Source organism: Fructilactobacillus ixorae (assembly GCF_024029915.1).
GTDB lineage: Bacteria > Bacillota > Bacilli > Lactobacillales > Lactobacillaceae > Fructilactobacillus > Fructilactobacillus ixorae.
Genome location: NZ_CP097478.1, coordinates 1325084 through 1374918, shown reverse-complemented (window position 1 = coordinate 1374918; position 49835 = coordinate 1325084). Strand labels below are relative to the sequence as shown.

Below are 49835 nucleotides of genomic sequence, written 5' to 3'. Positions count from 1 at the left end.
GTAATGCGAACCTCCTCTGATAAAAACATAGCCGTATTCTAGCACGCTGTTTCATAGTTTTCCACAGGGTTATTAAACCTGTGTATAAATGTTTCACAGCTAGTTTATAACTTTTCCACAGGTATGTTGATAACTTGGTGGATAACTAAAATATGCTGAAAAATCACAGCTAGCTGTTAATAACTTTTCGCCGTTACAACAATGTTTTAAGCCTTTATTTTAATTTATCAACAGCTTGTGGATAAAATTTTAAACAGGTGGTTTATTTGTGGATTTATTTCGGAAAAGCTTGTGGATCTTCTTTGAGGTTATCCACAGCAATTCACAGGGGGAACGTATGAAACTTTTTTAAAAATCCACAGAACGTTAGGTGCGGTTACAAAAATTGCTATTTGCGCGTCACGGGTTTTGTGTTATCATTGGAAAGAAGTACGATTAGTATTACTTAAAATGCGAATGTTAATTAAACAGTAAGGAGGGTTCGTAATGAAAAGAACTTACCAACCTAAGAAACGTCACCGTAACCGGGTTCATGGTTTCCGGGCACGTATGAATACTAAAAACGGCCGTAAAGTTTTAGCACGTCGCCGTCAAAAAGGTAGAAAAGTATTATCTGCATAGACCACTGACCAGTCGGTGGCCTTTTTTATTATGTAAAATATGATTATTGGAGACGAATGCACGGATGAGAAAATCATATCGAGTAAAAAAGGAAGCCGAGTTTCAACAAGTTTTTGATGCGCACCGGTCGGTTGCTAACCGCCAGTTTGTCATTTATCAATTAGAGAAACCGGGACAGCCCCATTTTCGGGTTGGCATCTCAGTTGGGAAAAAGATCGGCAACGCCGTTCATCGCAACTGGGTTAAGCGCCGGGTTCGCCAAACGCTCACGGAGTTAAAGCCCCAGTTGCGTTCGGACGTTGATTTTCTGGTGATTGCCCGCCCACGGGCGGATGGTTTATCGATGGCGGAGGTCAAAGCAAGTTTGACTCACGTTTTGAAGTTAGCGAAACTATTGAATCCGGATGATTGTGAGGAAGAAAAGTGAAAAAGTGGAAAAAAATTGCCACTACCCTGCTAGTGGCGAGCTTAGGATTAATGTTGACGGCTTGTAGCAATGCACCCGTAAACAGTCATAGTACGGGGATTTGGGATGGCTTGATTGTTTATAATTTCTCCAGAGCGATTATTTGGTTATCCAAAGCCTTTAATAATAACTACGGAATCGGGATTATTCTGTTTACCATTGTGATCCGGATTTTAATCCTGCCCCTCATGGTCTATCAAACCAAAAACATGAAGGAAATGAACGAGTTGCAACCCCAACTCAAGGCTTTGCAAAAGAAGTATTCCTCTCGTGATACTGAAACCATGATGAAGTTGCAGGCAGCGCAAAAGGAGCTCTATAAGGAAAACGGGGTTCATCCCTTTGCCAGCATGCTTCCGTTAATTGTGCAGTTGCCAATTATCTTTGCTCTCTACCAAGCCATTTGGCGGACACCAGCATTGAAAACGGGCCACTTCCTCTGGCTCCAACTAGGGAGTCGGGATCCGTACTTTATTTTGCCGATTCTAGCAGCGGTCTTCACCTTCCTGAGTTCGTGGTTAGCGATGAAGTCGCAACCAGAGACAAACGGAACCACGATGATCATGACGGTGGTAATGCCACTCGTAATTTTCTTTACCGCCTTGAACGTGCCATCGGCCTTGTCACTGTACTGGGTGGTTACGAACGCCTTTCAAGTGGTGCAAGCCTTGATTTTGCAAAATCCCTGGAAGTTGCAACGAGAACGCACTGAAAAGCAACGGGCACAGCGGCAACACGACCGGGAAATTCAAAAAGCCATGAAACGCGCCAAAAAGAGTCATCGGAAACGATAAACCAAGTAAAAAGGGAACGAAGCCGCGGCTTCGTTCCCTTTTTTTAGCTAAAATAGTTAGTTGTGTAAAATTTGGTCGATTAAATTGCCGAAAGTGATTACTCCGCGTGGGAGTTTGTGCTATGCTAGCAGGGGTCAATTATTAACTAGGAGATAACGAACATGCCAAAATACGAAGGCACAACTCTAGAAGCAGCCATTAACGCCGGTTTAATGGCATTAAACCTTACTAAAAACGAAGCAAATATCGAAATTTTACAACAACCAACGGCGGGCTTTTTCGGCTTGTTTAAACAACCAGCACGCGTCTTAGTTACGCCCCGCCCCGTAAACCAAGCAGCGAAGTCCCAACCCGCCAAGCGGGATACCGATCCCACGAAGCAACCCGCTCACCAACCAAGTCCAGACCGGTTTGAGCGCAACTTCGCCGTTGTTAAGGAACTGGGTCAGTACTTGCAAAACGTTCTACATGAAATGGACATTAACGCCACCTTAGAGGTTGAAATGCCCAACAGTAAACACGTTTACATTAACTGCGAAACCGAGAAAGAGGGGCTGTTAATTGGAAAGCACGGGCGTACCATTAACGCGCTCCAGCAACTTTGTGAATTTTATTTAACGAACCACGGGGTTAACTACGTCGAGGTTAGTTTGGATACGGCTAACTACCGGGAACGCCGGGAACAGATTTTAACGGACCTAGCTCGCAAAACGGCTCGTAACGTGCAATCGACGGGGCAACCAGTCCATTTAGACGCCATGCCAGCGTTTGAACGCAAACAAATTCACATGGCGTTAGAGGATTTTGATGGGTTAATTACGTATTCGGTCGGGAATGAACCGAATCGGGAAGTCGTGATTGCCCCTAAGTAGCTTTAAATTGACAATGGGCGCCCGCCCGCTATAATTAAATTAATGAAAGCTAGTCGATAAAGTAGTGAAAGTATTTTATCCTAATTCGCTGTGCGGTTGGGGTGGGTACTTTTTTTGTGTCTGAATGAACTGGTAAAGCAAGGGGGAGAAGCCTCCAGAAAGGAGAACCACGATGCCATTAATGACAACTGATTATGATACGATTGCTGCGATTTCAACGCCCCCTGGGGTTGGGGGAATTGCGATTGTCCGGTTAAGCGGTAGCGAGGCGCTGGCGATTGCCCAGCAAATTTACCGGGGCAAAGACCTCAGTCGGGTCGCCACGGATACGATTAACTATGGCCATATCGTGGACCCGCAGGCCAAACAACGCGAGATTGACGAAGTGATGGTGTCTGTAATGCGGGCCCCCAAAACCTACACCTGTGAGGACGTCGTGGAGATTAACTGTCACGGGGGGTTGCAAGTGACGAACCAGATTTTACAACTCGTGCTGCGTAACGGCGCCCGCCTGGCGGAACCCGGTGAATTTACCAAACGCGCCTTTTTAAACGGTCGGATTGATTTGTCGCAATCAGAAGCGGTGATGGATCTGATTGAAGCCAAGACGGATGCGGCTCGCAAGGCCGCGTTAAACCAGCTGGATGGTAATTTGTCGGCCGTGATTAAAAAGTTGCGTCAGGCCATCGTCGACATCTTAGCAAACGTTGAGGTTAACATTGATTATCCTGAATACGATGGGGCAGAAGAGGTTACCAGTCAGTTAATGTTAGAGCGCTCTGAAGCAATTAAAGCAAAAATTCAGTCGTTGTTAGCCACTGCTGAGCAGGGTAAGGTGCTTCGCGATGGATTAAATACGGCGATTGTTGGGCGGCCGAACGTGGGGAAATCGAGTTTGTTAAACCGGTTACTGCACGAGGAAAAAGCGATTGTAACCGACGTTCCCGGTACGACTCGTGATGTCCTAGATGAATATGTGAACGTAGCTGGGGTCCCACTCCATTTAATTGATACCGCCGGCATTCATGAAACCACTGATCAGGTGGAAAAAATTGGGGTGGAACGCTCCCGGGCCGCGATTGAACAAGCCGATTTGGTCTTAGTGGTCTTAAATGCGAGTGAACCGTTGACGGCTGCCGACCAGGAATTATTGGATGCGACGGCGCACACAAAGCGGATTATCCTGTTGAACAAAACGGATCTGCCCGCCCGCATCACCCCTGCCGACCTTCCGGATGATGAGCAAACGGCGGTGATTAAAACCTCTACGGTGACGGAAGATGGGACAAAACCACTCGAAACCATCATTGCGAAGCTGTTCTTTATCGACGGTATTAGCCGGCAACAAACGGATGTCATGGTTACAAATGCGCGCCACATCAGTTTGTTGCAACAAGCACTAGACGCGTTAACCACCGTAATTAGCGGTCTCACCGCTGGCTTGCCGGTTGACATTGCCCAGATTGACTTACAACGGGCGTGGGAACTTCTCGGAGAAATTACCGGGGATAACTATGACGAAGAATTAATGGATCAGCTCTTTGAACAATTTTGTATTGGAAAATAACGCTGTTTCACATGAAACAAACGTTGATAGGAGGAAAAACTCATGACACAAAAACCTGTGATCCAAGCAACCGACGTGCAGCAACGTTACGAAGCAGGTTCCTATGACGTAGTAGTAGTGGGAGCTGGTCATGCGGGGTGTGAAGCAGCCCTGGCAGCTGCTCGGATGGGCCAAACCACGCTGTTACTAACGATTAGTCTCGAGATGGTAGCCTTTATGCCATGTAACCCCTCAGTGGGAGGTCCGGCCAAGGGGACGGTTGTCCGGGAAATCGATGCCCTCGGGGGAGAAATGGGCAAAAACATTGATAAAACCTACATTCAGATGCGGTTGTTAAACACCCGGAAGGGACCTGCCGTGCAAGCCTTGCGCGCACAGGCCGATAAACATGCGTACCACGAAGCCATGAAACAAACCATTGAAAACGAACCCAACTTGACGTTACGCCAGGCCGTCGTTGATGATTTGTTAGTAGACGACGGGACGGTCACGGGTGTAGTAACTAATACGGGAGCGATTTATCGAGCGGGCGCCGTGGTCTTAGCGACGGGGACCTCAGCACGAGGTCAGATCTATATCGGAGAACTGCGGTATTCGTCTGGTCCAAATAACACGCTTCCATCAATTAAACTCTCCGAAAACTTGGAACGTAAGGGCTTTCACTTTGAACGCTTTAAAACCGGTACCCCTCCGCGGGTCAATGGAAATACGATTGACTACTCGGAACTGGAAGAACAACCTGGCGATGAACAACCACATCACTTTAGCTTTCTAACGTCCAATCAGGACTACCTGCCCCGGAGTGAACAGGTTTCTTGTTGGCTAACCTACACGAATCCAACGACCCATCAGTTGGTGCGGGATAATCTCGACCGGGCCCCTATGTTTAACGGGGTTATTGATTCCGTTGGGCCCCGGTACTGTCCGTCAATCGAAGATAAAGTGGTTCGGTTTGCGGATAAGGACCGCCACCAGGTCTTTTTGGAACCAGAAGGGCGGCGGACCGCTGAATGGTACGTCGACGGCATGTCGACCTCCATTCCAGAGGAAGTGCAACAGGAGATGTTGCATACCATCAAGGGCTTAGAACAGGCCCAGATGATGCGCCCGGGGTATGCGATTGAGTACGATGTGATTCCGCCCCAACAGATGAAACCGAGCATGGAAAGTAAGCAAATTAACGGACTGTTTACGGCGGGGCAAACGAACGGAACCTCCGGCTACGAAGAAGCAGCTGCTCAAGGGTTGATGGCCGGAATTAACGCCGCGCGGAAGTTACAGGGACGGGACCCGGTAGTTTTACAACGCTCAGATGCTTACATCGGCGTGATGCTGGATGATTTGGTAACGAAGGGCACTAACGAACCGTATCGGCTCCTGACCAGTCGGGCAGAGTACCGGCTCTTGTTACGAAATGACAACGCGGATCTCCGCCTGACGCCCCTCGGTCATGAGTTAGGGTTGATTGACGACCAACGGTACGAAGCCTTTGTAGCAAAACGGACGGCAATTGATGCTGAAATTAAGCGCTTAGACCAGTTACGCATTAAACCAAGTGCCGCGGTCAATGAGTTTGTGACCGCCCACGGGGATAAGCCACTCCAAGACGGAATTGGAGCAGCGCAGTTCCTTCGGCGCCCGTACGTTGATTACCACAAGCTGCTTGAATTTATCCCGGCCGCACCCACGGAACTAACCCCCGAAGTGATTGAACAGGTCTCCATTCGAATTAAGTACGCCGGTTACATTAAAAAAGAAGAAGACCGGGTTGCAAAGTTAAAACGGATGGAAGCCAAAAAGATTCCGGCTAACATTGACTACGATGCCATCGATGGGATTGCCACTGAGGGTAAGCAAAAGCTGAAGGAGATTCAACCAACCACGATTGCCCAAGCAGCACGGATTAGTGGGGTTAATCCTTCGGACATTGCCATTCTAGGGGTCTACATTCAACAGGGGCGGATTGCAAAAACCCAATAAGCCCCAAAAACCAATAACCATTAGTCTCAGCGGGTGCTGGGGCTTTTTTGTTATGATAGAAACGAATAAGCGCAATGTTCGAAAGGGAGTGCAACATGAAGTTTTATACCAATGACCACGTGGAGTTAGTTTATGATGACCAGGGCGAACCAAGTGACCCCCCGGTGGTAATCCTATCGGGGATTGGGGCCTATAAGGAATACTGGGAAGCCACGATTACGACCTTAGTGGCACACCACTATCGGGTCATCAACGTTGACGCCCGCAACCAGGGCCAGTCGGAACACACAAGCAAGGGCTTACGGATTAGTCGGCACGCTGCTGATCTGTTCGAATTAATTGCACAATTACAGTTAACCCGCCCCGTTTTAATGGGGAACTCGATGGGGGCGTCCACCATGCTAGCGTACCTATCGTTATACGGGGCGCAAAACGTTCGAGCGGTCGTTGATGTGGATCAAAGTCCCAAAATGATTAATGATGCCAACTGGCAGTGGGGGTTTAAGGATCTGACCTGGGAGGACTTTCACGAAGTCTTAAAGCGACCGCTTGGTAAGGCGACCTATACGAATTTTGATGAAACTTTGTTTACTAAGTTACAAAGGTTAAAAAAGCAGGATCCTTATGATGCGGAGTTGAACTATCCCCTGTTAATTGATCACGCAACTCAGGATTGGCGTGACATTATCACGCACCTTGAGTGCCCGCTGCTCATTGTCAGTGGTCAAAAATCCCCGTTTTTTGCGCCCGAAATGGGAGCAGTGGTGGCCGAAATGTCAAAGCACGTGACCGCCGTCGTGATTAGTCAGGCCGGTCATCTGGTAATGGCGGAACAACCCCGGCGCTTTAACGCGGAGTTGGTGAAATTCTTAACAAGTTTACCCGCGGAATTCAGTTTGGAAAATCGCTCACAAAGTGGGTATAATAGCAATTGAATTGTTACTAAATATTGAATGAGAATGGAGGACTTCCATGGCAGAAGATGTATTTCAAATACACAAAGCACATACTGGAGTCTTAGGTATCGAAGGGGAATTCCCCGTCGATAATAAAGAAGAGCTAGCGCTCGCCTATACACCAGGGGTAGCGCAGGTGTCCAAAGCCATTGAAAAGGACCCAAACCTCAAGGATGTTTACACCATGAGTGGGAAGTTGGTTGCCGTGGTCACCGATGGTTCTGCGGTCCTCGGACTGGGAAACATCGGGGGTGGGGCTGGGTTGCCCGTAGTAGAAGGGAAATCCTTGTTGTATAAAGATTTAGCGAATGTGAATGCCCTGCCACTCGCAGTTGAGCAGGATAGTGCGGATCAAATTGCGGCCCATCTAAAGGCAATTTCGCAATCATTTGCGGGGATTCACCTTGAAGACATTGCTGCTCCGAAGTGTTTTGAACTGGAAGAACGGTTAAGTCAGGAACTAGACATTCCGGTCTACCATGATGATCAAGAAGGAACTGCCATCGTGATCCTGGCAGGCTTAATTAACGCCGCTAAGGTCGTTAAAAAGTCCCTGACGGACCTGAAGGTGGTGGTTAATGGAGCCGGAGCCTCTGGAATTGCCACGGCAAAGTTACTAAAGGCCGTTGGAATCAAGCACATCACCCTCGTGGACGTTGATGGCGTAGTGCACCCAGACAGTTCCAACTACAATGCTTACCAAACCGGCTTAGCCCAAGAATTAAGCGGGACGGCTGGAGCAACGCTCGATGACGTGATTGATGGTCAAGATGTCTTTATTGGACTGTCCGTGGCGGACGTTTTGAGTGCCGACCAAGTACGGCGTATGGCGCAGGATCCGATTATCTTTGCGCTCGCTAATCCAGTACCAGAAATTGATCCAGACGTTGCTAAACAAGCTGGAGCTGCCGTAGTAGCGACTGGTTCTAGCAAATACCCGAACCAGGTTAATAACATTTTGGTTTTCCCAGGCTTATTCAAGGGCTTGCTCGCCAGTGGGGTAAAACAGGTGACATTTAGCATCGAAGAGGTAGTTGCGCGGGCCATTGCCGGCATGATTGAAACGCCAACCGCGGATGAAATTGTGCCAGGAGTGTTTGAGGCAGGGGTTGTTAAAACCGTTTCAAGTGCCATCGAAAATTTAAAGCAGTAGGGGTCAACCATGGAGACAGACATCAGGGAGATTAACTTACGGCAACCGGCAGAATTTGAGCAGTGGCGGCAGTTCTTGGCGGGACTGGGGATTGCGAACTTTACGGCGAACGAAGTGGATCCCGTGGATGAGACAATCGGGATCTTCGTTGCAGACCAGTTGGTGGCCACGGGATCGGCCTCGGAAAACGTGCTGAAGTACATTGGGGTCAGCCACACGGCGGACGGCAACGGAGCTTATTTCAACCAGATCGTGTCAACGTTACTGACAAACCTGGGGCAACGAGGTATTTTTCACGTATTCGTGTTTACCAAGCCCCAGTATGCAGCTAGCTTTCAGCACGTTGGCTTTCAAGAAATCGTGCACAGTGATTATGCGGCTTTTCTTGAAACCGGACCGACGTCGATTCACGATTACTTAGCGGCGATTCCAAAGGTTGCCGGACCGAGTTCAGCCATTGTGATGAATGCCAACCCATTTACCCGTGGACACCGGTACCTGGTGGAGGAAGCCGCTAAGCAGAGTCAACACGTCTATGTCTTTGTCGTTAGTACGGACAAATCGCTCTTTAATACCCAGGAACGGTTTGAAATGGTGCAAGCGGGGACAGCTGACTTTCCGAATGTTGACGTGGTTGCCGGTGGCGATTACCTAGTTAGTTATGCGACCTTTCCGGCCTACTTTTTAAAGACCGATAAGAATCGAGTTCGCTACCAGACGACCATCGATGCGTTGATTTTTAAAGAACGGATTGCACCAGCGTTAACGATTAAGACGCGTTATCTGGGAACGGAACCCCAATCAGAAACAACGAACGTTTATAATGAGGTGTTAGAAAAGGTCCTCCCCCAAACGGTGCAGGTGAAAATTATTCCCCGCAAGCAAACGAATGGGAAGGTAATTTCTGCGCGGGACGTGCGGCTGGCAATTAAGGATGATCGGTTAGCTGATTTATCCGCCTTAGTTCCAGAAACCACCGCCACGTTCATTACGAATCACAAAGCAACATTACAAGAGCGGATTAGGAAAGGAATGAAGATTGATGGAAATTAAACAAACAGCCATGGATGGCACGTTGGAATCATCTGATATTCAAATTACCGTTAGTAAGGGAACAAACGGGGTGCAAATTGATTTGACCTCAGACGTTCAAGAACGGTTTGGAGCAGAAATCAAACAAACCATTGCAGCCGTAGTGGCGGACTTTGGCTTACAAAACGTAAACGTTAAAGCAGTTGACCAGGGGGCCCTGGACTGCGTGATTAAAGCGCGGACGATTACCGCCTTACAACGGGCCCTCGGAACAAACGCCGAACCAGCATGGGAGGTACTCTAATGACATTTAAACCAGATCGCTTACGCCGAACGATGATGTTTGTGCCCGGGAACAACGCGGGAATGTTGAAGGATGCCGGAATTTACGGTGCCGATTCAATCATGTTTGACTTGGAAGATTCAGTGTCCTTAGCTGAAAAGGATTCAGCGCGGATTCTGGTCTATGAAGCCTTACAAACCGTTGATTACGGTGATACTGAATTAGTAGTGCGGATCAACGGCCTAGACACGGAGTTCTACCAGGCTGATATTAAGGCCATGGTCAAAGCCGGGATTGACGTAATTCGGATTCCCAAGGTTGAAAATGCTGGCATGGTGGAAGCTACCGAAAAACTGGTTGCGGATGCAGAAGCCCAATTCGGGATTCCCGTAGGCACTACCCATGTAATGGCGGCAATTGAAAGTGCGGAAGGGGTCTTAAACGTAAGTCAAATTGCGAAGGCCTCAGACCGGATGATTGGGGTGGCACTATCGGCTGAAGATTACACGACGGACATGCAAACCCACCGGTACCCAGGTGGAAAAGAACTTGAGTTTGCTCGGAACATGATTATTAACGCAGCGCGGGCTGCCCACATTGCGGCCTTCGATACGGTTTACACGAACGTCGATAACGTCGATGGCTTGATTGAAGAAACCGAATTCATTCACCAACTGGGTTACGACGGTAAGTCTGTCATTAACCCACGGCAAATTCCGGTGATTAACAAGGTCTTTGAACCAAGTGAAACCGAAGTGAAGAACGCCCAAAACGTGATTGCGGCCATTGAACGGGCTCACCAAGCTGGTTCCGGGGTAATCGCAATGAACGGTCAAATGGTTGACCGTCCGGTGGTATTACGTGCTGAACGGGTGATGAAATTAGCGAAGGCTTCTGGAATCGTCGACAAGGAGGGTCACTACATTGGAAAATAAATTAGGGCGTGAATTACCTAGTACTTTATTAGAAAAATTAAACTTTAAACCATTTACCACGACTGAAATCGGACATCCCGAAGTGCAACGAACGGCACCTAAGGTTCGGTTATCAACGGGAGACGATAAGGTTACCAACGATTTAAAGCAAATCGTGCGCGATAACGTTCAAGATGGCATGACGATTTCCTTTCACCACCACTTCCGAAATGGGGACTTTGTCTTCAACACGGTAATGAAGGAAATCATGGCCCAGGGGATCAAAGACCTCACGTTAGCACCATCTTCGTTAACCGGAGCCATGAATGACGTGGCCATCGAAGCCATTCAAAATGGGACGGTCACTAACATTACAACTTCCGGAATGCGGGGCACGCTGGGGGACCAAGTTTCCCACGGTTTATTACCAAATCCCGTAATTTTTCGGTCGCACGGTGGTCGGGCCCGGGCCATTGAAAATGGTGACATTAAGATTGACGTAGCCTTTTTAGGTGTTCCAAACGCCGACCGGTGTGGAAATGCGAACGGAATGTACGGCGACGAAGCCTTTGGTTCCCTCGGGTATGCCCTGATGGATGCTAACTATGCGAATAAGGTAGTCTTGTTAACGGATAACCTTGTGAACTACCCGAACACGCCGGCCTCAATTAAACAAACGCAGGTTGATTACGTGGTTGAAGTAGACCAAGTGGGAGACCCGGACAAAATTGGTTCCGGAGCAACCCGGTTCACGAAGGATCCGAAGAACTTGAAGATCGCGAACTTAGTTAGTGATGTAATCACAAACTCATCGTACTTTAAAGACGGCTTCTCCTTCCAAACTGGTTCTGGAGGTGCTGCCCTCGCGGTAACGCGGTACCTGCGGACGGCAATGGTGAACCAGAACATTCACGCTTCCTTTGGATTAGGGGGAATTACCAAGCCCATGGTGGACCTATTAGAAGAAGGGTTAATCGATAAGTTGATGGATGTGCAAGACTTTGATAAGACGGCCGCCCAATCCATGAAGGACAACTTGAACCAACAAGAAATTGACGCTTCGTGGTACGCTGACCCTGACAACAAGGGGGCCATGGTTGATCAACTAGACGTTTCCATCTTGAGTGCGTTAGAAATTGATACGGACTTTAACGTTAACGTCTTGACCGGTTCCGATGGCGTGATCCGGGGTGCCGTTGGTGGCCACCAAGATGCGGCCACTGCGAAGTTAACGATTATCTGTGCTCCGCTAGTTCGGGGTCGGATTCCTTCGGTAGTGAAGAGCGTGGGCACGGCCGTTACGCCCGGCAGTTCCATTGATGTGTTAGTAACGGAACGCGGGATTGCTGTGAACCCGAACCGACCAGAGTTACAGGCGGAACTAGAACAGGTGCCGGGCTTGAACCTCTACCCCATTGATGAATTAGCTGACATGGCCCAAAAGATTGTGGGTCAAGAAGCTGACCTCGAATTCACTGACCGCACGGTTGGGTTAGTTGAATACCGGGATGGTTCAATTATTGATGCCATTAAAGAAGTAAAAGACTAATTAGTCCAAAAAAGCGGGAGCCTGTCAAGCAGCCCCGCTTTTTTTGCTGGTAAGGGGAAACCCTAGTGAAGGAGAACCTATGAAAGATCTGTTTGCAACGGGCACGCCCCAAACAATTGCAGCGGTCTTGCAAAGTAAAGACCACAGAGCGCGGCAGCAACAACAGTTGGTGACCAAGTTTCCAACCGGAACGGTGGTGGCGCTAAAGCTCAACGTGCCCGGTCCGATCAAAACTAATGCAGCGTTACAGCGGTTGTTTACAGTGGGGCAGCGCCTGTTAGAACGTCAGTTTCAAGGTATCGCCCGCCTGCAAGCGCCCGTGGTTACTACCGGTCTTGCTGGTACAGAAGCCTTTTATGTTTTTGCCATCGATGGCTGGGAGGCCAAGCGCCGGGCGGTTGCCTTTGAAAATCAGCCGCCCCTCGGGAGATTGTTTGATGCGGATGTCCTCACGCAGGCCCAGGTGCATTACGCGCGGCAGGAGTTAGGCGAGCAAGCGCGCCGGTGCTTTCTCTGTGACCGGCCTGCCAAAGAATGTGGTCGCAATCGCACCCATTCTGTCACTGAGCTTCAGGCTTACTTTAACTGGGTTTATGCGGAGGTTTTTGGAGATGACTGAGCCAATACTTGCCGAGACCATTGCGAAGCAGAATGCGGAATCCATTAGTCAAACCGCAGTGGCGTCCCTCTTAGACGAGGTCGTGACCCATCCCAAGCCGGGGTTGGTGGATCCCGTTGATAATCGGGGACATGAGGACATGGACGTCTATTTGTTTATCGATAGTGCCGTAAGCCTGCAACCTTACCTAGCGCAGTGCTTTCAAACCGGCTTAACCTTTACCGGGGCCTCGTTACCAGCGTTAATGGCAAGCCTGCGCCCCCTCGGTATGGCGGCCGAACGGCGGATGTTTACCGTGACTAACAACGTAAATACTCACAAGGGCGCCATCTTTGGGCTGGGAATCATGGTGGCAGCCTGTGGGCAGGCCCAGGCAAAATCAGTAGGAACGGGAGTTCAGTTAGCAGAAATTATTACTACCGTTCGGGGAATGACCGCTGGATTAGTGCAAACTGATTTTGCCAATTTACAGCACAAACAGCCCCTAACGGCTGGCGAACGACAGTACCTGCAGTACGGTACGACCGGAATTCGTGGTGAGGCCGAAGCTGGGTTTCCGACGGTCTTTCAGCACGGGCTGCCTGCTTTCTTAACTAGTTCAGGCAGCCGTCAAGAACGGATTTTAACGGCCCTGCTTGCGATTGTCGCGAATAGTCGGGATAGTAATCTGATTAAACGGGCCGGCACCCCCGCCATTGTTAGCAAGGTTCAGACCCAGGCCCAGGAAATGTTACACGTGAAACACACCACCGGTCGGTTAGATTGGAACGCTTTACAACAAATGACCGAGCAGTTTGCCGCACAGCGACTGAGTCTGGGGGGCTCTGCTGATTTATTAATCCTGACCATCTTGATGGCCCGGTTAATGCAACGCTTTTAGGTTGATGGTTGCCAGGGTCCAACGGAAATGGCCCCAAGGATCAGCTAAGTGCGTTAAAATTAACGTACTTCTTGATCCGGTAAGATGAAAGTGTGAGATTAATGGAAAAGTTTATTGAACGCGCAGCCCACTTTGTGCCGGCCGATACGGCAACGATTAACCGCAAACAAGTCGATCTTCCCTACGCAGCGGGAGCCCGGCACCAGTTAGACGTTTACTGGCCGGATACGGGTTCTGCTCCGTTTCCAGTTATTATTGACATTCACGGCGGGGGCCTCTACTTTGGTGCCAAAAGTTCCCAGAAGTTAGCGGGGGCACTAGCTCTGCGCCAGCGGGGATATGCAATCGTGAGTCCAAACTACTCGCTAAGTTACATGGCCCCCTTTCCCCAGCCCGTGTATGAGTTGAAAGCCGTCGTCCGGTGGGTTAAAGCGCACGCTCCAGAATATCAGTTTGATCCGCACAACGTGTTTCTTATGGGGGAGTCGTCCGGAGCACAGCTGGCCATGTTAGTGGCAGCGTCCAGTGGTTCCGGGCACTTACAGAGTAACTTTGGCAACGATTTTGGGGTTAGCGACCGGGTAACCGGAGTGATTGCTTCCTACGGACCATATGATTTAGCTGCCATGAAAGCCCAGTTTGCCATTTTAAAGCAGGAACCGAAGTTTGCGGAAATTGGCGAAGCGGATTCCTTTGAGGGCGCTATGCTCGGGTGGCACCGGCCGGTTGATGTCCCGGAATTGAATGCGCAGGCCAATCCGGCTACGTATTTGAATCAGCAGATGGTCCCGGTATTAATGTACGCTGGGACGGGTGACCGCGTGGTTCCCTACATTCAAACCATTAACCTTGGTGCTCAGCTCGCAACGGTAATTGGCAGTGATCAGGTGGAAGTGCACGTTGTGCCAGAGGTGCCTCACGGTCCCGCGGGCTTTTTGAACGCTGAGGTTACCCAGCAAAAGGAGAACTTTTTAAACCGAAATCGCCGTTAAAATGATAAAATAGGAACAGCGTGATCAAACTGAAGGAGTAGAGACATGAAAACTTTTAAAGGAATTTTAAGCTGGGTGATCCCAATTGTATTGGGATTAGCCATTGCGCTGGTGATTAAGCAAACCTTTTTCACGGTGGCAAAGGTGAGTGGACCTTCAATGGATCCTAACCTGCATGACCGGCAGACGATTATGGTGTGGCGGCAAGCCAAGCCGAAACCGGGGAGCGTGATTGTGTTTAATGCGACGGGCGTGGATCCGAACGCTGCTTCGAATGACGGCGCAGTAAAGCGGGTGTTGGGGACGGCCGGAACCGACTACGTGAAGCGGGTCATTGCGGTGCCAGGCGATACGGTGGCATTTAAGAATAACCAACTATACGTAAATGACCAAGTCGTTAAGCAACCCTACATCAGTAAGGACGCGCAAACGGAGGGAACCGAATATTCCCAGCAAAAGGGGAATTGGGACCTCCACTCCCTCTCAACGCAGGCGCCCAACTGGTTGAAGGATCGTGGCGTAGTGAAGGTCCCCAAGGATAAATACTTTGTCCTAGGGGATAACCGGAAGGTCTCAAACGATAGTCGTTACTGGGGCTTTGTCCCGAAGGATAAGATTATCGGAGTGGTACAAACCTTACCATTTGGCAGCAACGCCACTGCCCGCAATAACATTAATCATCAGGCAAAATAACGCTGAAAACCAGCTCACTTTGGTGGGCTGGTTTTTATTTTAATGGGAATGGTTATAATTATTCTGATTTAGTGATTAGCAAGCGTGCTATAATCTGGGGTGAGGAGGACGAACTACCAATGAAAAAGCAAAAATTAATTGCAACTGTTATGCTGGCTACGACGATTGGATCACTTGGATTTATTCCCACTGTTGCTAATCCGATGATTTCGCAAGCGGCCACGAACGTGAGCCAGGGTAAAATTATTGTTCATTATGTAGATCAAACTGGAAAGTCGATTCGTCCAGCTACCACGGCGACGGGGGCAACTGGAACGAGGTATGTTGCTGACGTCCCCGCAATTAGTGGCTACAGCTATTTTCGAATTGAAAACGGGCAAAATGATAACAATGGGCCCGAGATGGTGTTTGGCGGTGACGACGGGGTTACAGATGTTTCCGAAATGACGATTGTGTATACTGCGACTGGTAATTCCAGTAAACAAACCCCAGCGCCTGGAAAGGCTACGGGTGAGAACGGGCGATCACAAACTAGTTCTCAGCACGAGAATGAGCAAGCCGTCCAAGGAACGCAACCGCATGCTAACAATTCAGCAACTAGCGAAAAGAAGCAGCGTGCGTCAACCAAACAGGGAGCTAACCAACAGCAAGCGCCAAGTAACAACCAGCAACAAACTGATCAACAAACGAAGGCAACTAAAAAGAAAAAGGCTACCAAGCAGCAGCCGGCGAAGCAGGCTTCCAAACGGAACCAGCATGGGATTTTTCTCTGGGGCGTTGCTGGTTTAATTGGCTTAGCAATAGTCGGGGGCGTAGCTTGGAAATGGTTACGTAAACCCCGGCAGACGAAGCATTAGTTAAAGATTACCAGCAGGAATCAGGTTGGATGGAAAAGCTAGCCTGACTGAATTGAGCAAGGGCGGTCCTTGAGAAGTGCGGGCCGTCCTTTTTTAGCCAGCACCGCGAAGCAGCACCGGTGCACTTCGGGTCGATTGATTTTGATTGCCTTTGCGCTGAGAAATCCGTACAATGGCTACAAACGAAAGGAAGCGATTCTCCATGGATTTTGCAAAGCCGCTCTCAGTGGATCAAATTAAAGCCATGCAGGCTCATTATGAAGCCTGGCCAGCCCACCAAATTGTGACAAATGCCGTAAATAGTAACGGGATTAACCAAACCGCCAAGAATGATCAGGTAGTGCAAAAATTAACGAATGTTTTCTCTGATGAGGTTAAAACGGGGAAGGTTGCGAACCAGAAGCAGAGTGGTCGGTGTTGGTTATTTTCGATTCTCAATACGCTCCGGCATCGGATGGCCGCTCAATATCACGTGCCAGATTTAGAGTTATCACAAAGTTATCTTTTTTTCTGGGATAAAATTGAACGGGCCAACATGTTCTATGCGCACATGATTGCCCTCGCCGATCGCCCCCTGTCAGATCGAGAAGTTGCTTTTTATTTGAGTCGCCCCGGCGATGATGGGGGTCAGTGGGCGATGGCCGCGGCGTTAATTGCTAAATATGGAGTGGTTCCACGTGAAACATTTCCAGAGAACGCCGTGACAACGAAGACTAGTGAATTGGCCGGCCTCTTAAATCGCAAATTGCGCAAGGATGGATTAACGTTACGGAACTTAGTTCGCCAGGGGGCGGATGATGCGACGATTGAAGCGACCAAACAGGAGTGTTTAACGGCGGTTTACCAAATTACGGCCAGTGCCATCGGAGTGCCTCCAGCGCACTTTGATTTTGAGTATCGTGACGATCAGCATCAGTATCATTGTGACGAAAACTTAACGCCACGCACGTTTTACCAAAAGTACATTGGCGTGGATCTCCATGACTATGTGGTGCTGAGTAATGCGCCGGATAAGGACTACTACCAACGGTACTCCTTACCGAGCCAGGATAATGTCATTGCGGGGGTGCCCATCGAATTTCTCAACCTCCCGATGCAGGCGCTCAAACAAGCTGCCATTGCGCAACTGCAGGATCAGGAAACGGTCTGGTTTGGCAATGATGTTTTAAAGCAAGTGGACCGCCAAGCGGGGCTCATGGATAGTGAACTATACTGCCAAGATGAACTATTCGGGGTTGATACAACGCTATCAAAGGCCGATCGCCTACGGACCCACGAAGCAGAAGTGACGCACGCCATGACCTTGACGGGAGTTGATTTGCGGGCCGGCGTGCCCCAAAAGTGGAAAGTGGAGAATAGTTGGGGTGCAAAGGTCGGGCAAGCGGGCTATTTCATCATGGCTGATAACTGGATGGACGACTACGTATACGAAGTGGTTGTTCACCGCCAGTACCTCACAGCAGACCAACAAGCCGCACTTCAAACCCCCGCGATCGTATTACCTCCATGGGACTCATTGCAATAAGGCACCCCGGGGAAAACCTAATTTAGACACAAAAAAAACTCAAGATTTTAATCTTGAGTTTTTTTGTTGCCGACAGGGGGCAGCTTAGAGGCGCTTGCCAAAGAAATCGTTTAGTTTTGCAACGGCCTTGTCAGTTGGTTCTGGTTGGTCGTAAAGGTCATAGTGACTAACGCCTGGTAAGACAACTAATTCCTTATCATTAGTAGCAGCTGCATCGTAGTATTGGTAACCGAATCGGTAGGAACCAAAGGCTCCCGGAACGCCCCCAACGATGATTTCAAGCGGTTGCGTAGCTAATTTATCAGCTAAGGTCAACGGATCGAAATTCAGCATCATGGGGATCATACTGTAAACGTACCGGTTAGGAGCGTATTCATCTTGACCACGAGGAGTTAGGTAGTAATCAACGGCCTGTTCGATATCAATGTCATCGATTCCAGCTTCCTTACGGGCTTCTTGACTAGCTGGTAAAGCAGGGATGTATTTAACTTCAGCTCCTTGAGCTTCGGCAGTCCGTTGCTTAGCCATGGCTTCCAAGTTTTCGATGAGCGTTTTGTCATTTTGACCAAACGTTTCTCGATAGATTGTACCAACGTTGGCAGGACAAACACCAGCAACGGCCTTGATCCGTTTATCGAACTTAGCGGCGTTCAGCGTAAAGCCACCACCACCACAGATTCCCATGGCCCCGATCCGGTCAGGATCAACGTAGGGAAGGGTATCCAAGTAATCAATGGCTGCGAGCACCCCAACGGTCCGAGCGTATGGAATTTCAGAGTTGTGGGGTTCACCCGCACTACGACCTTGGTAGGGAGAATCGTAGGCAAGCGCTAACCAACCTGCTTGGGCCAGTTTCGTTGCGTAAATTTTACCAGCAGTTTGGTTAAAATCACTGGTAGTGGGGTGGTTAACCACAATCGCTGGGTGTTTTTGACTTTCGTCAAAGTTTTCCGGGAAGAAGAGGCGACCCTGTAACTCTAAGTTACCTAAATCTCGGGTTTTAAAACTAACATCTTTAGTAGTAATCATAATTCTATCTCCTTTTCTGTTTATAAAGATATCATACACTGTTGTGTAATATCTTTGAAACCCCACTTAGGTGGATGTTGACGCTTAATACACGTTTAAATCAACATTGGGTTTTAATTCGCGATGACACCAGTGGTACTACAAAAAAGAGTCCCGACTCCAGCTTAAATCAGGTATGATAGAGGTAATTAGAGAAGGAGGAAACGCAGATGTCTTTAGTGTTAGAAATTATTGGCCTAATCTTATTAATTAATACGATTGCGGCCATCATTACCGTCTTTCGGCAACCCAGAAACATAGCTGCCACGTGGGCTTGGTTCTTAGTCCTCGTGTTTATCCCGGTGCTGGGGTTTTTCATTTACGCCTTTTTTGGCCGCCGGTTACCGAAAAATCGGATGTTATTGTTATCTGGGAGTACCAAAAAACAAGTTAGTAGCTTAATTAGCAAGCAAAAACGGCAATTAGGCAAGTATACCGCTGACCAAACCCCAAACTATCAAATTTTGAACCGGGCGCGGGGACAAATTGAAATGTTCATGAACACAGCCACCGCCCCGTTGTTAGGCAGCAATGAAGTCGATGTTTACACCAAGGGAACCGACTTTGTGCACCAACTGTTTACGGACTTTAAAAACGCCCATAGTTCGATTAACATTGAATTTTACACCTTTTATGCCGATAACATTGGGCACCAAACTTTGGATATCCTAACCGAAAAAGCAAAGCAGGGAGTGGATGTCCGGGTGATCTATGATGCTTGGGGTTCGATGGGGACCAATGAAAAGTTTTTCCGGCCGTTGATTGAAGCCGGGGGGCACGCTTATCCCTTCTTGCACAATCGCTTTAACCTGATTGATATGCGGGTGAACTTCCGCGACCACCACAAAATTGTAACCATTGATGGCGAGTATGGTTACATTGGTGGGATGAACATTGGTGATCAATACTTAGGCCAAAAAAAGAAATTTGGGAACTGGTATGACTGTATGATGCGGATTCATGGTCATGGCGTGCGGGGGCTCCAATCCCGCTTTATTCTGGATTGGAATGCGACTGATGAACAGGATAAGATTGATCCGAATGAGGCTCATGCCATCGCAAAGTATTATCCGGAGCTTAAGACGGATGGGACCGCTGTGATGCAAATTGTTGCTAGCGATCCGATTGCATCAATGGAACAGATTAAAATGGGATACATTAAGTTGATTGGGATGGCACAGCACTCCGTTAAAATCATGACGCCCTACCTCATTCCAGATGAATCCGTGTTAGATGCGTTAAAAATTGCGGTTAAGTCCGGAGTGGATATCACGATTATTACTCCTGACATGCCCGATCATCCGTTTGTGTACCGAGCCACGCAGTACTATACGGAACAACTTACGAAGTTAGGGATTAAGGTTTATGCTTACAACAATGGCTTCTTACATGCGAAGACAATGGTAATTGATGATGAATTAGTTTCGATTGGCTCAGCTAATTTGGACTACCGCAGTTTTGAACTAAACTTTGAATGTAACGCCTTTGTGTACGATAAGGACCTCGCGAACCGGATGGAAACCATCTATCAGGCTGCCATTTTAGAAAGCACGTTACAAACCAACCAAATTTTTGCCCAAGAATCCTGGTGGTTAAACTTCAAGCAACACTTTAGTCGGTTGTTATCACCGTTATTGTAATTTAGAAAGGAATGAGCGCGAATGACAGTTCCTAAGCACAATCAGCTTCGGGCCAAGTGGTTAGTTGGCCTTGCGGCGGGCTTAATCGTCCTCTGTCAGCGGCGCCGGTGCCAATAAGTAAAAACAGCTAGTCACTTCTAAGTGACTAGCTGTTTTAGTGTTCTTTAAACGGACACTGGTTTTCGTGATCATTAATCAAGCCCGCCGCTTGAAAGAGCGAGTAACAAACGACCGGTCCGGTAAACTGAAAGCCCCGGTGCTTGAGTTCGTGACTAACGTGGTCAGTCAGGGGAATGGTTTTTGGAACGGCACTAGGCGTTGGAACGTCATGAATAATGGGTTCGTGATGAACGAAATCCCAGAGAAAGTCGCTGAAAGTCGTTCCCGCATCCTCTAACTTCACAATTGCCTGGGCGTTCTTAATCACAGCGGTAAGCTTGCGCTGGTTTCTGATGATGGCAGCGTTTTGGCAGAGCTGTGGTAGCTCTGGCTCCATCGTTGCCACTTGGTGGTAATCAAAGTTTTGCAAAGCGTCCGCAAACGCCGTTCGTTTTTTGAGCACTGTAGCCCAACTAAGGCCAGCCTGCATGAGTTCCAAGGACAGTAACGCAAAGAGTTGTTGGGAATTGAATTCGGGTTGGCCCCACTCTTGATCGTGGTACGTAACGAGTTGTTGATTGGTTGATTGGGCCCAGTGACAACGGGGTGCATTGATTATCATAAAAAAGCTCCTTAGAAACCTGGTGTGTATGTCACAAAATGTGACACCAAAGATAGGCAGTTACCGGCAAAACGCCTATGTTTAAAGTTAAGCAAAATAAATGATGAACGCCTAAAGGAGGATCACCATGAAAACCATGATTAAATTTACGGATGTCCAAAAGTACTATGGCTCCTTTCATGCGTTGCATGACATTAACTTAGAAATCAAGGACGGGGAAACAGTTGTCCTGATCGGTCCGTCTGGATCTGGGAAATCTACCCTACTGCGGACGATTAATGGCTTAGAAACCGTTGAAGCCGGACAGTTACTGGTTGATGGTCAAGATGTGGCTAGCAGTAAGACGAACCTGAATAAGTTACGGACAAACGTGGGAATGGTGTTCCAACACTTCAACCTCTACAATAACAAAACAATTTTAGAAAACATCATGTTAGCCCCCAAAATTGTATTAAAACGAGGCGATCAAGAAAATCGGGCAGTAGCAGAACGACTACTGGAACGAGTGGGACTAGCAGACCAAATTAATAAGTATCCCTCCCAATTATCCGGAGGACAACAACAACGGATCGCGATTGCCCGGTCGTTGGCGATGAACCCACTGGCAATCCTGTTTGATGAACCAACGTCCGCGCTGGACCCCGAAATGGTGGGAAGCGTGCTAGACGTTATGAAAGAAATTGCGGCGAACCCCGCGTACACCACCCTAGTGGTGACCCACGAAATGGATTTTGCGAAGGCCGTGTCGGATCGCGTTATTTTCATGGCCGATGGACAAATTTTAGAGGATGCCCCCACCGACAAGTTCTTCGACCATCCAGAAACGGAACGAGCCCGGAAGTTCTTGTCGCAAGTGGAACATCACTAGGAAATGAGGTGCAGTGAATGAGTAAATTACACGAACGCCGAGTGGGGCTCATAGCGGCCATTGTCCTTGTGGTGATTTTAGTCGGAGCCATTATCCTGGGCTTAAATCACCAAAGGAGTCAGGCGCAAGAAACTGATAGCTTACAAACTGTGAAAACGACGCACGTAATGCGGTGGGGCGTAAAATCAGACACCCGCTTATTTGGATTGATTAGTCCAAAAACCGGGCAGAGTGAAGGGTTTGACGTGGATATTGCCCGCGCAATCACGGCACAAATTGCCAAGCAAACGGGGACCAAGATTAAACCGGAATTTACGCCGGTGACCACGTCCTCCAAGATTCAACTATTAAAGAATCATCAGGTGGACGCCGTAGCGGCTTCCATGACGATTACGCCGGAACGGGCGAAAGTCGTTGATTTCTCGACCCCCTACTTTCCCGCGGGGCAGTCGTTGCTAGTGAAACGGGACTCCCCGGTTAAAAACATTCGGGACTTAAATCGTCCCGATGCAACCATCATTGGAGTGATGGGAACCACGGCCTTAGAAACCACCAAGCAGTTTGCACCGCAAGCCAAGGTGATTGCGATGCCAGATAACTCCCAAGCCTTTAGTGCCCTGCAATCCGGTCAGGGTGATGCCATGACGACTGATAACGCCATCTTGTATGGGTTCTCTTCTCAGAGTCCCAATGTGCAGGTGGTCGGGGGCACCTTTACGAACCAACCATATGGATTGGCAGTTGATAAGGGCCAAACCCAGTTACAGCATGAAGTCGACCAAGCGTTGGGGACCATTCGCCAAAACGGAACATACGAACGCTTGATTAAAAAGTGGTTTGGTAACATTCCCGGCTTAGATTGGAGGGAACTACTGAAATGATAATTAAAATTTTGACTGATAACTGGCAACCGCTTTTAACCGGATTTGGCTACACGATTGGAGCTTCAATCCTCGGGTTAATTGGCTCGCTGGTCTTAGGCACGGTGTTTGCACTGATGGAAATGACGCCCCAACCGCTGATTCGTGGGATCGGAAAAGCTTTGGTGGAATTCTTTCGCAACATCCCCCTGCTCGTCATTACGTTGTTTTTCTACGTAGTGGTTTCGCATGTCCTTAAAATTAACGGATTTTGGGCGGGAACGCTTGCCCTGGCACTCTATACCTCGGCCTTTATTGCTGAATGTATTCGGGGTGGGGTAAACTCCGTGGATCCTGGTCAGATGGAAGGAGCCCGGGCGCTGGGCTTAAACTACACGCAAGCCATGATGCAGGTAGTGCTTCCGCAGGGATTCAAACTCGCCTTACCTTCCTTAGGGAACCAATTCATTAACTTGATTAAAAACTCCTCGATTCTTTCCTTTGTGGCTGGGTTAGATTTAATGTATCAAGCGAACGTCATTTCTGGAGCCAACCTGGATCCATTTAACACGTACATCGTGATTGGAATTTTTTACCTCCTTTTGACGGGACCGCTGTCCGTTGTGATGACAAAACTCGAAAATAAGTTAGGGGGGAGTAACTAATGATGTTAGCTGCTTTTAGTGCTACGAACCTCCACTACCTGTTGGGGGGACTAGGAATCACAATTGGGGTTTCCGTGATTTCGATCATCATCAGTTTTATTTTTGGAACCTTATTCGGAGTTGTTTTGTACGAAGAAGTACCGTACTTCTCGCGGACGTTACAGTTGATGGTTAACACGATTCGGAACCTACCGTTACTGTTGCTAATCTTTTTTACCTACTTTGCGTTGCCAAAACTGGGGTTAGAACTAAATGCCTTTGCGGCTACGGTCGTAGCCATGTCCGTCTTTGAATCCACGATGATTTCTCAAATCATTCGGGGGGGACTCCTGTCGGTGGGAAAAGGACAATCAGAAGGAGCGCTCTCCACGGGAATGACTAAGTGGGAAGCATTGTGGTACATCTTGCTACCCCAGGGATTGAAAAATTCGATTCCCCCGTTGATTTCGCAGTTTATCTCGTTGGTGAAGGATACGTCACTAGCCACGGCCATTGTGTTAACGGAAATGACGTTTCGAAGTCAGGTTATCTACGGACAAAATCCGAACTACATGATTCCGATGTTTGCATTGATTACGGCGCTGTACTTCATTGTGAACTACAGTCTGTCGTTACTATCTAAATGGTTTGAACGGCGCCTATCATTGTAAAAACTAGCTTTTAGTTAGAAAGGTTGTTATCATAATCATGATGATTAACAAGTTCAGCTTAACTTCGAAGTTGGAATCTGACTAAAACATTGAAAACCGGGCATCCTGCAAGGGGGTTCCGGTTTTGTTTTTAGATGGGAGGATGCAGTGGAACAATGGCAAGCCGACTGGGCGTACCAAAAATACTGGGTGATGGCTCGGTCACAACACTTGTACAATGCCTGGCGGCGGTTGGCGCGCAATAACCAGTGGAACGATGATAAAGCAGTGATTGCCCATGAGCTGTTATTGACCGCTGGGGAACTGACCCCGACCGACAAGACGCTTAGAAACACGTATCAGCACGTCTGGGGCTATTTCAAACGGGTGGCGACTTCAACTGAAAGGGCCGAGTTTCAAACGGCCCTGGCGAAATTAACGCCAGCTCATGATCACGTGGGTTCATTGTTACTGCGGCTCGCCCACCAGTACCAAGTCGAGTACTTGTTGCAGAGCCGCTTACTGCAAGAATGGGAGGATGACGACCATGCGCCTTTGGCATGAAGCTTTGATTCAGAAACTACCAAGACAACAGTTATTAGGACAACACCGCGAATGTGCCGCATTACGGGGCAACGGGTGGGGCCGCAAGCACGCAACCGTGAACTACGTGTTTACCCACTCCCCATACAAGTTGTTTCAGTTTCACGAACTAGTGATGGATGAAATGGAACGACGGGGCTATCACCCGGATTCCCGCTGGCGGCAGCCCGAATATCGGGGCAAAACCTGCTCACCCTATGCCAAGCTGGCGCCTTGTCTGCGGACGCACCCGATTTATCCCGAACACGATCAACGGTATTTACAGGCATGCCAGCAATTATTGGCCGAACGCACCAAAAAAGAGTGAACGATTAGTTCACTCTTTTAGTTTGGATTAATTTAGTTGAAGCCCAGTAAATACCCGGATGCTCCAGTTTGCGGGACTGGGCGTGGGGGTGTTTAATGGTGGAAAGATTTTGGATACGTTGGTGCGTTTTTAGTTCCATTGGCTGGGTTTGCTCTAGAACTTGGGTGGCCGCGGTTACGCTGGTTTGAAAGCGGGGGAACCGACTAATGTAGTTGCCAGCCCCGTTCACGACCACAATCAGTTCGTGACCAGCTTGATCTTTCATTAACGCGGCCACGCCCCCACCGTATTTGGGGGTTGAGCCGGTTTTGAAGTTCTTAAAGGTTAAGTTTAGGGGGTTGTGGAGGTAGGGTCGGGTTCCCTTCCGAAACCGGGAAAACTCAGTTGGTTTAGCCCGCGTTTCCCGTTCGGTCGGATGATAAACGAGTTCGTCGGCTTGAAAGTCTTGTGACATTGCCGGATCGAGCTTGAGATTTTGGTAGGTTACTTTAGCAATCTGGGCGACACTAGCTTGGTTTTCCGCCGTGAACTTCTGGTGGGGCACTTCGTAAGCTCCTGCGTTGCGATTGAGTTGGCCGGCGGCGTTATACCACTGGGAGTTGGTTAAGCGCAGTTCTTTGGCCCACTTCTGGAGGGCTTGTTGTTGGGTTAAGCGCGGGGGTTTGACAAAGTCTGCTAACGCAAAGGCAGCATCGTTGGCCGAAAACGTGTACATCGCATTAAACAGGGTCCGGACCGGAAGCCTTTGCCCCTCATGGACGTCTAAATGGGCATAGACGTTGGGATCCTTTTTGGACCAGTCCGACTTTTTGGTAATGGGGACCATGGTTGCCCAACTAATTTTTTTTGCCCGGATTGCTTTTAAGACCGCGTTGGCTGTCAAAAGCTTGCTTTCCGACGCGATGCCCACTTGGCGGTGAGCACGCTTCTCCCCTAGAATTTGACCGGTATGGGCATCAATCACAATTGCTTCTTTGGCGCTGGTTTTGAGCGGAATCGGATTTGCCGCCGTGATGGTGGGGGCGTTTTTAGTGACCGGCACGGTTTTGGGAGTGCGTTTGACCGCGGGTTCTCGGAGTTGGTAGGCTAACCCACCAGATCCGAGAGCCAGGATGATCCCGCCCCCGAGCAACCATTTCCAGCTTCGTTGCCACAGCGAGCGCCGGTTTCTGACTGTTTGTAAGTATTTTGGCATTAAGTACGGGTTCTTTCTATAAAAAAATTTCTTTAATTAACGACAATACCCCTATTATAGCAATCACAGGCGCATTTTTCGAGGGGATAAAAAAGTCCCGGACTGAGGACCGGGACTTTTTACTAAAATTTAATTTTTGAGGATTAGGAAGAAAATCAGAAAGACAATTGCGAGAGCGTACATCATCCAGCCAACTTCCTTGCCCCGCTTAGCAGCAATCATGGTGATTGGGTAGGCTATAAACCCGAAGGCAATCCCATCCGAGATACTGTAAGTGAGGGGCATCCCCACGGCAATCAAGAAGGCGGGGGCGGCTAGTTCAAACCGGTTCCAATTGACCTGGGCCAGTGATTTTGCCATGAGCACGCCGACGATGATGAGAGCCGGCGCAGTGATTTGACTGGTAATGACCGCGAGAAGCGGAGAAAAGAAGAGGGCAAAGATAAACATGATTCCAGTAACGATGGCGGTAAAGCCGGACCGGCCCCCCACGGCAATCCCCGCTGAGGATTCTACGTAGACACTCATGGGCGAGGTTCCGAGCAACGAACCAAACAACATGGTCGTGGAGTCCGCTGCTAGAGCACGTCCGACCCGTGGCATGCGGTTATCCCGCATGTAACCAGCTTGTTCAGCGAGTCCGATTAGGGTGCCGGCCGTATCAAAGAAGGTTACTAATAAGAAGGTCAATACGACCACGCAGAGTTTTGGCGTATTAATCTGATTTAAGTTGAACAGGCTTACTAAGAACGTGGACTTAATGCTGGGAACGGTGGCGACAAGGGCGTGCGGAAGCTTAATTAACCCCGTGGCCATTCCGATTACGGATGAAATCACCATGCCGACGAAGATGGCCCCGGGGACCCTTGCGCTCATGAGGAAGAGGGTAATGATTAGCCCGGCAATGGTTAGGAGCGTGAGGGGATTTGTCAGGGAGCCCAAACTAACCAGGGTGCTTTTGTTAGCCACCACCAGTCCCCCGTTATGAAACCCAATAAAAGCGATGAACAGGCCAATCCCCCCGCCAATAGCGGCCTTTAAATCGGTTGGAATTGCATCGATAATCTTTTCGCGGAGTTTCAGGGCCGTGAGGATGATGAAAAGGACCGAAGCGATTAAGACCCCGCTCATTGCGGTTTGCCAGGGAACCTTCATGCCGATGCAGACGGAGTAGGCAAAGAAGGCGTTAATTCCGAGCCCCGCTGATAATGCGAACGGATAATTGGCAATGACCCCCATTAAGATACAACCAAAAGCTGTGGCGAGGGCGGTCGCTGTGAAAACAGCGCCCTTATCCATTCCAGTGGCGCCGAGGACGTCTGGATTGACGAATAAGATGTAAACCATGGAAATGAAGGTCGTAATTCCGGCGAGTGTTTCGGTTCGAAAATTAGTCCCTAACGTTTGAAAGTGAAAAAATGACGCAATTTTATTGCCCATAACAATCTCCTTTGCGGGTAATGTTCGTGATTAAGTCTGAATATTACTATATAATCATACAACGACAGTCAAAATAATTCAAACCCGAACTTTACGCTTGGCAGCAACGCGACTTAGTCTTGGCGTGAAATGCTAAAATAGAGGGAACGAGGTGGAACAATGACAGACACAATTTTACTGGTGGGGCGGGGTCCCCTCACTGACTACGTACAGGACCATTTGCAAACTGACCAGACAAAGCTGCTAACGAAGCGGCACCAATTAACGACGGCGACTGCTTACACTGCTCTTCCCCCGCACCTGGCCGCGGTAGTGGTGACGGCCGGTCCGGCGGATGTCGATTTAGTGGTCACAGAGTTAGCAACGGCGCTCCAACGCGCCCACGTCGAGGTGCAGCGCTGGGTTTTCGTTTCTGCGGCCGGTGTCAATGGAGAGGTCCGAGGGAACTTGGAGTATCCGGGGGTGACCGATGTGCGCGAATACTTTCGCGAACAGCGCTATGCCAGTAAAATTATTGACGAAACGGAGTTGCCCTATACCATTTTCCGGCCCGGGCGGTTAGTCGCTCGGCGGCAAGGCTCTCCCCACCTCTTTAATGAGGGCGAGCCAGTTCCAACGGGCGTTGTTTCATATGAAACAATCACGGCTTTAATTGCTGCTGCAATCGGCGGAAAGTACGCCAACCAGTCACTTGCGGTGGTGGAAACAGAAACGGAGGCACTATGAGCTTACAGTTTATTCTTGGACCTGCTAGTGCGGAGCATTTTGGTCAAGTTGTCCAATCAATGCACCGAGCGGCGGAGCAGCATCCGGACGATCAGTACTTTCAAATTGTCCCAAACAACGTCAAGTTTGAAGCGGAACTGGGAACCCTCAAACGCTTGAACCTGAAACAACGGGCCACCTACGCCCAAAATCAAATTCAAACCTTTTCGTTTTCCCGGTTAATTTGGTACTTTTTACGGGACCAACCGGCTTACCAGGTTCCGCAATTGTCTCCAGTAGCAATCAACATGATTATTTTCCAAATTATTACAGAGCATGAAGCTGATTTAACCATCTACCGTGGCGAAGGCCAACAGGCGGGCTTCATTCAGCAGGTGGCCGAACAACTAATGGAGCTACAGCAGGGCAACCTGAGTCCCGATGATTTGCACCAGTTGCAGGATAATACCACCGGAGAACTGCGCAACAAACTGCACGACTTGGAGCTCATTTACCGGGCCTTTTTGCAGGCAACCGACGGCAAATACCTGTATCAAGCAGCCACTCTAGAACTACTAAATGAATCCCTCTTACGGATGCCAGCCCAGCAATTAGGGCAGTTGCACTTTTACTTTACCGGCTTTAGTGAGTTAACGGCGCAGGAATTGCAATTGGTTCACACCTTAATCAGAAGGGCCCACGTGGTCGTAGATTTAACGCTGGAACAACCCGTTCGTGAGGCGGCGCCCAGTCCAGAAACCTTTTTTGCCCAACCCGGCCGTTTATATTACCGGTTGTACCAGTATGCCCAGGAACATAGCCGAATATTGCCCGATCAGTATGCGCCAGCTCGGGACTTACAGCCAGGGCTAGCCCAATTAGAGGAGTACTGGATTAGCAGTAGCGAGTTGGAACGGAAACTTCCAAAAGCCCCCGCAACGAATCCCAATCTGCACGTCTTACAAGCGGCCACTCCCTTCGACGAGTTGATGAACGTTGCCACCAAGATTCGACAATTAGTTGCCACCGGAAAGTACCGGTATGGAGATTTCTTAGTGGTGGCCAGAAACCTGAGCGACTACGAAAACATCATTGATCCAATCTTTTCGCTGCAACAAATTCCGTATTTCACTGATATTCAAAAGCAAATGGAAAATCACCCGTTGGTGGTGCTTTTACAAGCGCTTTTTGCAATCTACAAGCCGAACCGGGCCCGCAACTACCGGTACGAAGACGTGATGAAGCTCTTGAAAACGGAGTTGTTAATTCCTAAACAGGATGAAAAACATTTTGAAGGTCTGGACAAGTTTCGCTGGCAACTGGCCCTGTGTGAAAACCTAGTCCTTAAAAACGGCTACTACGGGAAGAAATGGACGCAGCAAGCGGACTGGAAGTATACGACCGTCGTGGATGAAACCACGGGGGTAGTCGTGGATAAGAACCAGGCCTTTTCCCAGGCAATCAATCAGATTCGCCACTTTGTAAAGGACAACTTGCCACCGTTTTACCGACGACTGACCCAAGCCCAAACGGGGCGAGAAGCCGCCCAAATTTTGTATCAATTTTTGGTGAACCATGGGGTGCCTTCTCGGTTGCAAGAGTGGCAACAGCAGGCGACGGAGGCTGGCAAGCTCCAGGAAGCGGGCCAGGCCGAACAGGTGTGGAATGAATTTTGCCACATTCTAGATGACTACGTGAACGTATTGGGCGACCAGGAATTCGTTCAAGATGATTTCTTAGCGCTCTTACAAGCCGGTTTTGTGGGGGCCACCTACTCCCAGATTCCGTCGACCTTGGATCAGGTAACGATTTCAGAAATGGGGCGGTACCACCTCCGGAATAAGCGGATTACGATCGTGGTAGGTGCTGATGACCACAACTTACCGGTGCGGATTGAACGTCAGAGTCTATTGAGCGATGGGGATCGAGATCAACTAGGGGAACAGTTGGCAGCAGATCAATTTTTGGCCACCACCAGCGAAACCCAGATGGTGGCGGAACCCTACGAGGATTATCTAACCTTTCTGACGCCCCAGGATCAGTTGTATTTTTCCCACCACGTCGGCAATGGGACCGATGATGCGTTGCTAAAACAGTCCCCCTACGTGCAACGGATTCAGGAATTCTTTGGTTTGACCACAGAAACATTCCACGCTCAGCCGGATGCAACTAACCTCGATGTCCAGCCGTACCTTGGTTCACCCCGGGCGACATTGAAATACCTGATTCCGGTGGCGCTCGCTAGTAAAAAACAGCGCCAGCCATTGAATCCTAGTTGGGCAACCATTCAAAAAACGTTGGAACAAGCAGTTGATCCCACATTGCAGCACCTGACGCGGAATCTGATGAGTAGTTTGGACTATCGTAATGAACCGACACCGTTGCAACCAGAGATTGTAACCGGCCTGTACGGGCAACGGATTCTGACCTCAATTTCGAAGTTGGAAGAGTTTTATTCCAATCCGTATGAATACTTCTTGGAATATGGGTTACGGCTAAAAGAACGCGATGAATTTGAGATTAATGCGGCCGAAACGGGCTCCTTTTATCATGATGCCCTCGATCAACTGATGAAGGTGGTTAACCAGCAAAAGCTAGAACTGGGTGAGCTGGATAATCAGCAAATCAAAGAGTTGGTCACGGAGGTTACGACCAAATTGATTGAGGCTGATCGGACACAACGCTACGAAATTCTGCAGAGTTCAGAGCGGATGAACTACTTAAAGGGTCAATTAATTCAGACGGTTAATGAGATGGCGCAGACCCTGCGCAATCAAGCACGGCACGTGCACATGCGCCCCCGGCAAACCGAGGTTGCCTTTGGCCCCGGTCAGCGCTACCAGGAGTTGCAATTTGATTTAGGTCATGATCAGCAGGTCAGTGTGCAGGGTCGGATTGATCGGATTGACGGCATGGATGTTGCTGGGACGGATTACTTAAACATTGTGGATTACAAGTCGAGTCAGCATAAGATTAACTTTGCCGAGATCTACGATGGGACCGCCATGCAGATGATGACGTACATGGATGCAGTATTAAAGAACCTTGATGCTATTAGTGATGCGGACCAGGCTAAGCTAATTGGAGCGCTGTATTTGCGCGTCTTTAATCCGGTGCTGAAACCAAAGGATTTGGAGCACTGGCAGGATGTGCACGCAATTCAGAGCAACCTGTTAAAAAAACATAAGTACAGTGGCATTTTGCTGGCTGATCAAGCGGTCTTGAAGTCATTAGGTGATCAGGATGTTAGCGACATCTATCCGTTTGCCTTTAACCAAAAAAATGATAGCTTTAATAAGCAGAAGAGTAGCGTCATTTCCCAAGCCGATTTGGATCGGGTAATTCACCATACAGAACGGTTGATTCAAACGGCTGGAAAAAGAATTTTTGCTGGTGATACGCGGTTATGGCCGGCCCGGTTCCAAGCTAGATCCACCATTACGAATTCACCCTACCAAGCCGTGATGCAGTTTGACCCGCTACTAGCCGAAAATAACTATCGTGAGGTGGAAAATCTCAGCATGAAAGCAGTGTTGGAAAAACTACGAGATGAACAGAAAGGAGACCGCCATGAGTGAACCCCAATGGACCCCGGGCCAATTAGCCGCGATTCAGAATGATGCCGCTGGAAACATGCTGGTATCGGCCTCAGCCGGATCAGGTAAGACCAGCGTGTTAACCCAGCGAGTGATGCGGAAAATTAAAGCCGGCGTCGATGTGGACCAGTTACTGATTGTGACCTTTACGAACGCTGCAGCCCAGGAAATGCGAGAACGAATTCACGATGCCCTGCAAACGGAACTGAAGCACACCCAGGAGCAAGCGCCCAAACAACATCTAGTTCGCCAACTGCGCAAGCTGACTACGGCGCACATTGAAACCATGGATGCCTTTTGTTTGTGGCTAGTCAAGCGGTACTACTACGTCATTAACTTGGACCCTGACTTTCGGATTTTAACGAACACGAGCGAGCGGACGCTGTTACAAACGGATGTCTGGAGCGAGGTCCGCGAGGAATTGTATGGAAACGATCGGGATCACCGGTTTGCCCAGTTAACCCGCAACTTCTCCAACGATCGCAGTGACGACGGGTTGACTGATTTGGTGTTACGTCTGTACGAAATAGCGAACGTGAACCAGGATCCGGATCAGTGGCTTGATCAGTTAGGAGAATTTTACCAAGTTGATGGGTCCCTGACGGATAGTCATCTGTACCGAGATGATTTACTGCCAGATTTACAGAACCAGTTGGAGCAGATGCTGGCTTCATACCGACAAGCTCGGCAATTAGCCCAACAGGTTGGAATCGATAAAGTGGAGCAGTTTTTAGCGGCTGAACAGGACCAAATTGAAGCACTGGCAGAAAAGCTAGGCTCCAGCAGTTGGGATCAGTTGCGGACGGTCTTTAACCAGCAAAATTTTAAACGCTTCCCCAGCGTTAAAAAAAATGACGTGGATGAAGCCCAGTTAGCGGGCAAAGACCAATGTAAACATTTGCGGGATGACGTTAAAAAACAATTTGATGACATTAAAGATAATTACTTTTGGGCTGATGAAGCGAGTCTGCAGACGCTAAATGACGATGCAGCTCAGCTAATTCATAAGTTAATCGAGGTGGTGCATGCCTTTGCAATGCAGTATGCCACGGTGAAGCGCCAACGGCATGCCTACGATTTTACGGATATCGAGCACTTTGCGTTTCGAATCCTAACCAATCAGTCCGAAGCGGGCGTTTCCTTGCGGACGCAACTTCAGCAGCAGTTTAACGAAATCATGGTTGATGAATATCAGGATAATAATCACTTGCAGGATGCTATCTTAGGCACGATTAAGAATCCAGCCCACCCGAACCTCTTCATGGTCGGGGACGTGAAACAGTCGATCTATCGCTTCCGGTTGGCGGATCCGCAGATGTTTATGGACAAGTATCATACGTACCCGGATCCTGATAATCCTCATCAACTGATTACGTTGCCCGATAACTTCCGGTCAGTAGCGAACGTGGACCACTTTACGAACCTCATCTTTGAACAGATCATGGACCGCTCCTTTGGGGAAGTTGATTATACTGGGGATGCCCAGTTGCAATTTGGGGCGAAGGATTATCCAGACGATTTGGACACCACCACGGAAGTAATGTTACTGGCTACTGATCAGGACGATCAGCAACAAACTCAGTTAACCAACGACCAACTCCAGATTGAATTGATTGCGAACAAGATTGAAACGATGATGACCGCTGGCTTTCAGATCTACGATCGCAAGTTGGGTCAAAAACGGCCCTTGCAGTATGGTGACATCGCGTTGTTGTCCTCGACCAAGCGGAATAACTTTGAGATTGCCAGCATTTTTGCCGACCATCAAATTCCCTTGAACAGTGATGGAGCTGAAAGTTACTTTAAAACGGCGGAAATTCAAATTATGCTGTCATTATTGCAAATCATTGATAATCCTGCCCAAGACATTCCGTTGGCGGCAGTGTTACGCTCGCCGTTAGTGGGGTTAGACGAAAATGAATTAGCCTTCATCCGGATTACGAAAAAAACGGGAAACTATTATCAAGCCGTTTTGGACTTGCAAAAAGAATATCAAGAACAAACCCAGACGGAGTTCGGTAATCGGGTATTGAGCAAGGTTAACCAGTTTTTGGAACAACTAACGAACCTGCGTGATTACGCTACCAAGCATAGTTTGGCGGAACTAATCTGGGAGATTTACAACCAAACGGGGTTCTTAGACTACGTGGGGGGGATGCCAGCCGGTAAGAAACGGCAGGCTAATCTGCACGCGCTTTATCAGCGAGCAGAAGAGTATGAACGGAACGGATTTCAGGGTTTGTTCGCCTTTGTGCAGTTCATCAAGCGACTGCAAAAGGATGCCAACGACCTCGCGGAAGCTAGTGTCGACGTGGATCCCAACTCCGTGACGGTCAAAACGATTCATGGGAGTAAAGGGCTTGAATATCCGGTAGTCTTTGTGATTGATGTTCACCATCAATCCAATCAAAGTGAGTTGAAAGACCCGTTTGTGGTTGATGATCAGCTGGGCTTAGGAATTAAGTATTACTATCCTGACCGCCACGAGCAGGTCACCACGTTGCAGTACGTGGCGATTACCAATTCGTTAAAACAAAAGGCGCAAGCCGAAGAAATGCGGAAACTATACGTGGCCTTAACCCGAGCCAAGCAGAAGTTAATTATTACGGGAATTGTCAAGGGAACGACCAAGCAGACGGCCGAAGAAAGTACCTTGCAAAGGTGGTCGCAGGCGGGTCAAAGCCCGCATCTGGTGCTTAACCAGGCAAATCGGAGTAGTGCTAATAACTTCTTAACTTGGATTGGGATGGCTCTGGTACGTCATCCGCAGTCGCAAGCGTTCCTGGATGACGACTTGACCCTACCGGAGCTTCAGGCTGATCCGAGTGAATTTACAGTGGAATTTGTCCATCCCACGGAGTTAGAAGCAATCACCCCAGCGACTGAATCTGCTACTGACGTAGAGTTCACCGGACCTGCTACGGAGCCAGCGGAAATTAACCGGTTGCTGGAGTTTCAGTATCCGTTTGCGGATGCCGCGCAAACGACGGCGTATCAATCGGTATCAGAAATTAAACGTCAGTTTGACGATCCAGATAACATTCAATTAGGGAGCGTTGCTGATACGGGCCATCAAATTTTGCAACGAACCCGGTACCAGAGTGAGCAGTTTGGGCAACCGCAATTTATGCAAACAGTCGCTAAGCCAACGCCCCAGGAGGTGGGAACCGCGACCCACTTGGTTCTGCAGAAACTCGACGTGACCAAACCGGTTACCGAAGAGCGCGTCGAAGCGTTAATTAAGAATCTAGTTACGGGACAGCTCTTAACTGCAGCGGTGGCGGAGCAGATTAATCGCCAGGCCGTCGTAGCGTTCTACCAGACGGATGTGGGGCAACGGATCCGCCAATTTCCGGACCGGCTACATCGGGAGGTTCCCTTCTCACTGATTATCAAAGCCCAGCGGCTCTTTTCAGAATTTCACAATGACCCGGAGCAACAGCTCCTGGTCCACGGAATTATCGATGGCTACCTCGATGATCCAGAGGAAGGACCACTTTTGTTTGATTACAAAACGAGCTTTGTGAATCCCGCGCATCCAGCGGCCTCAATTGAGCAAATTAAGGAGCAGTACACCGGTCAGGTGAACCTTTATGCCCTGGCGCTGCAAGACATTTTGCATAAACCGGTGCGACAGAAGTACTTATACTTACTTGCGAACCAGCAGCTGGTTCCGCTTACCACCAACGAAAAATAGAGCAAAAAAGAAAGCCAGTTCCAAGTTGGATTCAGCTTTCTTTTTTAGTTGCTTAGGATTGGATTTGTTTGGTGTGGGAACGGGTTACAAGTTTGGCTTCGCTGACTGCTAAGGATGTGGTGCGCGGTGCCAGGACAAAGCCCCCCGGAAAGGCCGGCACAGCCTGCGAAAATGGTGCGGAGGTTACCACCCTTGCTTGGAAAGCAGGGGGCGCGCCTTGTGCGAAAAAAAGTAATTTAATTGTGAATTAATAACGTGATTTTTGAATTTGAAACTCCAGTAGCTGATCAGTACAATGAGAATAAACCCGGAAAGGAAGTGCACGATGCCCACCCCGCAACCATTACCATCCCTTAAGTTTCGCCAAATCTTCTGGTTGAGCTTTGGCCTTTTGGGAGCGCAAATGTCGCTAGGCCTCGAGAATTCGCAATTAGGGCGCTTATTGCAGACGTTTGGCGCGAGTCCCCAGTTATTAGCGTTTCTCTTTCTGATTCCCCCGCTAACGGGCATGCTTACCCAGCCCGTTTTAGGTAAATTTTCGGATGCAACGTGGCTACCCCGCGTAGGACGACGCTTACCCTATCTACTCGGGGGGACGATGCTAGCTGATGTCACATTAGTGCTACTCCCCAATGTCGGAGACTGGGGCCTTTCAACCCCGTTAGTTTTAAGCATTGGTGCCACGCTCGTGTTACTGTACATCGTGGCCGCAAATGCTTGCGTGGCCCCCTTTAAAATTCTGATTGGGGACATGGTGAATAGTGAACAAAAGGGTCAGGTCACGGCACTACAAAGTATCATGGTAAACGGTGGGGGCATTCTCGCGGCAATCACCCCCTGGCTGTTATCCCAACTGGGGATTGCGAATACCGCCCCAGCTGGAGTGGCTCCGCTCACGATTAAATTGGTTTTTTACCTGACGGCGTTGCTTTTAACCGTTTGTACCATTTTAACCGTGCTGCATGTGCACGAATACGCCCCGGCGGAACTTGAACGGTACCAAGGCCCATCGCGACCCACCCCGCCTAGCAGTTGGGCATTGATTAGACAGGCGCCACCGATTTTTTGGGCAATTGCGTTAGTGCAGGGTTTGGCGTTTGTGGCCTTTGCGCTTCTATGGACGTATGGCGCGGGGACGGTTGCTGCCAACGTTTACCAAGCAACGAACCCGGCGAGCGCAGCCTATCAACAAGGCGGGAACTTGTTTGGGGTCTTGTCAGGAATTTATGCTTTGACAGCCGCAGTGATGGCCATTGGACTAGCCCGAGTTCCTCGTCACCATCAAGTTCGCGCCTTGGGGCTGACATTAGCCGTTGGGGCCGTGGGCTTTGTCGGAGTCGGAATCTTGCATTCAGTTGTCGGAATGGTGGTCGCCTTTATGTTAATTGGAGTTGGGTGGGCTGGCATCATTATTTATCCCCTGGCCTTTGTGATGGATGCCGTTCCTGCCCAGAACGCCGGCGTGTACCAAGGGTTGTTTAATGCGCAGGTGTGCGTGCCCCAGATCGTTGCTTCGCTGTTCAGTGTGGTGATATTGCCGCTAATTGGGAATTCCCTGCCAACGCTGATGTTAGTCGGTAGCCTCTTTTGGATCGCGGGGACGGCCGCCGTAGGCTTAGTAAGATTACCCTAATCATGAAAAACAGAAAAAAAGCGCTCACCGAGGTTCGGTCAGCGCTTTTTATGTAATTAGTTATTGTGAACGGTTTTAGCTTCCTTAAAGAAACAAACGTATTCAAAGTAAGCTAGTAAGAGAGCGGAAACTAAGGCACCCCAGATTCCAGCCATGTAGTATAGTCCGAGTACAGCGGTAATTCCAATGGCACTAACCGTTAAAATTAAGGACCAACGTTGCATGGTTGATAATTCTTGAGTATGGCCCATGAAACTAATTCCAAGGACCCCGGCACTAACAAAGCCAACGATTCCAATTAAAGCATGTAATAAAATAATCATTGCGATTCTCCTTTCTTTCTTATCTACACTTCTATTTTACCATGTTTCCGCTTACATGGGTGTAACCGGTTTGAATTGTTAAGGGATTTGATTATTATTTAACTTTGTTTACTAATACTTAATACAAATTATTTTTTGCATTATCAACATAAATAAAAAATAATATATTTTGTAAATTAAATCGGGAGTCATAGTAGTGTTGCATCTTATTATAAATAAATAATCCTGAATCTGCCTTAAATCTGTTTTGGAGTATTCTTTTTCTTTTAATTTGTTTATTCTTTTTATCAATGTATTTTCGGAGGTATAAATATCTAAAATATTAAATATATGTGATATTACTTGTGTTAATGCTGGAAAAAATACTATTAGAATAGAAACTAAACTATAGTTACGCCATATACTTATAATCCAGATAACTATAAAAAATAATATAATTGAAATAAATAGTAATAAATTGAGATTTTTGTCCCATTTCAAATTTTGACATTGACAATTTAATATTATTTCATTCTTATTTTTATATTCTTCAGGTATTTTATACCAATTTTTTAATGTTTTTTTCTTACTTTCTTTATAATTTTCCAGGTAATCTACTTGTGGTTTTTCACCGACTAAAATATTGTTCCATGGAAGTTTATATAGTGATGTATCGAATAATTCTTGAATAGTGGCTGCATTTTTCACCTTATTTTTGGATATTCTAATTATAATAAAAGATATTATTGAAAAAACAATGGAAAAGATGGTAGTGTAATATGAGTATGATTTTATAAAAATTAATATTACTGATAATAGAAATGGTATTGTACTAATTTTTTTTGCAAATGAGTATTTTTTTCTTTGCAATAAGAGAAGATTAATCATATCTTCATTATTCTGATGTTCTGAAAAAAGAATATAGTTTTTTCCACACATATTTTAATCACCAAAAAATTGAATCCATTTATTTTTGGATTGCTCTTCATTGCAATTATCTTCTAAAGTATTTGCACTACTTACAATTTCAATAAATTTATTTACAGTATCATTTATACGTAGTTGCTCAAAAGAATCTAAATGATTGAGGTTATTTTGAATATGTTTTCTATCTTCTACTGGGTTAAAAATTGCTGTTTTTAAATATTTTAAAAATTGTTCAATAAATATCCTTAATTTGCTAATTTCCATTGATCCTGAAATATCTAAAAAATCTAATACGATTGTTTCCATTAAATAAGAGTCTATATTACAAACATAATAATGGTTGTTTTTCCAATATTTTAAAATTCGAATTGCTTCTCTGATGTCTACATTAGATTTTTTTTGGTAGTTATTTAAATTTTCCCTGTCTATTCGTGGATTTGTTTTTTACCACGTTCCTTTACCATTTGGCATTATGTAATAGTAATTACCTTTTGAATCATATACAGTTCTAAATCCTGGAATTATATCAAATCCCCATTCATAACTGTTTAAATCTAGTCTAATAACTTGATTATTTCTTTTTATCTCAGCATTTCTATATTGATTAATAGATTTTAAATATTCTTTCAATCGATTCATAAGTTTTATAGAACTTAATCCATTTTCACCAACAAATTTAATTAAATTTGTAGCATTTTCTGGTACATTTATTTTTATATCATTCCAATTACTCGAATCAAAATTTGCTGTAGAACCACATGCGTTAAAAACAATCATTTGATCAATATCATCAAGAGGTTTAATTTGTGTTTTACGTGCGTAAGACCCCATTTTAACATCGTATTCATTAGGATATAGTGATGGGAAACCACTCCTGTTACTTAATTTTGATATCTGTTCAATTAGCCAGTCTCTGCTTCTCTTCCCTTCACTATTCTTATTTTTCGAAATATTAATATTATCTTTTACATAATCAGAAAACCAAGAACTAATGCTCATAAAAAACCTCCATCTGTTAAAACGAAATAATATGTTTGCCTCTTAAATAAAAATAAAACTAAAATATGAAAGTATATCTTCAATATTATAATTTAATTTCTAATATATTTCTATTAATTAATTTTTGGATGTTTAATTATTTAAAACAAGAATAATTAATTTGCAATTAATTATACATGGATATTTCAGATTTATATATCTCTGCTATACTAATAAAGACGATTATTGATATAAAACAGACACAAAATGTTAATATTTTGGAGGAAACTATATTGAATAATAGCAAATACGCGGTTCAGGTCATTCCGGAAAACGAACGGAACATGAATTACTGGGATATGTTTGCGACCTGGTTTGGGGCGAACGCGAACAACGGAACCTGGTTTCTCGGCGGGGTCGTGGCCGCCTGTGGCTTAATGGGGGGCACCCTGGCCACGCTGATTGCCGGCGTGCTGGCCTACCTCTTTTTGAGTATGATGGGGTACGTTGGTTACCAAACGGGGGAGACCACTACGGTGCTTTCCCGGGGTTCATTTGGAATTCGGGGCAGTCTGATTCCTTCGTTAATCAACATTACCCTCTTCTTGGGCTGGACGGCCGTGAATACTTTTATTGCTGCTACGTCCCTCGCTTTTATTTTTCACAGCCTGTTTAAATGGCCACTATTTGGCCAGCCCGGTGGTAACCTGGGCATGATTGTCGGGATTGCCATCATGAGTGTGTTGCACATTCTAAGTATTGTAGCCGGGCAACGTTCCGTGCAGCTGGTGGAACGAATTGGGGTCATTTTAGTCATTATTTTTGTGATTTTAGAAACGATTGTGGTGTTTAAAAACGTTTCGTTGACCGATTTACTTCACTACCACGTTCCCGCCTCCCAAAAGATGGCGTTGGGACTGGGCATTGATACGATTGCCGCCGCGGGACTAGGCTGGGTCACTGGTGGGGCCGATTTTACCCGGTTTACCCGCAGTAAACACGTAGCTGTTAGTGCGCCATTCTGGGGGGCGTTGCTGGGACTACTTAGCTTCATCCTGATTGGAATTTGTACCACGATTAGCGTGGCGCTGACGTCAGGCAGTTACGATGCTAATAACTCTGATCCTAGTATTATTGCCAATAAGCTTGGCTTAGGCTTCATCGCCATGATCGTAATTGTGTTGACGAGCATGACTGCTAATGCCGTTAACATTCAGGCCGGCGCCTCCGCTTTGAACAATGTGTTTCACAAGGTGAGTTTTAATAAGGCCCTCGTAATCATCACCGTGGTTTCGATGTTATTGACCTTTGTGCCGTTATTGAGTGGGAGTTTCCTGGCGGCTTTCATTGCCTTTCTAGACTATACCGGGATGTTACTAGGCCCAATCATCGCCATCATGTGTGTGGATTACTTCTGCCTGAACCGGGATAACTACACGCCAGAGACGTTGGCAAATCCCAAGGGGCCGTTATGGTATCAGGGTGGCTACAATGTGATTGCCGTAGGAACTCTAGTGGTAGGGGTGGTTGTCTACCTGCTGTTGAAGCAGCTGCCGCTGATTCAGGCAACGATTGGGGCGACCTTTATTACAATGGCACTCTCGGCCGTGGTTTACTACGGCTGTTCCCGGGCCTTTGGTTTGGAAAAAAAGCACAGCATACGGTAAAAAGTATGCTATACTAACGACATAATAAAAAGTTGGGGTGCCACGAGCTGAGATTAAACCCATTGAACCTGATGTAGTTAGAACTACCGCAGGGAACGATTATCGCGTTAGAAATGACGATTGTTACTAGTGCAATCTTAATTTGTCTTTCTGAAGCACTCAGCTGTGGTTGAGTGCTTTTTATTATGCAGAAATCACAAACGGAGGATGAAAGCATGAAACATTGGTTAGCAGCTTGGCATTTGAAAAACATTATTTTAGTTACTTTAATCGGAATCGTGACCGGATTAATTTTCTGGATTATGAATCCAATTTATACGGCGGTGACGGCCTTGATGACGCCCATGGGGTTAGCACCATTTGCTGGGGCTGCGTTACTAGGTTTTTGGACCATTTCGGGACCGTTGGCCTTATTAGTCGTACGGATTCCCGGCTCCGGGTTGTTAGCAGAATTACTCGGATCTGTGGTAGAAATGCTCCTCGGCGGTATTTGGGGCGCAGCAACTTTGATTTCCGGGGTAGTCCAGGGAGTTGGTTCTGAACTCGGGTTTGCGGTGACCGGCTACAAAAACTACAGTTGGCTGAGCGTGACGTTAACTTCGATTACGACGACCATTGTGACGTTTGGGTTTCAGTTGTTAAAACATGATTATGCTGGCTTTAGCGCTGGGTTGATTGTGGCGTTGTTTTTAGTGAGTTTGGTGTCAGTATTTCTCTTCAGTGGGGTATTATCACTGTTGATTGCACGGATGCTGGAACGGGCGCACTTGTTAGAAAAATAAAGTGGTAATTGGCATTTGAAAGGAAAAAAGCGATCGGCATTATTGCTGATCGCTTTTTTGGTTGGTTTTTTAGAAAGCGGGTTTTATAACCGAAAACCAGAAAATATTGAGGCCTTTAAGCTGTAAGTACCGTCCTGCATAACAGTATAAATTCCAACCGTGCCACTGCCACCTTGGGCGCGGAGGGATTTAGATACGACCTGAACCTCGTATTGATGATTAGCGGTCGAAAGAAGTTCGTATCCATAATCTGGATTATTGCCGAGTCCATTCCGGAGGGGATTAATGGCTGCCTCTGGGGTAGTAACAACGGTATCGCTCCCGTTGGTCTGGTCTTTTAGTGACTGCGGATCGGACGACTGATTGGCACTAGTTTGGGTAGAATTGCCACCGTCCTGATTTGCAGGCGCCTGATTTTTACTGGCAGCGCTAGCAGGGGTAGGTTGGTTAGATGATGGGCTAGCCTGGGAGTTTGAAGCGGTAGCTTGAGAAGCTTGCTCTTTAGATGCAGAGGAACTTGGTTTGTTGGCTGGCTTGGCAACTAGTGGCCCCGATCCGTTAAATAAATCTTAATCATGGCGATTGAGATCCAGCTGACCAACAGCAGGGGTAAAACCATTAGATTAAGGGTGTTGATATCTAAATTTTCGGCGGAAATCCCTGCCTTGGCAAAGACCTTTAAATTGGCACGAGAGCCCGTTAAAAATTGATAGAGGGTCAGGGCAATGGTAGTCCATTGGATGTAATACTCAACTTGCATAACCAACAAGCTGTTAGAGTTTTTAAAGAATTTTAACCAGCGGATGACATAAAAGTTGAGAATCCCACCGATAAACGTGGCGGCGAGACAGAAAGTGAGAATTCGAATGTGGTAGTGCAACAGTTTGACCATGAGAAAATAGACACCACTGACAGAGATTAGGAGTGCGATGCTGGACGTGATTTCCATCAAAAAGAAGTAAACACCGGACTTTAAAAATAAAAATTTGTCTTGCGAGCGACCGGCAATAAACCCGATGGCTAGTAATAAGCTAATTAAAATAATGATGCTAATTATCATAGTGATCTCCCTAAACGTAAGTTACTCTCTAATGATAGAGGACCTGAATGACGAAGGGAATACGATTGGTGAAATTAATGAAACAAAACTCCCTTTAATTAAAGCTCATGATAAGAAGCTAATGAAAGCACAGAAGCGATGCTTAAATCATAGTTAGTTATTGTTAATGCTTGCATAACCGGAAATAAGTAAATTCAGAAGAAAACCCCCATAGTGTTCAAAATAAGCTTTTGGGGGGGTTGTGTAAAGTTGACGATTTACTTTAAAGCTGCTTTAGGTTTAATTTTTGGTAGAAAGTTTGATCATTCAAGGTGGCCAATTGGTTATAGGTTTCTACTAAGAATGAGTAGGGCTTATCAACATTGTTTTGCATCGCTAATTCCCGCTAACGTAGCGAAGTTGCTCCGACGGCAACGGGATCAAAAATAACGGGACGGTTTAATTCATTAGCGGTTTTTCCGGCGTTAAGCATCATTGCTTGAGATTGTGGATTAGTTGATCCCAGATTTAAAACGACGGCAGTTGCTAGGTTAGTTAAATCAGCTGCCTCGAGTGGGTCTGCCACCATCATTGGTGAAGCACCAAGGTAGTTAATTGCATCTGCGACCCGTTGCGGGGTAACTTGATTGGCGACGTTAAGAATAATTGGTTGGTTAGTCTGAATGGCCTGCAATAAATTAGTTTTCATGATGCACTCCCTTCGTTTGTAATGTTTGGATGGTCATCGGCAAGTGCTGACTGGTTGTAATTGCCGAAATAACTGCAACTCCAACGGATGGAAGTTTTTGCAAATTAGTGACATTTTTTTCATTAATCCCACCGATGGCAACGATGGGTAAGGTAGTATGAGCTTGAATGGTTTGGAGGCCGGCAACGCCAAGTTGTAGGTAACTTTAAGGGTGGGGTTGGTAAGACAAAAACTGCAACAATGTTATCTTATGAATCTGCAACGAAAAGGAAAAACATTAGTTATAGATTTAGATCCACAGGGGGATGCATTAAGCGTACTAGCTAAGACCTTAAATATAAATAAAATACATAAAACATTACTAATGGATTTATGAGTGGAAATTTAGAAAATGAAGTAACTCCAATAATATCTAATTTAGATTTAATTGCTGAACACTCAATTTAAAAATTTACTTAAAATTTTAATAAATAAATTCACGGGAAATGAAAAAACAAATAAATTACTTAAGTAATTTATTAAAAACTCTAAAAAATAAATATGATTCAATAAATATATGTCCCCCCAACAATTAGTGATTTTAGTGATAATGCAATGGCAGCGACAAATTATTGCATTGTAATTCTACAAACGCAGGAACTAAGTTTAGAAGGTGTAAAAACATACATTGATTACATGCAATATCTTATTGATAATTACAATATACAAATTGATGTTCTAGGAATACTTCCTTGGATTATCAAACCAGGTGGAAGAGTTGATGAGGTTATTTCTATGAAACAAAATAATAACGGATCCCCAGATTAATGGGATTTAAAAGCCCACAATTTATTCAATAAGGTTCTTACAGAATTAGACAACAGACAAAAACAATTTGAATGATTGGGAAGTTATAAATTTGCCAAAAAATACTATTAACCCCCCTACTGAACCATAATAAAAATAATTTTCAAAAAAAGAAGTAAACATTGACGGGAATAAGGATTTTGATTTTTCACAAAATAAAAAAGAAAAAAATCTAATCCTACTACTTAAAGAATTGATAAAAGAACCTTACAAAAAGTAAAATTATTGTCTTTTTTCATTTCGCCCAAAAACGATTTACAATCAAAGACTAACTTCAATGATATGATTAATAATGTAATAAATGATTACGTATCCAAAAATTTATCAGATAGATAGCAAGACACATTCAATCAGATGTGTGAAAAAAATGGTCTATAAGTAAAAATAGATGAATCTTTAGCTTAATTTATTACCCCGTCTATTTTTATTTTACACAAAAAACAATGTTACATAATAAAATAAACTGTAACATCAAATTTATTCAAAAAAAGGGATTAGCTTAAATTAAGCTAATCCCTTTTTAGTTATTAACTAACTTTCTTTCGTGTAACCCAAATGGTTACGCCTGCAACAACAACAACTACTACTACTGGCATGTAAATATCACTCTAATACTATATAATTTTAGAATCAACGTTGTATTCTATGTATTTAATTATCTTTATTTTAATATAAAAAGTCAACTCTACATTTTTTTGTATAATTATACTGCATAAGGAGGACGACTAATTGTTAAATATAAATAATGTAACTAAAAGGTTTAATGATACAGTGGCTTTAGACAACTTATCCTTAAACTTATATTCAGGCGAAATACTAGGTTTAATTGGTAAAAATGGAGCTGGTAAATCCACAACCTTTAAGTTGATTTTAAATTTCATAGAACCCGACTCGGGATCAATCTATTTAGATAATCATAAATTATCTAAAAATGATTTAGATCAAATCGGCTACATGCCGGAAGAACGTGGTTTATATCTGGATATGTCTGTTAAGCAGCAAGTATTATATTTTGCTGAACTTCATGACTATGATAAAGATAAAGCACTTAAAGGGCTTGATTATTGGATGAGAAGGTTAGAGGTTAAAGGTTTCATTAATTACAAAATAAAAGCTTTATCAAAAGGAAATCAACAGAAAATCCAATTAATGGCTGCTTTTATTCATCAACCTAAACTTTTAATTTTAGATGAACCTTTCTCTGGATTAGATCCCATTAATATAGAAATCTTAATATCAGCAGTGAAGGAATTACAAGAAAACGGGACAGCTATCATTTTTTCTTCACATGATATGAGGAATGTTGAACAGTTATCAAATAAGCTCCTGCTTTTAAATAATGGTAAAACAATTTTAAATGATGACTTAATTAAAATTAAGGATAAATTTGGAAAAACTAATCTATACATTGAGGGCCCGTTCAAGAAAGATGATCTAATAGACTTGCCTAATTTAGTAAAAATAGCAAAAGACTACTCTGGATATCATTTAACTTTTACCAGTAAGGAAGCAGCGTTTAATGCTCTGGTTAATTTAAAAAATAAATATGAATTAAGCGGATACCGATTATTTAATCCTAGTATGGATGAAATTTTTAAAATGAAAATTACAAAAAAGGAAGGTAAGAATGCATAAAATCCTAGTTGTTGCTAAAAATGTTTTTTTAACTCGAATTTTAAAACCTACTTATTACTGGATGATTATTGCACCAATTATTTTAGCAATCGGTGCAATTTTATTTAACCAATATGTTAATAATCAGAGTAAAACAAATAAGCCAGAAATAGCAGTTATTGCTCCCGATTCAATCAAGAAAACAATTATGAATGAAAATAGATCATATGCCATCAAACAGCATGTACAAACAGTTAAAGAGGGTAAAAGACTTATGATTGATGGACCGTTGGATGGGGTCTTGTATATAGGTAAGGATTTTAAAAGTACAAAATATATTTATAACAATTTATCCGACAAAAAAAATCCACTGCCTGATATTCAAAATGATATCAATTCAGCAAGGGCAATGATCACGGCAAGTAATTTGAATTTAAGTAGGAATGATCTAAATAATCTTTTTGGGAACACCAAAATTAAACAAGTAGACTATAACTCGGGTACAAAAAGAGAAAAACCTGTTTATAATGGCTATACTGGAACAGAATTATTTAGTGAAGCAGTAGTAATTTTAATGTTTTTCCTCTTAACTAGTTATATCAGTATAACTGGGACAGAAATTGGTAAAGAAAAAGGTGACCATGTTTTAGAGAGCGTAATCGCATCAATCCCACCTAAAGATCATTTTTCCGGAAAAATGTTAGGAATTAGCTATTTAATGATATTTCAAATCTTTATCTATGCAATGTTATTTGGGATTGCTAAAATCTTTTTGAGGATAATCGGCAAGCAAAAATGGCTTGATTTATCTATTTTCAGAGGAATCACAGCTCAATACGCCATAATTACAGTATTATTAATGATTACAGCAATCATGTTATATGTACTATTTGCCGCCTTAGTTGCATCTTTTGTATCAAGAAATGAAGATATCTCACAAGCAACGAGTATTGTTAGTTCTTGCATGCTAGTTCCATATTTTATTAGTTTTTTAACCCAGGAAACTCCTAACAATACCATCTCTGTTTCACTATCATTTATTCCTTTTATTTCTCATAGTATCATGCCTATCAGACTATCTAAATTTGCTACTGGTTATTCCTCAGGTTGGATATCGCTTTTTGTCAATATAATTGCAGTAATAATAATGTATCTGATTACTTCTAAAGTGTACTCAAAGAATGTCTTTAATTACTCTAAAGACAAGCCACTCAAAAACATGTTAAGATTAGCGACTGGCAAGTAATAAAATTTGATTTTTGTATTTTTGGAGTGTACCCTAATTACCCAAATTAGAGTACACTTTTTCTTTACCTTGCAACGCTATATTTTATGTACGTTTTGGTGGGTTTTGGGTATGATAAAATCAATGGTTAATTATACTGTGTATTTTAATTTTGGGGTAAGGGGCTTCCGCTATGAAATTTGGCTATGCAAGAGTAAGCTCAGTTAGTCAAAATTTGGACCGATAACTTAAGGCTTTAAAAGAAGCTGGCTGCGAACAAATTTACCAGGAGAAAAGATCCGGAAAGAATTTAGAGCGCCCCGAATTGCAAAAGCTTTTGCAAATAATTCATGTTGGCGATGAAGTCGTGGCTTTGGATCGATTAGGGAGAAATAACCAGGATATTATGAGCGTTATGAATCAGATTAGAGAAAAGCAGGCCATTATCATTACCATCGTTTGAGGGGGTAACGGATCCAAATCTAAAAGCACTTTTAAATAACCTCATCATTGAAATTTATAAATACCAGGCAGAAGCAGAACGCCAAAAAATCAAAGAACGGCAGCGACAAGGAATTGAGCTTGCAAAACAAAATGGCTCATATCGAGGCAGGGATAATAAATACTCACTCAATTCAAAGGACCCACAGGGTCGATTAATTGCTCAAGGTATGATCAACATGTTTAATGCTGGTTTAGGGAACAGTCAAATTGCTAGAAAATTAGGAGTCAGTCGGAAAACTGTCTACAATAAACGGAAAAAATTTGAAGCTAAAGGAATCATTTAACCTAGTCAGATCCGCATAACTATTTTATTGGGTTAACAAATTAATATTCAGCGCGTTATCTTTAAGAAACACGAGGTGGCCAGCTTGGCAAATTTACCCGATAAATATGAATTTAATCTAGCAGAAAACAGACGTTACGCCCAGGACACCTTGATCCAGCTAGTACACACTATTTCTCGTTTTGAAGGAGTCAAAACGACGTTAACGCAAACCAAAATGATCATTGATGGTATGAGTGTCCAGGGCGTCCCGGTTGCAGATATTTTAACGATTGTTAATTTAAAACGGGGCTGGCAATATATTACTAATTTAAGTCATCCCCTAGATTTACAGGTCGAAAAAGAAATTAATCGTATTGTGGCCGCTGAAGATTCACTGGATCCGGGTAGTTTTCGATCGGGAGCTGGGAATGTTGATTTAGGCTTAGGAAAGTCATTCGAACCTCCGCTAGTTAATGAAAAGCAAGAACAGGTTTTTTTAAATAAAACTTTACAAGATACTAGCTTAAGTACTACTGATCGGGCGCTCACGATTATGTACCACAACATGCGAAATCAAATTTTTTGGGACGGAAATAAGCGGTCTGCAGTTTTAGCAGCTAACAAAATCATGATTGATGGGGGAGCCGGTTTAATTAATGTTCCATTAACCAAATGGGGTAAATGGACTACGCTCATCAGTAATTATTATCTAACTGGCAAGATAAACAAATTAAAAAAATGGACTTATAATCATGGAGTGCAAGGATTTTAAATAAGAAAAAATAAAACGTTAAATCAGCAAACTACCCCGCAAAAAGATATTTGAAGTAATAACCAATAAATTATTTGAGATTATCCTAAAATTAATTGCTATAAAATAAGAAAATCCAGGACTATCTAACAATAAATAGTCCTGGATTTTTTTATCCTTCTTTTATTCATTTACGGTGAATCATTGGTAAAATTTTAGCTAAAAACGTGTTCATCTAGTGTTAATTAAGTGTTATGTTATCAAACAGAGAAAGAAACCATTGATTAAATTGTTTTACTAAATACGACAACGTCTTCGTATTTAGTTTATTTCATATGTTTAACAAATATAAATTATCCAAGTTAATCTTTAATCATTTAAAATCTCCAATTAAAATTCTTTTGAATTTACCAAACTAAAACTTATTCTTTTTGCTGCAAAAATAGTAACAAGGATTCTCGATCATTATCACTTAAATTTCCAATTGGTGACTTACTTTCAATCAAATAAGCTGGAACACTAAACAGATTATTAGTATCAACATATGATTGCTTATTTAAGCCCGCTTGTTTCCAATCAATGATTCGATAATACTTTTGTTTTATTCGTAAACTTTTCCGCTCATATTGACTAGTAATTGGGAAATAATTAAAGTCATTTCCACTTCTTCTAACTATCAAAATGGGTCTAGTTTTTCCAGCATGCTTATCAGTAAATTGAACAAAAGCAATGTATAAATTAAAAGTATTATCCATGTAAAGCCCAATCTACAAAATCTGGATCATCATGCTTTGGATCAACCAAAATTGCCTTTTCGTCCTCTGTTACACGATTACGCTTAACGGT

Annotated in this window: 47 protein-coding genes, 2 pseudogenes and 1 riboswitch (1 of these 50 cut by a window edge); of the genes and pseudogenes, 36 read left to right on the top strand and 13 right to left on the bottom strand. The window is 45.5% G+C overall.

What is annotated here, in order from left to right; translation table 11 throughout:
• Positions 1–486 precede the first annotated feature (486 nt).
• The 18 genes from rpmH to M8332_RS06745 all read left to right on the top strand — a co-directional run bounded on the left by rpmH (position 487) and on the right by M8332_RS06745 (position 17753).
• Positions 487–621, top strand: a complete 135-nt coding sequence (gene rpmH, locus M8332_RS06830) for a 50S ribosomal protein L34 (RefSeq protein WP_252749538.1) — start codon at positions 487–489, stop codon at positions 619–621.
• Between the two features lie 64 nt (positions 622–685).
• A complete protein-coding gene (gene rnpA, locus M8332_RS06825; protein ID WP_252780831.1) occupies positions 686–1048 on the top strand; it encodes a ribonuclease P protein component in 363 nt (120 codons plus the stop codon).
• Positions 1045–1881, top strand: a complete 837-nt coding sequence (yidC, locus tag M8332_RS06820; protein WP_289847018.1) for a membrane protein insertase YidC — start codon at positions 1045–1047, stop codon at positions 1879–1881. Before rnpA ends, yidC begins: the two co-directional genes overlap by 4 nt.
• Positions 1882–2042: 161 nt before the next feature.
• A complete protein-coding gene (gene jag, locus M8332_RS06815) occupies positions 2043–2753 on the top strand; it encodes an RNA-binding cell elongation regulator Jag/EloR (RefSeq protein ID WP_252780108.1) in 711 nt (236 codons plus the stop codon).
• A gap of 172 nt (positions 2754–2925) precedes the next feature.
• The gene (mnmE, locus tag M8332_RS06810) at positions 2926–4320 is read left to right on the top strand and encodes a tRNA uridine-5-carboxymethylaminomethyl(34) synthesis GTPase MnmE (protein ID WP_252780107.1); all 1395 of its coding nucleotides are present in this window, start codon (positions 2926–2928) and stop codon (positions 4318–4320) included.
• A 42-nt stretch (positions 4321–4362) separates the two neighbouring features.
• Positions 4363–6300: a tRNA uridine-5-carboxymethylaminomethyl(34) synthesis enzyme MnmG gene (gene mnmG, locus M8332_RS06805; RefSeq protein ID WP_252780106.1), complete on the top strand. Its 1938-nt coding sequence runs from the start codon at positions 4363–4365 to the stop codon at positions 6298–6300.
• A gap of 95 nt (positions 6301–6395) precedes the next feature.
• Entirely contained in the window at positions 6396–7235 is an 840-nt protein-coding gene (locus M8332_RS06800) for an alpha/beta fold hydrolase (RefSeq protein WP_252780105.1), read from the top strand.
• 37 nt (positions 7236–7272) lie between these two features.
• Positions 7273–8409, top strand: coding sequence for an NAD(P)-dependent malic enzyme (locus M8332_RS06795; RefSeq protein WP_252780104.1), 1137 nt, complete (start codon positions 7273–7275; stop codon positions 8407–8409).
• Between the two features lie 9 nt (positions 8410–8418).
• Positions 8419–9462: a [citrate (pro-3S)-lyase] ligase gene (citC, locus tag M8332_RS06790; RefSeq protein WP_252780103.1), complete on the top strand. Its 1044-nt coding sequence runs from the start codon at positions 8419–8421 to the stop codon at positions 9460–9462.
• Positions 9452–9745 (top strand): citrate lyase acyl carrier protein, encoded by a 294-nt coding sequence (gene citD, locus M8332_RS06785; RefSeq protein WP_252780102.1) that lies wholly within the window; start codon positions 9452–9454, stop codon positions 9743–9745. Before citC ends, citD begins: the two co-directional genes overlap by 11 nt.
• On the top strand, positions 9745–10659 hold the full coding sequence (gene citE / locus M8332_RS06780; RefSeq protein ID WP_252749528.1) for a citrate (pro-3S)-lyase subunit beta: 915 nt from the start codon (positions 9745–9747) through the stop codon (positions 10657–10659). The genes citD and citE overlap by 1 nt, the downstream gene beginning before the upstream one ends.
• Positions 10649–12187 (top strand): citrate lyase subunit alpha, encoded by a 1539-nt coding sequence (gene citF / locus M8332_RS06775; RefSeq protein WP_252780101.1) that lies wholly within the window; start codon positions 10649–10651, stop codon positions 12185–12187. Before citE ends, citF begins: the two co-directional genes overlap by 11 nt.
• Before the next feature lie 79 nt (positions 12188–12266).
• Positions 12267–12806: a citrate lyase holo-[acyl-carrier protein] synthase gene (gene citX / locus M8332_RS06770; RefSeq protein ID WP_252780100.1), complete on the top strand. Its 540-nt coding sequence runs from the start codon at positions 12267–12269 to the stop codon at positions 12804–12806.
• A complete protein-coding gene (citG, locus tag M8332_RS06765) occupies positions 12799–13686 on the top strand; it encodes a triphosphoribosyl-dephospho-CoA synthase CitG (RefSeq protein WP_252780098.1) in 888 nt (295 codons plus the stop codon). The genes citX and citG overlap by 8 nt, the downstream gene beginning before the upstream one ends.
• Positions 13687–13787: 101 nt before the next feature.
• On the top strand, positions 13788–14678 hold the full coding sequence (locus M8332_RS06760) for an alpha/beta hydrolase (protein WP_252780097.1): 891 nt from the start codon (positions 13788–13790) through the stop codon (positions 14676–14678).
• Positions 14679–14723: 45 nt separating this feature from the next.
• On the top strand, positions 14724–15371 hold the full coding sequence (gene lepB / locus M8332_RS06755) for a signal peptidase I (RefSeq protein ID WP_252780095.1): 648 nt from the start codon (positions 14724–14726) through the stop codon (positions 15369–15371).
• A 119-nt stretch (positions 15372–15490) separates the two neighbouring features.
• Positions 15491–16228, top strand: a complete 738-nt coding sequence (locus M8332_RS06750; protein WP_252780094.1) for a MucBP domain-containing protein — start codon at positions 15491–15493, stop codon at positions 16226–16228.
• Between the two features lie 202 nt (positions 16229–16430).
• Positions 16431–17753 carry a C1 family peptidase gene (locus M8332_RS06745; protein ID WP_252780092.1) on the top strand — a complete coding sequence of 441 codons (1323 nt, stop codon included), beginning with the start codon at positions 16431–16433 and terminating at the stop codon, positions 17751–17753.
• A gap of 84 nt (positions 17754–17837) precedes the next feature.
• Here the strand turns inward: M8332_RS06745 and M8332_RS06740 are convergent, their stop codons facing one another.
• Positions 17838–18782 carry an alpha/beta hydrolase gene (locus tag M8332_RS06740; RefSeq protein WP_252780090.1) on the bottom strand — a complete coding sequence of 315 codons (945 nt, stop codon included), beginning with the start codon at positions 18780–18782 and terminating at the stop codon, positions 17838–17840.
• 209 nt (positions 18783–18991) lie between these two features.
• Between M8332_RS06740 and cls the strand changes: the two genes are divergently transcribed.
• Entirely contained in the window at positions 18992–20461 is a 1470-nt protein-coding gene (gene cls / locus M8332_RS06735) for a cardiolipin synthase (RefSeq protein ID WP_252780089.1), read from the top strand.
• Positions 20462–20615: 154 nt separating this feature from the next.
• Here cls and M8332_RS06730 read toward each other — a convergent pair whose 3' ends face one another.
• Complete coding sequence (locus tag M8332_RS06730; RefSeq protein WP_252780087.1) at positions 20616–21182, bottom strand: DNA-3-methyladenine glycosylase I; 567 nt, start codon at positions 21180–21182, stop codon at positions 20616–20618.
• 136 nt (positions 21183–21318) lie between these two features.
• Here M8332_RS06730 and M8332_RS06725 point away from each other — a divergent pair, with 136 nt between their 5' ends.
• From M8332_RS06725 to M8332_RS06700, 6 genes are all read left to right on the top strand, one after another.
• The gene (locus tag M8332_RS06725; protein WP_252780829.1) at positions 21319–22050 is read left to right on the top strand and encodes an amino acid ABC transporter ATP-binding protein; all 732 of its coding nucleotides are present in this window, start codon (positions 21319–21321) and stop codon (positions 22048–22050) included.
• A 17-nt stretch (positions 22051–22067) separates the two neighbouring features.
• A complete protein-coding gene (locus tag M8332_RS06720; RefSeq protein ID WP_252780086.1) occupies positions 22068–22931 on the top strand; it encodes a transporter substrate-binding domain-containing protein in 864 nt (287 codons plus the stop codon).
• Positions 22928–23575 carry an amino acid ABC transporter permease gene (locus M8332_RS06715; RefSeq protein WP_252780084.1) on the top strand — a complete coding sequence of 216 codons (648 nt, stop codon included), beginning with the start codon at positions 22928–22930 and terminating at the stop codon, positions 23573–23575. The genes M8332_RS06720 and M8332_RS06715 overlap by 4 nt, the downstream gene beginning before the upstream one ends.
• A gap of 2 nt (positions 23576–23577) precedes the next feature.
• Entirely contained in the window at positions 23578–24225 is a 648-nt protein-coding gene (locus tag M8332_RS06710) for an amino acid ABC transporter permease (RefSeq protein WP_435370806.1), read from the top strand.
• Positions 24226–24372: 147 nt separating this feature from the next.
• Positions 24373–24768 (top strand): YbgA family protein, encoded by a 396-nt coding sequence (locus M8332_RS06705; RefSeq protein ID WP_252780082.1) that lies wholly within the window; start codon positions 24373–24375, stop codon positions 24766–24768.
• Positions 24752–25114 (top strand): TIGR02328 family protein, encoded by a 363-nt coding sequence (locus M8332_RS06700; RefSeq protein ID WP_252780828.1) that lies wholly within the window; start codon positions 24752–24754, stop codon positions 25112–25114. Before M8332_RS06705 ends, M8332_RS06700 begins: the two co-directional genes overlap by 17 nt.
• Before the next feature lie 4 nt (positions 25115–25118).
• Here M8332_RS06700 and M8332_RS06695 read toward each other — a convergent pair whose 3' ends face one another.
• Both M8332_RS06695 and M8332_RS06690 read right to left on the bottom strand, forming a co-directional pair.
• Positions 25119–26309: a D-alanyl-D-alanine carboxypeptidase family protein gene (locus M8332_RS06695; RefSeq protein WP_252780081.1), complete on the bottom strand. Its 1191-nt coding sequence runs from the start codon at positions 26307–26309 to the stop codon at positions 25119–25121.
• Positions 26310–26438: 129 nt separating this feature from the next.
• Positions 26439–27749, bottom strand: a complete 1311-nt coding sequence (locus tag M8332_RS06690; RefSeq protein WP_289847017.1) for an NCS2 family permease — start codon at positions 27747–27749, stop codon at positions 26439–26441.
• 159 nt (positions 27750–27908) lie between these two features.
• Here M8332_RS06690 and M8332_RS06685 point away from each other — a divergent pair, with 159 nt between their 5' ends.
• From M8332_RS06685 to M8332_RS06670, 4 genes are all read left to right on the top strand, one after another.
• Positions 27909–28475, top strand: a complete 567-nt coding sequence (locus tag M8332_RS06685) for an SDR family oxidoreductase (protein WP_252780080.1) — start codon at positions 27909–27911, stop codon at positions 28473–28475.
• Positions 28472–32032: a PD-(D/E)XK nuclease family protein gene (locus tag M8332_RS06680; protein WP_252780079.1), complete on the top strand. Its 3561-nt coding sequence runs from the start codon at positions 28472–28474 to the stop codon at positions 32030–32032. Before M8332_RS06685 ends, M8332_RS06680 begins: the two co-directional genes overlap by 4 nt.
• Positions 32025–35747: a helicase-exonuclease AddAB subunit AddA gene (gene addA / locus M8332_RS06675; RefSeq protein WP_252780078.1), complete on the top strand. Its 3723-nt coding sequence runs from the start codon at positions 32025–32027 to the stop codon at positions 35745–35747. Before M8332_RS06680 ends, addA begins: the two co-directional genes overlap by 8 nt.
• A 325-nt stretch (positions 35748–36072) precedes the next feature.
• Positions 36073–37380, top strand: a complete 1308-nt coding sequence (locus M8332_RS06670; RefSeq protein WP_252780077.1) for an MFS transporter — start codon at positions 36073–36075, stop codon at positions 37378–37380.
• A 56-nt stretch (positions 37381–37436) separates the two neighbouring features.
• On the opposite strand, the gene M8332_RS06665 is transcribed toward M8332_RS06670, so the two are convergent.
• From M8332_RS06665 to M8332_RS06650, 4 genes are all read right to left on the bottom strand, one after another.
• Positions 37437–37703, bottom strand: coding sequence for a hypothetical protein (locus M8332_RS06665; RefSeq protein WP_252780076.1), 267 nt, complete (start codon positions 37701–37703; stop codon positions 37437–37439).
• Positions 37704–37814: 111 nt separating this feature from the next.
• Positions 37815–38621, bottom strand: coding sequence for an S-4TM family putative pore-forming effector (locus M8332_RS06660; RefSeq protein WP_289847016.1), 807 nt, complete (start codon positions 38619–38621; stop codon positions 37815–37817).
• A 3-nt stretch (positions 38622–38624) separates the two neighbouring features.
• The gene (locus tag M8332_RS06655) at positions 38625–38915 is read right to left on the bottom strand and encodes a hypothetical protein (protein WP_252780075.1); all 291 of its coding nucleotides are present in this window, start codon (positions 38913–38915) and stop codon (positions 38625–38627) included.
• Between the two features lie 138 nt (positions 38916–39053).
• Complete coding sequence (locus M8332_RS06650) at positions 39054–39608, bottom strand: nucleotidyltransferase family protein (protein WP_252780074.1); 555 nt, start codon at positions 39606–39608, stop codon at positions 39054–39056.
• A gap of 272 nt (positions 39609–39880) precedes the next feature.
• Here M8332_RS06650 and M8332_RS06645 point away from each other — a divergent pair, with 272 nt between their 5' ends.
• Positions 39881–41254: a cytosine permease gene (locus M8332_RS06645; protein WP_252780073.1), complete on the top strand. Its 1374-nt coding sequence runs from the start codon at positions 39881–39883 to the stop codon at positions 41252–41254.
• A gap of 23 nt (positions 41255–41277) precedes the next feature.
• Positions 41278–41366, top strand: a riboswitch (TPP riboswitch).
• Between the two features lie 103 nt (positions 41367–41469).
• Positions 41470–42036 (top strand): ECF transporter S component, encoded by a 567-nt coding sequence (locus M8332_RS06640; RefSeq protein WP_252780071.1) that lies wholly within the window; start codon positions 41470–41472, stop codon positions 42034–42036.
• A 541-nt stretch (positions 42037–42577) separates the two neighbouring features.
• Here M8332_RS06640 and M8332_RS06635 read toward each other — a convergent pair.
• The 3 genes from M8332_RS06635 to M8332_RS07230 form a co-directional block, all read right to left on the bottom strand.
• A complete protein-coding gene (locus M8332_RS06635; RefSeq protein ID WP_252780069.1) occupies positions 42578–43096 on the bottom strand; it encodes an SA1002 family membrane protein in 519 nt (172 codons plus the stop codon).
• A gap of 385 nt (positions 43097–43481) precedes the next feature.
• On the bottom strand, positions 43482–43784 hold the full coding sequence (locus tag M8332_RS06630) for a hydroxyethylthiazole kinase (RefSeq protein WP_252780068.1): 303 nt from the start codon (positions 43782–43784) through the stop codon (positions 43482–43484).
• Positions 43774–43920, bottom strand: a complete 147-nt coding sequence (locus M8332_RS07230) for a hypothetical protein (protein ID WP_353937863.1) — start codon at positions 43918–43920, stop codon at positions 43774–43776. Before M8332_RS07230 ends, M8332_RS06630 begins: the two co-directional genes overlap by 11 nt.
• A 56-nt stretch (positions 43921–43976) precedes the next feature.
• Here M8332_RS07230 and M8332_RS06625 point away from each other — a divergent pair.
• From M8332_RS06625 to M8332_RS06605, 5 genes and pseudogenes are all read left to right on the top strand, one after another.
• A pseudogene (locus M8332_RS06625) lies at positions 43977–44666 on the top strand (ParA family protein); the annotation flags it as partial.
• Between the two features lie 693 nt (positions 44667–45359).
• Entirely contained in the window at positions 45360–46265 is a 906-nt protein-coding gene (locus M8332_RS06620; protein ID WP_252780067.1) for an ABC transporter ATP-binding protein, read from the top strand.
• Positions 46258–47490, top strand: a complete 1233-nt coding sequence (locus M8332_RS06615; protein WP_252780066.1) for an ABC transporter permease — start codon at positions 46258–46260, stop codon at positions 47488–47490. Before M8332_RS06620 ends, M8332_RS06615 begins: the two co-directional genes overlap by 8 nt.
• A 172-nt stretch (positions 47491–47662) precedes the next feature.
• Positions 47663–48257 (top strand): annotated as a pseudogene (locus M8332_RS06610) (recombinase family protein).
• Positions 48258–48341: 84 nt separating this feature from the next.
• Positions 48342–49010 (top strand): Fic family protein, encoded by a 669-nt coding sequence (locus tag M8332_RS06605; RefSeq protein ID WP_353937851.1) that lies wholly within the window; start codon positions 48342–48344, stop codon positions 49008–49010.
• 401 nt (positions 49011–49411) lie between these two features.
• Here the strand turns inward: M8332_RS06605 and M8332_RS06600 are convergent, their stop codons facing one another.
• Positions 49412–49744: a hypothetical protein gene (locus M8332_RS06600; RefSeq protein WP_252780064.1), complete on the bottom strand. Its 333-nt coding sequence runs from the start codon at positions 49742–49744 to the stop codon at positions 49412–49414.
• Positions 49737–49835, bottom strand: partial view of an AbrB/MazE/SpoVT family DNA-binding domain-containing protein gene (locus M8332_RS06595; protein ID WP_252780063.1) — the end only. The gene runs 177 nt beyond the window's last position; the window shows 99 of its 276 coding nt (coding positions 178–276); the start codon falls outside the window, past its right edge; its stop codon occupies positions 49737–49739. The genes M8332_RS06600 and M8332_RS06595 overlap by 8 nt, the downstream gene beginning before the upstream one ends.

Coding starts and splice junctions, on each gene's coding strand:
- rpmH (WP_252749538.1), top strand. CDS start 487: ATGAAAAGAACTTACCAACCTAAGAAACGTCACCGTAACCGGGTTCAT.
- rnpA (WP_252780831.1), top strand. CDS start 686: ATGAGAAAATCATATCGAGTAAAAAAGGAAGCCGAGTTTCAACAAGTT.
- jag (WP_252780108.1), top strand. CDS start 2,043: ATGCCAAAATACGAAGGCACAACTCTAGAAGCAGCCATTAACGCCGGT.
- mnmE (WP_252780107.1), top strand. CDS start 2,926: ATGCCATTAATGACAACTGATTATGATACGATTGCTGCGATTTCAACG.
- mnmG (WP_252780106.1), top strand. CDS start 4,363: ATGACACAAAAACCTGTGATCCAAGCAACCGACGTGCAGCAACGTTAC.
- M8332_RS06800 (WP_252780105.1), top strand. CDS start 6,396: ATGAAGTTTTATACCAATGACCACGTGGAGTTAGTTTATGATGACCAG.
- M8332_RS06795 (WP_252780104.1), top strand. CDS start 7,273: ATGGCAGAAGATGTATTTCAAATACACAAAGCACATACTGGAGTCTTA.
- citC (WP_252780103.1), top strand. CDS start 8,419: ATGGAGACAGACATCAGGGAGATTAACTTACGGCAACCGGCAGAATTT.
- citD (WP_252780102.1), top strand. CDS start 9,452: ATGGAAATTAAACAAACAGCCATGGATGGCACGTTGGAATCATCTGAT.
- citE (WP_252749528.1), top strand. CDS start 9,745: ATGACATTTAAACCAGATCGCTTACGCCGAACGATGATGTTTGTGCCC.
- citX (WP_252780100.1), top strand. CDS start 12,267: ATGAAAGATCTGTTTGCAACGGGCACGCCCCAAACAATTGCAGCGGTC.
- citG (WP_252780098.1), top strand. CDS start 12,799: ATGACTGAGCCAATACTTGCCGAGACCATTGCGAAGCAGAATGCGGAA.
- M8332_RS06760 (WP_252780097.1), top strand. CDS start 13,788: ATGGAAAAGTTTATTGAACGCGCAGCCCACTTTGTGCCGGCCGATACG.
- lepB (WP_252780095.1), top strand. CDS start 14,724: ATGAAAACTTTTAAAGGAATTTTAAGCTGGGTGATCCCAATTGTATTG.
- M8332_RS06750 (WP_252780094.1), top strand. CDS start 15,491: ATGAAAAAGCAAAAATTAATTGCAACTGTTATGCTGGCTACGACGATT.
- M8332_RS06745 (WP_252780092.1), top strand. CDS start 16,431: ATGGATTTTGCAAAGCCGCTCTCAGTGGATCAAATTAAAGCCATGCAG.
- M8332_RS06740 (WP_252780090.1), bottom strand. CDS start 18,782: ATGATTACTACTAAAGATGTTAGTTTTAAAACCCGAGATTTAGGTAAC.
- cls (WP_252780089.1), top strand. CDS start 18,992: ATGTCTTTAGTGTTAGAAATTATTGGCCTAATCTTATTAATTAATACG.
- M8332_RS06730 (WP_252780087.1), bottom strand. CDS start 21,182: ATGATAATCAATGCACCCCGTTGTCACTGGGCCCAATCAACCAATCAA.
- M8332_RS06725 (WP_252780829.1), top strand. CDS start 21,319: ATGATTAAATTTACGGATGTCCAAAAGTACTATGGCTCCTTTCATGCG.
- M8332_RS06720 (WP_252780086.1), top strand. CDS start 22,068: ATGAGTAAATTACACGAACGCCGAGTGGGGCTCATAGCGGCCATTGTC.
- M8332_RS06715 (WP_252780084.1), top strand. CDS start 22,928: ATGATAATTAAAATTTTGACTGATAACTGGCAACCGCTTTTAACCGGA.
- M8332_RS06710 (WP_435370806.1), top strand. CDS start 23,578: ATGTTAGCTGCTTTTAGTGCTACGAACCTCCACTACCTGTTGGGGGGA.
- M8332_RS06700 (WP_252780828.1), top strand. CDS start 24,752: ATGCGCCTTTGGCATGAAGCTTTGATTCAGAAACTACCAAGACAACAG.
- M8332_RS06695 (WP_252780081.1), bottom strand. CDS start 26,309: ATGCCAAAATACTTACAAACAGTCAGAAACCGGCGCTCGCTGTGGCAA.
- M8332_RS06690 (WP_289847017.1), bottom strand. CDS start 27,749: ATGGGCAATAAAATTGCGTCATTTTTTCACTTTCAAACGTTAGGGACT.
- M8332_RS06685 (WP_252780080.1), top strand. CDS start 27,909: ATGACAGACACAATTTTACTGGTGGGGCGGGGTCCCCTCACTGACTAC.
- M8332_RS06680 (WP_252780079.1), top strand. CDS start 28,472: ATGAGCTTACAGTTTATTCTTGGACCTGCTAGTGCGGAGCATTTTGGT.
- addA (WP_252780078.1), top strand. CDS start 32,025: ATGAGTGAACCCCAATGGACCCCGGGCCAATTAGCCGCGATTCAGAAT.
- M8332_RS06670 (WP_252780077.1), top strand. CDS start 36,073: ATGCCCACCCCGCAACCATTACCATCCCTTAAGTTTCGCCAAATCTTC.
- M8332_RS06665 (WP_252780076.1), bottom strand. CDS start 37,703: ATGATTATTTTATTACATGCTTTAATTGGAATCGTTGGCTTTGTTAGT.
- M8332_RS06660 (WP_289847016.1), bottom strand. CDS start 38,621: ATGTGTGGAAAAAACTATATTCTTTTTTCAGAACATCAGAATAATGAA.
- M8332_RS06655 (WP_252780075.1), bottom strand. CDS start 38,915: ATGGAAACAATCGTATTAGATTTTTTAGATATTTCAGGATCAATGGAA.
- M8332_RS06650 (WP_252780074.1), bottom strand. CDS start 39,608: ATGAGCATTAGTTCTTGGTTTTCTGATTATGTAAAAGATAATATTAAT.
- M8332_RS06640 (WP_252780071.1), top strand. CDS start 41,470: ATGAAACATTGGTTAGCAGCTTGGCATTTGAAAAACATTATTTTAGTT.
- M8332_RS06635 (WP_252780069.1), bottom strand. CDS start 43,096: ATGATAATTAGCATCATTATTTTAATTAGCTTATTACTAGCCATCGGG.
- M8332_RS06630 (WP_252780068.1), bottom strand. CDS start 43,784: ATGAAAACTAATTTATTGCAGGCCATTCAGACTAACCAACCAATTATT.
- M8332_RS06615 (WP_252780066.1), top strand. CDS start 46,258: ATGCATAAAATCCTAGTTGTTGCTAAAAATGTTTTTTTAACTCGAATT.
- M8332_RS06600 (WP_252780064.1), bottom strand. CDS start 49,744: ATGGATAATACTTTTAATTTATACATTGCTTTTGTTCAATTTACTGAT.